At 69.8% G+C, this 56577-nt stretch carries 50 protein-coding genes and 2 tRNA genes (1 of these 52 only partly in view); 18 read left to right on the top strand and 34 right to left on the bottom strand.

Translation table 11 applies throughout. The features are described from left to right. The 7 genes in view from IFT89_RS08230 to IFT89_RS08200 are tightly spaced (at most 13 nt apart) and all read right to left on the bottom strand, a layout consistent with a single transcriptional unit that may run on beyond the window. Window positions 1–35 carry the 5' end (the start) of a hypothetical protein gene (locus tag IFT89_RS08230; RefSeq protein ID WP_202938708.1) on the bottom strand. 421 nt of this gene lie to the left of the window's left edge, so only the first 35 of its 456 coding nucleotides appear in the window; it begins with the start codon at window positions 33–35; its stop codon lies off the left edge, out of view. A gap of 2 nt (window positions 36–37) precedes the next feature. Next, on the bottom strand, window positions 38–526 hold the full coding sequence (locus IFT89_RS08225) for a TadE family protein (protein ID WP_202938707.1): 489 nt from the start codon (window positions 524–526) through the stop codon (window positions 38–40). Next, window positions 501–926 (bottom strand): TadE/TadG family type IV pilus assembly protein, encoded by a 426-nt coding sequence (locus tag IFT89_RS08220; RefSeq protein WP_307783478.1) that lies wholly within the window; start codon window positions 924–926, stop codon window positions 501–503. Before IFT89_RS08220 ends, IFT89_RS08225 begins: the two co-directional genes overlap by 26 nt. Next, on the bottom strand, window positions 910–1104 hold the full coding sequence (locus IFT89_RS08215) for a hypothetical protein (protein WP_191940830.1): 195 nt from the start codon (window positions 1102–1104) through the stop codon (window positions 910–912). The genes IFT89_RS08220 and IFT89_RS08215 overlap by 17 nt, the downstream gene beginning before the upstream one ends. A 13-nt stretch (window positions 1105–1117) precedes the next feature. Further along, a complete protein-coding gene (locus IFT89_RS20535) occupies window positions 1118–2056 on the bottom strand; it encodes a type II secretion system F family protein (protein WP_192018174.1) in 939 nt (312 codons plus the stop codon). Further along, the gene (locus IFT89_RS08205; RefSeq protein WP_159878302.1) at window positions 2053–2922 is read right to left on the bottom strand and encodes a type II secretion system F family protein; all 870 of its coding nucleotides are present in this window, start codon (window positions 2920–2922) and stop codon (window positions 2053–2055) included. Before IFT89_RS08205 ends, IFT89_RS20535 begins: the two co-directional genes overlap by 4 nt. Then, on the bottom strand, window positions 2919–4148 hold the full coding sequence (locus tag IFT89_RS08200) for a CpaF family protein (protein ID WP_159878300.1): 1230 nt from the start codon (window positions 4146–4148) through the stop codon (window positions 2919–2921). The genes IFT89_RS08205 and IFT89_RS08200 overlap by 4 nt, the downstream gene beginning before the upstream one ends. 96 nt (window positions 4149–4244) lie before the next feature. Here IFT89_RS08200 and IFT89_RS08195 point away from each other — a divergent pair, with 96 nt between their 5' ends. Beyond that, the gene (locus IFT89_RS08195; RefSeq protein ID WP_307783477.1) at window positions 4245–4637 is read left to right on the top strand and encodes a barstar family protein; all 393 of its coding nucleotides are present in this window, start codon (window positions 4245–4247) and stop codon (window positions 4635–4637) included. Window positions 4638–4676: 39 nt separating this feature from the next. Here the strand turns inward: IFT89_RS08195 and IFT89_RS08190 are convergent, their stop codons facing one another. Next, window positions 4677–4949, bottom strand: coding sequence for a DUF2277 domain-containing protein (locus IFT89_RS08190; RefSeq protein ID WP_202938706.1), 273 nt, complete (start codon window positions 4947–4949; stop codon window positions 4677–4679). Between the two features lie 107 nt (window positions 4950–5056). On the opposite strand from IFT89_RS08190, the gene IFT89_RS08185 reads away from it, so the two are divergent. After that, complete coding sequence (locus IFT89_RS08185) at window positions 5057–5800, top strand: NAD(P)H-hydrate epimerase (RefSeq protein WP_192018177.1); 744 nt, start codon at window positions 5057–5059, stop codon at window positions 5798–5800. 68 nt (window positions 5801–5868) lie between these two features. On the opposite strand, the gene IFT89_RS08180 is transcribed toward IFT89_RS08185, so the two are convergent. Further along, entirely contained in the window at window positions 5869–7782 is a 1914-nt protein-coding gene (locus tag IFT89_RS08180; RefSeq protein ID WP_202938705.1) for an anthranilate synthase family protein, read from the bottom strand. 242 nt (window positions 7783–8024) lie between these two features. Here IFT89_RS08180 and IFT89_RS08175 point away from each other — a divergent pair. Both IFT89_RS08175 and IFT89_RS08170 read left to right on the top strand, forming a co-directional pair. Then, window positions 8025–8106 (top strand) — tRNA-Leu (locus tag IFT89_RS08175). Between the two features lie 52 nt (window positions 8107–8158). Next, entirely contained in the window at window positions 8159–8905 is a 747-nt protein-coding gene (locus tag IFT89_RS08170) for a DedA family protein (protein WP_064296207.1), read from the top strand. A gap of 55 nt (window positions 8906–8960) precedes the next feature. On the opposite strand, the gene IFT89_RS08165 is transcribed toward IFT89_RS08170, so the two are convergent. The 4 genes from IFT89_RS08165 to murI form a co-directional block, all read right to left on the bottom strand. Continuing rightward, window positions 8961–9872 carry a cation diffusion facilitator family transporter gene (locus IFT89_RS08165; protein WP_202938704.1) on the bottom strand — a complete coding sequence of 304 codons (912 nt, stop codon included), beginning with the start codon at window positions 9870–9872 and terminating at the stop codon, window positions 8961–8963. A gap of 77 nt (window positions 9873–9949) precedes the next feature. Next, a complete protein-coding gene (gene rdgB / locus IFT89_RS08160) occupies window positions 9950–10585 on the bottom strand; it encodes an RdgB/HAM1 family non-canonical purine NTP pyrophosphatase (protein WP_202938703.1) in 636 nt (211 codons plus the stop codon). Then, the gene (gene rph / locus IFT89_RS08155) at window positions 10585–11319 is read right to left on the bottom strand and encodes a ribonuclease PH (RefSeq protein ID WP_064296204.1); all 735 of its coding nucleotides are present in this window, start codon (window positions 11317–11319) and stop codon (window positions 10585–10587) included. Before rph ends, rdgB begins: the two co-directional genes overlap by 1 nt. Continuing rightward, window positions 11312–12157 (bottom strand): glutamate racemase, encoded by an 846-nt coding sequence (gene murI, locus IFT89_RS08150; protein ID WP_071260977.1) that lies wholly within the window; start codon window positions 12155–12157, stop codon window positions 11312–11314. Before murI ends, rph begins: the two co-directional genes overlap by 8 nt. An 87-nt stretch (window positions 12158–12244) precedes the next feature. Here murI and IFT89_RS08145 point away from each other — a divergent pair, with 87 nt between their 5' ends. Beyond that, window positions 12245–13573, top strand: a complete 1329-nt coding sequence (locus IFT89_RS08145; protein ID WP_202938702.1) for a nicotinate phosphoribosyltransferase — start codon at window positions 12245–12247, stop codon at window positions 13571–13573. Between the two features lie 43 nt (window positions 13574–13616). On the opposite strand, the gene IFT89_RS08140 is transcribed toward IFT89_RS08145, so the two are convergent. The 3 genes from IFT89_RS08140 to IFT89_RS20020 form a co-directional block, all read right to left on the bottom strand. Next, window positions 13617–13892 (bottom strand): DUF3039 domain-containing protein, encoded by a 276-nt coding sequence (locus IFT89_RS08140; RefSeq protein WP_064296346.1) that lies wholly within the window; start codon window positions 13890–13892, stop codon window positions 13617–13619. A gap of 95 nt (window positions 13893–13987) precedes the next feature. Next, entirely contained in the window at window positions 13988–15559 is a 1572-nt protein-coding gene (locus IFT89_RS08135; RefSeq protein ID WP_137241934.1) for a hypothetical protein, read from the bottom strand. Beyond that, window positions 15535–17319, bottom strand: a complete 1785-nt coding sequence (locus tag IFT89_RS20020) for an ATP-binding cassette domain-containing protein (protein WP_307783476.1) — start codon at window positions 17317–17319, stop codon at window positions 15535–15537. The genes IFT89_RS08135 and IFT89_RS20020 overlap by 25 nt, the downstream gene beginning before the upstream one ends. 271 nt (window positions 17320–17590) lie before the next feature. On the opposite strand from IFT89_RS20020, the gene IFT89_RS08125 reads away from it, so the two are divergent. The 5 genes from IFT89_RS08125 to IFT89_RS20755 all read left to right on the top strand — a co-directional run bounded on the left by IFT89_RS08125 (window position 17591) and on the right by IFT89_RS20755 (window position 22442). After that, window positions 17591–18283, top strand: a complete 693-nt coding sequence (locus tag IFT89_RS08125; protein ID WP_202938701.1) for a phosphocholine cytidylyltransferase family protein — start codon at window positions 17591–17593, stop codon at window positions 18281–18283. Between the two features lie 117 nt (window positions 18284–18400). Next, entirely contained in the window at window positions 18401–19168 is a 768-nt protein-coding gene (locus IFT89_RS08120; RefSeq protein WP_085510553.1) for an ABC transporter permease, read from the top strand. After that, entirely contained in the window at window positions 19168–19926 is a 759-nt protein-coding gene (locus tag IFT89_RS08115) for an ABC transporter ATP-binding protein (RefSeq protein WP_137241935.1), read from the top strand. The genes IFT89_RS08120 and IFT89_RS08115 overlap by 1 nt, the downstream gene beginning before the upstream one ends. Window positions 19927–20000: 74 nt before the next feature. Next, on the top strand, window positions 20001–20882 hold the full coding sequence (locus tag IFT89_RS08110) for a hypothetical protein (protein WP_202938700.1): 882 nt from the start codon (window positions 20001–20003) through the stop codon (window positions 20880–20882). An 84-nt stretch (window positions 20883–20966) separates the two neighbouring features. After that, complete coding sequence (locus IFT89_RS20755; protein WP_202938699.1) at window positions 20967–22442, top strand: glycosyltransferase; 1476 nt, start codon at window positions 20967–20969, stop codon at window positions 22440–22442. Here IFT89_RS20755 and IFT89_RS08100 read toward each other — a convergent pair. The 6 genes from IFT89_RS08100 to IFT89_RS08075 all read right to left on the bottom strand — a co-directional run bounded on the left by IFT89_RS08100 (window position 22363) and on the right by IFT89_RS08075 (window position 29551). Next, complete coding sequence (locus IFT89_RS08100; protein WP_137241937.1) at window positions 22363–23571, bottom strand: acyltransferase family protein; 1209 nt, start codon at window positions 23569–23571, stop codon at window positions 22363–22365. The genes IFT89_RS20755 and IFT89_RS08100 overlap by 80 nt on opposite strands. 53 nt (window positions 23572–23624) lie before the next feature. Further along, window positions 23625–24920 (bottom strand): CDP-glycerol glycerophosphotransferase family protein, encoded by a 1296-nt coding sequence (locus IFT89_RS08095; protein ID WP_137241938.1) that lies wholly within the window; start codon window positions 24918–24920, stop codon window positions 23625–23627. A gap of 68 nt (window positions 24921–24988) precedes the next feature. Further along, window positions 24989–25873, bottom strand: a complete 885-nt coding sequence (locus IFT89_RS08090; RefSeq protein WP_194644380.1) for a glycosyltransferase family 2 protein — start codon at window positions 25871–25873, stop codon at window positions 24989–24991. Further along, complete coding sequence (locus IFT89_RS08085; protein ID WP_137241940.1) at window positions 25873–26700, bottom strand: CDP-alcohol phosphatidyltransferase family protein; 828 nt, start codon at window positions 26698–26700, stop codon at window positions 25873–25875. Before IFT89_RS08085 ends, IFT89_RS08090 begins: the two co-directional genes overlap by 1 nt. Next, window positions 26701–27768, bottom strand: coding sequence for a glycosyltransferase family 2 protein (locus IFT89_RS08080; protein ID WP_202938698.1), 1068 nt, complete (start codon window positions 27766–27768; stop codon window positions 26701–26703). Window positions 27769–27889: 121 nt separating this feature from the next. Further along, complete coding sequence (locus tag IFT89_RS08075) at window positions 27890–29551, bottom strand: S1C family serine protease (protein WP_202938697.1); 1662 nt, start codon at window positions 29549–29551, stop codon at window positions 27890–27892. 158 nt (window positions 29552–29709) lie between these two features. On the opposite strand from IFT89_RS08075, the gene IFT89_RS08070 reads away from it, so the two are divergent. Then, window positions 29710–30906: an aminotransferase class I/II-fold pyridoxal phosphate-dependent enzyme gene (locus tag IFT89_RS08070; RefSeq protein WP_192018185.1), complete on the top strand. Its 1197-nt coding sequence runs from the start codon at window positions 29710–29712 to the stop codon at window positions 30904–30906. A gap of 62 nt (window positions 30907–30968) precedes the next feature. Here the strand turns inward: IFT89_RS08070 and IFT89_RS08065 are convergent, their stop codons facing one another. The 4 genes from IFT89_RS08065 to IFT89_RS08050 all read right to left on the bottom strand — a co-directional run bounded on the left by IFT89_RS08065 (window position 30969) and on the right by IFT89_RS08050 (window position 35182). Further along, a complete protein-coding gene (locus IFT89_RS08065; RefSeq protein WP_079705563.1) occupies window positions 30969–31865 on the bottom strand; it encodes a glycine betaine ABC transporter substrate-binding protein in 897 nt (298 codons plus the stop codon). Between the two features lie 71 nt (window positions 31866–31936). Further along, window positions 31937–32944, bottom strand: coding sequence for an ABC transporter permease (locus IFT89_RS08060; protein WP_086473640.1), 1008 nt, complete (start codon window positions 32942–32944; stop codon window positions 31937–31939). After that, the gene (locus IFT89_RS08055; RefSeq protein WP_191940801.1) at window positions 32941–34302 is read right to left on the bottom strand and encodes a quaternary amine ABC transporter ATP-binding protein; all 1362 of its coding nucleotides are present in this window, start codon (window positions 34300–34302) and stop codon (window positions 32941–32943) included. Before IFT89_RS08055 ends, IFT89_RS08060 begins: the two co-directional genes overlap by 4 nt. Before the next feature lie 397 nt (window positions 34303–34699). Then, window positions 34700–35182: an Lrp/AsnC family transcriptional regulator gene (locus IFT89_RS08050; RefSeq protein ID WP_202938696.1), complete on the bottom strand. Its 483-nt coding sequence runs from the start codon at window positions 35180–35182 to the stop codon at window positions 34700–34702. 169 nt (window positions 35183–35351) lie between these two features. On the opposite strand from IFT89_RS08050, the gene ald reads away from it, so the two are divergent. Next, window positions 35352–36455: an alanine dehydrogenase gene (gene ald, locus IFT89_RS08045; protein WP_124769027.1), complete on the top strand. Its 1104-nt coding sequence runs from the start codon at window positions 35352–35354 to the stop codon at window positions 36453–36455. 83 nt (window positions 36456–36538) lie between these two features. Here the strand turns inward: ald and IFT89_RS08040 are convergent. The 3 genes from IFT89_RS08040 to IFT89_RS08030 all read right to left on the bottom strand — a co-directional run bounded on the left by IFT89_RS08040 (window position 36539) and on the right by IFT89_RS08030 (window position 40883). After that, a tRNA-Met gene (locus tag IFT89_RS08040) sits at window positions 36539–36612 on the bottom strand. 144 nt (window positions 36613–36756) lie between these two features. Continuing rightward, complete coding sequence (locus IFT89_RS08035) at window positions 36757–39681, bottom strand: UPF0182 family membrane protein (RefSeq protein WP_124769026.1); 2925 nt, start codon at window positions 39679–39681, stop codon at window positions 36757–36759. Between the two features lie 71 nt (window positions 39682–39752). Then, window positions 39753–40883 carry a YlbL family protein gene (locus IFT89_RS08030; RefSeq protein WP_202938695.1) on the bottom strand — a complete coding sequence of 377 codons (1131 nt, stop codon included), beginning with the start codon at window positions 40881–40883 and terminating at the stop codon, window positions 39753–39755. A gap of 165 nt (window positions 40884–41048) precedes the next feature. Here IFT89_RS08030 and IFT89_RS08025 point away from each other — a divergent pair, with 165 nt between their 5' ends. Beyond that, window positions 41049–42401 (top strand): zinc-dependent metalloprotease, encoded by a 1353-nt coding sequence (locus IFT89_RS08025; RefSeq protein ID WP_082916189.1) that lies wholly within the window; start codon window positions 41049–41051, stop codon window positions 42399–42401. A gap of 87 nt (window positions 42402–42488) precedes the next feature. Further along, the gene (locus IFT89_RS08020; protein WP_137241948.1) at window positions 42489–43358 is read left to right on the top strand and encodes a TOMM precursor leader peptide-binding protein; all 870 of its coding nucleotides are present in this window, start codon (window positions 42489–42491) and stop codon (window positions 43356–43358) included. Here IFT89_RS08020 and IFT89_RS08015 read toward each other — a convergent pair. Together IFT89_RS08015 and nudC are read right to left on the bottom strand one after the other, a co-directional pair. Further along, window positions 43246–44979 (bottom strand): ATP-dependent helicase, encoded by a 1734-nt coding sequence (locus tag IFT89_RS08015; RefSeq protein ID WP_192005220.1) that lies wholly within the window; start codon window positions 44977–44979, stop codon window positions 43246–43248. The genes IFT89_RS08020 and IFT89_RS08015 overlap by 113 nt on opposite strands. 25 nt (window positions 44980–45004) lie before the next feature. After that, entirely contained in the window at window positions 45005–45943 is a 939-nt protein-coding gene (nudC, locus tag IFT89_RS08010; protein ID WP_202938694.1) for an NAD(+) diphosphatase, read from the bottom strand. Between the two features lie 63 nt (window positions 45944–46006). On the opposite strand from nudC, the gene IFT89_RS08005 reads away from it, so the two are divergent. Continuing rightward, entirely contained in the window at window positions 46007–47266 is a 1260-nt protein-coding gene (locus IFT89_RS08005; RefSeq protein ID WP_079705554.1) for a phosphotransferase, read from the top strand. Here the strand turns inward: IFT89_RS08005 and IFT89_RS08000 are convergent. After that, a complete protein-coding gene (locus IFT89_RS08000) occupies window positions 47176–50484 on the bottom strand; it encodes an ATP-dependent DNA helicase (protein ID WP_307783475.1) in 3309 nt (1102 codons plus the stop codon). The two genes, IFT89_RS08005 and IFT89_RS08000, sit on opposite strands and share 91 nt — an antisense overlap. Beyond that, window positions 50448–53633 (bottom strand): UrvD/REP family ATP-dependent DNA helicase, encoded by a 3186-nt coding sequence (locus IFT89_RS07995; protein ID WP_202938693.1) that lies wholly within the window; start codon window positions 53631–53633, stop codon window positions 50448–50450. Before IFT89_RS07995 ends, IFT89_RS08000 begins: the two co-directional genes overlap by 37 nt. Window positions 53634–53774: 141 nt before the next feature. Here IFT89_RS07995 and IFT89_RS07990 point away from each other — a divergent pair, with 141 nt between their 5' ends. Together IFT89_RS07990 and IFT89_RS07985 are read left to right on the top strand one after the other, a co-directional pair. Continuing rightward, the gene (locus IFT89_RS07990; RefSeq protein WP_064296179.1) at window positions 53775–53999 is read left to right on the top strand and encodes a DUF3107 domain-containing protein; all 225 of its coding nucleotides are present in this window, start codon (window positions 53775–53777) and stop codon (window positions 53997–53999) included. A gap of 2 nt (window positions 54000–54001) precedes the next feature. Next, on the top strand, window positions 54002–54301 hold the full coding sequence (locus IFT89_RS07985; RefSeq protein WP_079705552.1) for a hypothetical protein: 300 nt from the start codon (window positions 54002–54004) through the stop codon (window positions 54299–54301). A gap of 75 nt (window positions 54302–54376) precedes the next feature. On the opposite strand, the gene IFT89_RS07980 is transcribed toward IFT89_RS07985, so the two are convergent. Beyond that, entirely contained in the window at window positions 54377–55096 is a 720-nt protein-coding gene (locus IFT89_RS07980) for a ferritin-like fold-containing protein (protein WP_079705551.1), read from the bottom strand. A gap of 136 nt (window positions 55097–55232) precedes the next feature. Here IFT89_RS07980 and IFT89_RS07975 point away from each other — a divergent pair. Beyond that, the coding region (locus IFT89_RS07975) for a DEAD/DEAH box helicase (protein WP_213014213.1) at window positions 55233–56577 on the top strand (1345 nt) is incomplete at its 3' end.

Genomic DNA, 56577 nt, shown 5'->3' with positions numbered 1-56577 from the left:
TCGCCGACGTCCAGACGTCGGTTCCCGTCCGGCACCCTCATTCCGCCTCGCTGAACCGGTCGTCGAACCGGGAGATCGGTGCCGTGGCGGCGCCGGTCACGGGGACCGCGGCTTGGATGCCGAGGATCTCGGGCAGCAACGGCAGGACGACGAGGATGTCGACGGTGACGGTTACGGCACCGCCGCGCTGCCCGCACGGGAGACCGGCTGGTGCGCAGTCGAGCGTGACGGACGACTGGGACCGGTCGAGCCCGAAGTCGTCGAGCGCGAGTGCGAGCGCGTCCTCGACGCGGTCGCGACCCCTGGCGTCGTCGTCGGCCCGAGCGTAGAGTTTCGCCGCCTGCGCCGCAGCCCCGCCAGCCGCGAGCACTGCGGCCTGCACCTCGGCGAGCGCGACGATGAGATAGACGATCGGCACGAGGAGGACCAGACCGACGGTGATGAACTCGAGGGAGGCCGATCCGTCGTCGTCCAGTGCGGTCGGTCGGTGACGCAGCTCATCACTCGAGCGTCTCGAGGACCGCATGACCCTCCACCTCCAAGACGCCGGGCAGCCCGATCAAGCCCACGATCGGGAGCGGCGCGCGGACGGTCACGGTGACCATGTCGGCTCCGCGATGATCGGCCAGTGTGGCGCTGACGTCACCCGTGTACCCCTCTCCCACGGCGAAGGCGATGAGCTGGCGTGCCCGGTCGGCGCCGTCGAGCAGCTCGGTGTCGGCCAGTGCGCCGAACCGGGCTCCCTCCGCCGCCGCGTCGATGAGCGTGTTCCGGACGTGCAAGGCGAGCGCGAGCTGGACCACGGACATCATCAGGACGGTGAGGATCGCTCCGACGAACACGAACTCGGCGACGGCTGATCCGTCCTCGCCGCGCAGGAGTCGCGTCCGCCATCCGCCGATCTCGGGCTCAGATGCCGGAGACACGGTCGATGGCCTGTTCGAACACCTGCGTGAGCGCCGGGCCGGCGACACCCCAGATGAGGAGGACGAGCCCGGCCGTCATGAGCGTGATGAGGACCCAGCCGGGGACGTCGCCGCGCTCCTCGGTGAAGAGGGAACGACTCCGGCGAAACGCGCGGTCGAGGAAGGAGGGGGAGGACATGTGGAACCTTTCGTCAGAAGCCGGTCCGGAGCACGAAGACTCCGGGGAAGACGGCGATGATGATGGACAGGGGCAGGATGAGGAAGACGAGGGGCACGAGCATCGCGACCTCCTTCTTCCCGGCGGATTCGAGGAGACGGCGTTTGGCGGTGTCGCGTCCGTCGTGTGCGTGATCGAGGAGCACGGCTGCGACCGGTGTGCCGCGTTCGAGCGCACCGAGGATCTGGTCGACGCATCGCGACAGCATCGGCATCGCGAGTCGTGCCTCGAACTGCCGGAGTGCGGTGGCGAACGGGATACCGGTGGAGACGTCCGCCATCACCCGGCGGAACTCCCTACCGAGCTCCCCGCTGGACCCGATGCGCGCCACGCGGTCCATGGCGTCCGTGATCGCTTCGCCCGCCGCGAGACTCAGACTGAGGAACTCGAGCACCGTCGGCAGCTCCTCTTCGATCCGCGCGAGGCGGCGACTGGCGGCGAGCGCCAGCAGTTGGTCGCGGAGGACGATTCCGGCCACCGCCCCGACCGCGGGAAGCGGTGCTGCGAACGGGAGCGGGAGCCGACCGTTGCTGAAGGAGAACACGGCGAGCGCCGCGGCGACCGCGAAGCCGCCGAGCCCCCAGAGGAGTTGCAGCAGTCGGTACCGCTCGAGCGTCGGTCCCCCGGCTTGACCCAATCGACGGATGACGAGTTCCTGATCGGCGCCGACCAGCCCGAGCGACCATCGAACGGCGCGGAGGACCGGGACCAGCAGGGTCCCGAGGACCGGTAGCGGGTCGGTCGAGCGGCGCGCGGCTTGTGAGCGGGCGTCGCTGGAGAGGTCGGCGACATAGGGGGCGATGCGGTCCGCGAGCCGCGGTCGTCCGAGTGCCGGCAGGAGCATCGCGAGCGCCCAGAGGCCGACCCCGAGCACCGCTCCGAGGCTGACGGCCCACGCTCCGTCAGCACTCACCGGAACCACCGTCGTTCGGGCTGGAGGCGTCCGACGCGGAGCATCGCCTGGTAGGCGAGGGCGGAGACCACGACGCCGGCGATGATCAGGACTGCTCCTTCCCGGGAGTTGTAGGCGGCCGAGGCCTCCGGCCGGGACGACAGGAGCAGGAGGATCGCCCATGGTGCTGCGACGCCCAGCCTGGCGGCGTTCACCACCCAGGACTGTCGCGCCTCGGCCTCGGCTCGGATGGCCGACTCCTCGCGCAGCCCCGCGGACAGCGCTCGGAGCACCGCCGGCAGTTCCGTGCCTCCCACGTCGCGGGCCATGCGCACCGTCTCGAGGATGCGGTCCGCGACCGGGTCGGCGAGCGCGGTCTTCAGGTCGTCGATGCCGTCGGCGAAGCGGCCGGCAGCCCGGTAGTCGGCGCTGAACGCGGCGAACGCCGGGCGGAGCGGTGCGGGTCCGACGGTGTCGAGCGCAGCCACCGCATCCGGGAGCGAGAGCCCTGATCGGATCGCGGACAACAGATGGTCCACGACATCCGGCCACAGTCCCCGCTGCAGGCGACGTCGAGAGGTGGCGCGGGCTCGGAGCACGATCACCGGGGCGACGAGTCCGGCGACGGCGACGACGGCACTCAGCGGCAGGACCCGGCAGAGCGCCTGGACCACCGCGCCGGAGACGAGACCGGCGAGGACGGAGACCACGATGGCGGCCGCCCAGTACCGACCGGGCAGACCGGCCAGGATCAGGAGTTCGCGGAGCGCAGCGACCGGCCTCCACCGCTCCAGGGTGTCGCGCAGCGGCTCAGGGTCCGGCCACCACCAGGGTGCGACGGTGAGGAGGAGGCCTGCGGCGAGGACCGCTCCGACGACGAGGCTCATCGCTCGCCGACGGCGAGGATCGATGCGAGCGAGATCCCGGCCGCACGATACTTCGCGTCGTTCAGCGGGAAGCGACCGGTGGCGCGGAGCTCTCCGTCGCGCTGCTCGAAGAGGGTGGAGGCCTCGATCGTGTGGGACTCCCCGCTCCCTCCGACCGCGATGATCTCCGCCACCCGTCGGCGTCCGGACCGGTCGAGCTCGCAGTGCACGACGAGGTCGACACAGGATGCGACGGCCGGGCGCACGAACCCCGAGTCGATGTTCCGGCCCGCCAGCAGTGGCAGCGTGCAGAGCTTCCCGATCGCATCGCGCGCGGAGTTCGCGTGGATACTGCAGAGCCCGGGCAACCCGCTGTTGAGGGCGATCAGGAGGTCGAGGCTCTCCGCCTCCCGGACCTCACCGACGACGATGCGGTCCGGCCGCATCCGGAGCGCCTCCTTGATGAGCCGCCGGAGGGTGATCTCTCCCGTGCCCTCGAGGCTGGCCTGTCGGCATTGCATCGCGACGACGTCGCGGTTGCCCGGCGCGAGCTCAAAGGTCTCCTCGACGGTGACGATGCGGAGGGCTGGGTCCAATGAGGCGATGAGGGCGCCGAGCATCGTGGTCTTGCCGGCCTGCGTCGCTCCCGACACGAGCAGGTTCGCCCCCGCGGTCATGCTCGCGCGCAGGAACTCGGCGGCCTGATAGCTGATCGACCCCGCGGCCACCAGCTGACCGAGATCACGGATCCGCGCGGAGAACTTCCGGATGTTGATGGACATGTGCCGACGCGTGACGTCGGGGATGACGACGTGCAACCGCGAGCCGTCCGGAAGCGACGCGTCGACGAACGGGTTCGCGAGGTCGACCCGTCGACCGGTGGCGCGCAGCATCCGCTCCACGAGATCGCGGACGTCACCCTCGCCGAGGACCACGTCCGTCAGCTCCGACACCCCGCCGCGGGCGACGAACACCTTGGTCGGCTCGTTGATCCAGATCTCCTCGACACTCGGATCGTCGAGCAACGGCTGGATCGCCCCGAACCCCGTCACCGCGGCGAGCACCTCGCTCGTCATCCCGTGCTCATCGTCGATGAGCGGCGTCGTGTCGTTCAGCGCGCGCTCGTTGTAGCGACGCACCTCCTCGCGGGCGATCCGCCCCGCGCCCCCACGCCGACCAGGCTCTCCGAACTCCTCACGCACCCGGTCGCGCACGCGCGCCGTGATGATCTCCGCCGCTGTCCCCATGCCGCCATCCTGACGAACACCGGCCACACCCCGCAGAAGTTATCCACAGCACCACCCACTCGACGCGTCACCAACCGGTCACTAGGCTCGGGGACCGTGCCGACCACCTTCCGCATCGACGGATCCCGCATCCACGACATCTCCTCGTTCTACGAGGTGATGAACGAGCTCGTGATGCAGGACGAGGACTGGGACCTCGGCCCGAGCCTCGACGCCCTCGACGACGTCCTCTACGGCGGGATCGGCTCGCTCCGCGATCTCGACGACGTGCACTTCGTCTGGACGGACCACGACGCGAGCCGCGCCGCTCTCGGCGTCACGGCCACCCGCGCCTGGTTGCAGGAGAAGCTCGAGCAGGGCGCACCGTTCGACACGGCCCGGATCACCGCGCAGCTCGACGACCTCGACGCTGGCCGCGGCAAGACCTACTTCGACCTGCTCCTCGAGGTCTTCGCCGGCCACCCGGACATCCGACTCGAACTCGCCTGACCCGGTCGGGGCCTGGCGGTCGCGCTCAGACGGTCTCACTCACACCGTCGCGAACCGCTTCGCCGAACGCTCCTTCGCCTTCTGCGCCTCGACCTCGCGGTCCTTCGGCGGGGCGGTCGTCACGAGGTCTTCGAGCAGATGGCGGGTGATGTGGGCGATCTCCGCGACCGCTCGATCGAACGCCTCCGCATTCACCTGGGACGGCTTCGTCGACCCGCTGATCTTCCGCACGTACTGGAGCGCCGCGGCCTCGACCTCGTCATCGGTCGCCGCCGGCTCGAAAATGTGGAGGGTGTGGATGTTCCGGCACATGCAGGCATGGTAGCCCCGGCGCACGCCAGAAGCCAGAGGCGATTCGGGAGCTGGCGCCGCGCCGCAACCGCTTGCGGCGGTCGACCCGAGCCGGAAGAGTGGGCGCCATGATCAACGGCTACACCGCAGACCAGGTCCGAGCGGCAGAGGCACCACTCTTGGACGCAGGGGAACCGCTCATGGCGCGAGCCGCCCACGGCCTCGCCGAAGAACTGCGGGCGGTGCTCGCCGATCGCACGGCGGGCGTCGAGGGCGAGGCACCCGAGGTTTGGAAGATCCTGCTGCTCGTCGGCTCAGGCGACAACGGCGGTGACGCCCTCTTCGCGGCGGCGGAGCTCGCCGGCACGACCGGTCCGGACGACGTCCCGCTCGACCTCGTCGTGGCGAGGACCGGTGACCACGCCCACGAGGCGGGCTACGCCGCGGCGGTCGAGGCCGGTGTCCGCTTCCTCATGAACTCCCCCGCCGAACCGGACGACACCGCCGACGAGGCCAAGGGCGCCGCGATCGTCGTCGATGCCGTCTTCGGGATCGGGGCAAGCCGGAACCCCACCCTGCGCGGTGCGCCGAAAGCGATCGTCGAGGCGGTCCTGCCGGTCGTGCAGAACTCCGGCGGACCGACCGTCGTCGCCGTGGACGTCCCGAGCGGCATCGACCCCGACGAGGGAAGCGTCCCCGAGGGTGCTGTCCTGCCGGCGGAGGTCACGGTCACCTTCGGCGCGGTGAAGGCCGGGCTCCTCATCCCACCCGGCTCGGCCTACGCCGGCGACGTCCGCCTCATCGACATCGGTCTCGGACCGCAGCTCGCCGACGTCACGCCGTTCACGACGCTCGACCAGGCGGACGCCTGACGAGCAGCCACGCACGGTTCGCCGCCTGGGCGGTCGGCATCACCGACCGTCCAGGCGGTGCATGACGTTCAGGAGCCGACGGCAGCAGCCGATCGCCCTGATGCGACACCCGCGAGCGCGTGGCCCGCGAGCGAGCCGAGGGTCCGGAGCCCGTCGCGCGACAGCACCGACTCGAGGTGCCCCTGGACCGACGCGAACCCACGACCACGCATCGCGAACACGTCGCCGGACGCCGCATCGGCGGCGATCTCGACCCCACCGACCGGAGCCTCACCCGCCAGCCGTGCGGTGAAGGTGTTGTAGAACCCGATCAGCGACTGCTCACCGAAGAGGTCGAGGTCGAGCTGCAGCCCCTGTCGTGGCGCGTCGAGGCGTTCGATCGGCAGCCCGAGCTGGATCGCCAGCACCTGATGGCTCAAGCAGACGGCGAGCAGCGGCGCTCCGGCGGCGAGACGCGCGGATACGATCTCGTGCATCCGGCGGACCCGCGGGTCGGCGAGGTCGAGCGGGTCGCCTGGACCCGGGCCGGCGACGAGGAGGTCGACGTCCACGAGCGCGTCGGTCACCGCCGACCAGTGCTCCACGCTGACGGTCATCCCGAAGTGGCGCAGCTGGTGGGCGAGCATCGCGGTGAACTCGTCCTCGGCGTCGACGATGACCGCGGTACGGCCCGACAGTGAACCGACGGGCGCCGGGTGCTGCGGCTGCAACCAGAAGGACGCCAACCGCTCGTTCCGCGCTCGGAGCGCGTCCTGCACTCCGGGTTCCGCCGCGAGGTCGACGGTCGGGCCGAGTTCGGCGGGTGCCATGACGCCGAGCGCAGTCAGCACGCCGGCCGCCTTCGCCGCCGTCTCGGCGACCTCCGACTCGGGATCCGAGTGACGGACGAGCGTCGCACCGGCGGGAACGCGGACGAGACCGGCGTCGTCGACGTAGGCGGTACGGATGAGGATCGGTGCGTCGAGTTCGTAGTCGCCGTCGCCCACCGGGGTGAACAGCGCGAGCACGCCGGAGTAGTAGCCGCGCGCGTTCCGCTCATGGCGGGCGATGACCGAACACGCGTTCTGCATGGGCGAGCCGGTGACCGTCGGTGCGAACATCGTCAACCGCAGGACCTCGCGGACGTCGAGTTCGCTCGTCCCGGCGAGCAGGTACTCGGTGTGGGTGAGGCGCGACATCTGCTTGACGTAGGGGCCGAGGATGCGTCCACCGGAGGCACACACCCGGCTCATCATCTTCATCTCCTCGTCGACGACCATGAAGAGCTCTTCCGTCTCCTTGACGTCGCCGAGGAACGCGCGGAAGTCGTCGCCGGTCGCGCCGGAGCGCGGGTGGCGGAAGGTGCCGCTGATGGGGTTCATGGTGACGGTGCGTTCACCGGTCGACGCGTCGCGGGCGACCGCGACGTGGCGCTCGGGCGTCGCACCGGCCATCGAGACGCCCGGCGTGTGCACGGCGAAGGTCCAGTAGGCACCGGTCTCCCCCGACAGGAGCGCCCGCAACCAGGCGAGGACGGCGCGCTCGGCCGGTACCTCGGTCGTCGCGGTGAACTCGCGGCGGATGACGAAGTTGGCGCCCTCGCCGCGTCCGATCTCATCCTCGATGACGCGGCGCACGATCGACGCGTAGTCCTCGTCGGAGACGTCGAACCCGCCGTCGACCAGCGGGACCGCGTCGGCGGGGAGTCGGTCGAGCAGCTCGGCGAGCGTCACCGTCTCGCGCTCGCTCACCACGAGGCAGCGCAGAGGGGCACCGTCGTCCATCGCCGCGAAACCGCGCTCGCGCACCTGGCGGTAGGGCACGAGGGTGAGAACCTCGGGCTGGTGGTCGTCGCCGGCGGATCCGAGCGGGATGTCGGCGAGCGACTCGACGTCGACGACCTCGCCCGTGTAGAGGTCGACGGTGTCGCTGCCGTGTCGGCGGAGCACCGCGAAGGGGAAGTCGGGGCCGGCGTGCAGCACGCGGTGGAGCAGGGTGGTCATGGTGGTGTCCTCAGGCTGGGACCGATCCGACAGGGCCTCCGAACGAGAACGACCGCCCTGTCAGGCGGTCGAGTCGTCGTGTGTGCACGTGCGCGGTCCGCCTAGGAGGCGGGCCACCAGCTCGTTGCACACGTCGTTCGCATGGAGCCGAGCATACACGGGCCGACCCGGGCTCCGCTGGCCGCGGCTCATCCCCGAAGCTCAGGACGTTCCCGACCTCGCTCCCGTAGACTGAGCGGGCCGCGGGAGTGGTGGAATTGGCAGACACGCAGGATTTAGGTTCCTGTGCTTTCGAGCGTGAGGGTTCAAGTCCCTTCTCCCGCACGCGACATCGTCGTACGCCGTTCCATCCCTCCCCCGACAGCAGGAGCTCCGCATGGTCCACACCGCCCTCATTCCCTGGCTCGACCCGGAGGGCATCATCACGGCCGTCGGTCCCTGGGCCCTCGTCGTGGTCTGCGCGATCGTCTTCGCCGAGACCGGCCTCCTCGTCGGATTCCTGCTCCCCGGCGACACCCTGCTCGTCATCACCGGTCTCCTCGCGTTCGGCTCCGCCCGCGTCATCGAGATCGACATCTGGTGGGTCTGCCTCGCGATCGGGTTCTCGGCGTTCCTCGGCGGCGAGGTCGGATACCTCATCGGGCACAAGCTCGGGCCGAAGGTGTTCGAACGCAAGGAGTCCGGCCTCTTCAGCATCAAGAACGTCGAACGGACGAACGCCTTCTTCGAGCGCTTCGGCGCCCTCGCGGTCATCCTGGCGCGCTTCGTCCCGATCGTCCGGACCTTCGCCCCGGTGGCGGCCGGCATCGGCCACATGAACTACAAGAAGTACTCGCTCTACAACCTCATCGGCGCGCTCATCTGGGGCGCCGGGCTCACCTTCTTCGGCTACCTGCTCGGGTACATCCCCCCGGTCGCCACCTTCGTGCAGAACTACATCGACGTCATCCTGATCGGAGCCGTCGTCCTCACCCTCATCCCGACCACCTGGCACTACATCCAGTCGAGCCGGAAGGCGAAGGCGCTGCAGGGCACCATCACCGAGGAGGAGCGTCGGGCTGCGGCTTCGAAGCTCGCCGACCAGGACGTCTTCAAGCGCGACCGCGGGAACGACACGGTCTGATCACCGGTGGCGCCGCTCGCACGAGCGGTCGCGACAGCCGGGCCCGCCCCGCACGTCAGCGGTGGTGGGACTCCTCGTGAGAGGCGTGCTCCTCGGGTTCCAGCTGGAACGTCGAGTGCTCGACGTCGAAGTGGTCGTGGAGGCACGAACCGAGACGGTCGAGCAGCTCCCCCGTGCCACCATCGGCGAACACCTCCTGCTCGACGACGACGTGTGCTGAGAAGACCGGCTGTCCGGACGTGATCTGCCAGACGTGGACGTCGTGAACGGCGACGACGCCGTCGGTGCCGAGCAGGTGGTCCCTGATCTCCTGCACGTCCGTGTCGGACGGTGCGGACTCGCTGAGGACGTGGACGACGTCGCGGAGCAACGACCACGCCCGCGGCACGATCATCGCGGCGATCGCGAGCGACGCGATGGCATCGGCCTGAGCGAAACCCGTCGCCATGATGACCACCGCGGCGATGATCACGGCGATCGAACCGAGGAGGTCGCCGAGGACCTCGAGGTACGCACCGCGCATGTTGATCGACGTGTCACGGCCGCCGCGCAGCACCTGGAGGGCGGCGAGGTTCGCCACGAGACCGATGACGGCGACGATCAACATCGGAAGGCTCTTGACCTCCGCGTCCGCCGGCTCGAGGAGGCGGGACATGCCCTCGATGAGGACCGACACCGCGACGGCGATCAGGATGAGCGCGTTGATGAGCGCTCCGAACACCTCCGCGCGCTGATACCCGAAGGTCTGGCGGTCGGTGGCCGGGCGGGCGGCGACGATCGTGGCGACGAGCGCGATGATCAGCCCGGTGAGGTCGGACAGCATGTGCCCGGCGTCGGCGAGGAGGGACAGCGAACCACTCACCCAGGCGCCGACGAGTTCGACCACGAGGACGGTCGCGATGATGGCGATCGCCACCGCGAGTCTCCTGCGGTTGGCGGTGCCGGCGTGTGCGTGATCGTGACCCATGATGCATCAACCGTAGGAGCTTCCCAGCGCCCGCGGAAGGGTTTATGCCGAGATAGGAATGGTCCTGAGTATCATGCTCAGCTGGCGGTCGACGCGGGCCCCTCGGGCACGAGCCGCTGCAGCACCGGGACGAGCGCCCGGAAGGCGAGTGCGCGGTGGCTCAGCTCGTTCTTCTCAGCCGGTGACAGCTCCGCCGCCGTCCGACGCTCGCCGTCCGGGATGAACGCCGGGTCGTACCCGAAGCCGTTGGTCCCGCTCGGCTCCGTCGCGAGGGCTCCGCGCCAGGTGCCGACGGCGACGTGCTCGAACGGCTCCGTCCCATCGATCCCCGGCGGCACCACGAGGGCGAGGTGGCAGGCGAACCAGGCGGCACGATGCTCCTCGTGCACGTCCCGCAGCTGATCGAGGAGGAGGGCGAGATTCGCGGTCGAGTCGTGCTGCGAGCCGGCCCAGCGCGCCGAGAAGATACCCGGCGATCCACCCAGGATCTCGACGCCGATGCCGGAGTCGTCGGCGAGCGCGATGGAGCCGGTGTGGGCTGCGGCGACCCGCGCCTTGATCAACGCGTTCTCGCTGAAGGTCGTGCCGTCCTCGACGGGCTCCGGGCCGTCGTAGGCGAGGACAGTGATCCCGGGGACGTCGCGGCTGACGAGCCGCTGGAACTCCTCGACCTTGTGCTGGTTGTGCGTCGCGAGGACGATCTCGACGACCATCAGCGTCCGAGGGCCTCGAACTGGATGGCCTTGAGCGACGCAGCGCCACCGACGGCGAGGTCGAGCAGGGAGTCGAGTTCGCGGCGGTCGAACGGGGCGCCCTCGGCCGTCCCCTGCACTTCGACGAACGATCCGCCGCCGGTGACGACGACGTTCATGTCGGTCTCGGCGCGCACATCCTCGACGTAGGCGAGGTCGAGCATGGGCACACCGTCGATGATCCCGACCGAGACGGCCGAGACGCTGTCGGTGAGGGGAGACGCCTTCTGCGAGATGAACTTCTTGCCGCGCGCCCACTCGATCGCGTCGGCGAGGGCGACGTAGGCGCCGGTGATCGCCGCTGTGCGGGTGCCACCGTCCGCCTGCAGGACGTCGCAGTCGATGACGATCGTGTTCTCGCCGAGGGCCTTGGTGTCGATCACGGCGCGGAGGCTCCGACCGATGAGTCGCGAGATCTCGTGGGTACGACCGCCGATCTTGCCCTTGACCGCTTCACGGTCCATCCGCTCGTTGGTGGAACGGGGAAGCATCGCGTACTCCGCGGTGACCCAGCCGCGACCCTTGCCGTTCAGCCAGCGCGGCACGCCATTGGTGAACGAGGCCGTGCAGAGCACCTTCGTCCGGCCGAAGCTGATGAGTGCCGAACCCTCGGCCTGCTCGCTCCAGCCGCGCTCGATCGTGATGGGACGCAGCTGGTCGTTGGTGCGGCCGTCGGCGCGCGCGATGTCACTCATGGATGTGCTCCTCGAACTGGTGGGATGGAAGGTCGATGACGCCGGTCTGGACGAGCGAGACGGTGGAGATCTCCCGGCCCATCAGACGGTTGGCGAGGGCGATGAAGTCGTCGGCACTGCTCCCGGTCGCCTCGTACCGGTGGGTGGCAGGTTCGCTGCTGTCGCGCAGCAGGTCACGGGTGACGAGCACGCGGTAGACGTCGTTCGCCGTCTCGGTGTCGCTCGAGACGAGCGACACCTGCGGACCCATCACGTAGCTGATCGCGCCCTTGAGGAAGGGGTAGTGGGTGCATCCGAGGACGACGGTGTCGACGCCGGCGTGCCGGAGCGGGGCCAGGTACTCCTCCGCGGCCTCGAGGAGGTCGGGGCCGGTCGTGACGCCGGCCTCCACGAACTCCACGAAGCGAGGGCAGGCCTGGCCGAACACCGTCAGCTCGGGATTGACCTCGAAGAGGTCCTGATACGCCCGCGAGTTGATCGTGCCCTCGGTCCCGATGACGCCGATGCGCCCGTTCCTCGTGCTCCGGACCGCGGTCCGCACAGCGGGCTGGATCACCTCGACCACGGGGACCGAGTAGCGTTCGCGTGCATCGCGGAGCATCGCCGCCGATGCGGTGTTGCAGGCGATCACCAGCATCTTCACGCCCTGGTCGACGAGCGAGTCGAGGACCTCGAGCGAGTAGCGCCGCACGTCGGCGATGGGCTTCGGGCCGTAGGGCGAGTGGGCCGTGTCGCCGATGTAGATCACGGACTCGGCGGGGAGCTGGTCGCTGACCGCTCTCGCCACCGTGAGTCCACCGACGCCGGAGTCGAAGATGCCGATGGGTGCGTCGTTCACGATGACCCAGCCTACCGCCCCTGCCGATGGACGTCGCTGACCGACCGATCACCACGTTCCGAGCACGCTCGCGGCTAGGCTGAACGGGTGCACGAGTCCTCAGCTCTCCTCACCGACCGATACGAACTCACGATGCTGGACGCCGCCCTCCACCGCGGCACCGCGGATCGGGAGTGTCTGTTCGAGCTGTTCGCCAGACGCCTCTCCGGCGGCCGCCGCTACGGCGTCGTGGCCGGCACCGGCCGGTTCCTCGAACTGCTCAAGCACTTCCGCTTCGGTGAATCGGAACTCGAGTGGCTGCGCGAAGAGGGCGTCGTCAGCACGACAGCGCTCGACTGGCTCGCCGACTACCGCTTCTCGGGATCGATCTGGGGCTACCGCGAGGGCGAGGCCTTCTTCCCCGGTTCGCCGATCCTGGTCGTGGAGGGCACGTTCGCCGAAGCCGTCATCCTCGAGACCCTGGCGCTCAGCGTGTTCAACTACGACAGCGCCGTCGCCACGGCTGCCGCGCGCATGACCTCAGCGGCGGGCAGCCGCCCCCTGGCCGAGATGGGCTCCCGTCGGACGGGCGAGCGGTCGGCCATCGCCGCAGCCCGGGCAGCGTACATCGCCGGCTTCAGCGCCACCTCGAACCTCGAGGCCGGACGCAGCTGGGGCATCCCGACGATGGGGACGGCCGCGCACTCCTTCACCCTCCTGCACGACTCCGAGGAGGACGCCTTCCGAGCCCAGATCGACACGATGGGCGCCGGGACCACGCTGCTCGTCGACACCTACGACATCGAGGAGGCCGTGCGACTCGGCGTCCGCCTCGCCGGCCCGGAGCTGGGAGCCGTGCGCATCGACTCCGGCGATCTGCCGATCGTCGTCGACCAGGTCCGCCGCCTCCTCGACGAGCTCGGCGCCACGTCGACCCGCATCACCGTCACCAACGACCTCGACGAGCACGCCGTCGCTGCCTTGGCCGCGTCCCCGGTCGACTCCTACGGCGTCGGCACCTCCGTGGTCACCGGCTCCGGATCCCCCGCCATGGGCATGGTCTACAAGCTCGTGGCGCACCGTGACGACCAGGGCGACTGGATCAGCGTCGCGAAGAAGTCGGCCGAGAAGGCGACCGTCGGCGGCCGCAAGACCGCTGCGCGCGCCTACGACCGGCACGGGGTCGCCCGCGAGGAGCGCATCTACCTCGGCGACGGTCCTGCCGGCGAACACGAGGGTGCGGCCGACGCCGCCTCGGAACGCTCCCTGATGGTCCAGCTCGTCGAAGGCGGACTCGTGGACGAGCAGTACCTCGGCGCCGCTGGGACGCGCCAGGCGAGGGAACACCGGGCACAGGCGGTGGGGGAACTGCCACCCCGGGCCGTCAGCCTCACCCGCGGCGACCCCGTGCTCCCGACCGTCTACCTCGAAGGCTGACCGCGGCGACGCGTCTCAGCGTCGGTCGCGGTGCGCTCCAACGTCAGTCGCGGAGGAGCTTCTCGTAGATCTCCTTGCAGGCCGGGCAGATCGGGAACTTCTCGGGGTCGCGACCCGGCGTCCACTTCTTGCCGCAGAGCGCCTTCACCGGCTTGCCGCTCAACGCCGATTCGAGGATCTTCTCCTTCTTGACGTAGTGCGAGAAGCGCTCGTGATCGCCGGGCTCGATGTTCTCGCTCTCGATCAACTCCTCGAGCTCACGATCCATGATCGCCGTGCTCCCACCGTCGGGCGTGCCACCGGGATCGATCGTGCTCATCTGCTGCTTCGTGCTGTCATGCTGCGCCATGGCTCCATGGTACCGCCGGACGGCACCCGGGTCTCCTGCGGGCGGATCCGGTCGCGGGCGGCTGGTCAGTGCGAGCTGGCGAAGCCGACGATCTCGGGGCTGCGGCGGTCGAAGACGCGACCGCCGGCGAAGATCCCGATCACGAGGACCAGGATGCCCGTGCCCGCACCGACCGCGAGAGCCCCGAAGTTCCAGTTCGGCTCACCGGTGAGCCCGAGCACGGCCAACCAGCCGGCGGGAATCGTGAGCAGGACCGTACCGAGCAGGCTCAGGAACTGCGCGGACATGCCGCTGCTGCCCGGCACCTGCGGCTGCTGGAACGGGCTGTCGCCGGGAAGCGACGTCGGGTACGGGAACCGCGCGGACACGAAGCTCGCGATACCGGCACCGCTGAACAACAGGCACGTGCTCACGCCGATCATCGACGGCAGGGCGTCCCAGTCGCCGTAGAACAGGATGCTCAGCGTCGACCCGACCGCGATGAGCGGGATGCCGATGAGGAGCACCGGGAAGAGCCGGCCGATCCGGTCCGATCGTCCGCGGACCCCCGAGGCGACGTGCAGCCAGACCGCGGTCGAATCGAAGGCGAGGTCGTTGTGCAGGAGCCAGCCGAGGAACCAGCACACGACCGGGAGTGGGACGAGAGCGAGGACGTTCATCGGGATGCCGGCGACGAGCATGGGCACGAAGAAGATGAAGGGCGCGATCGGGATGATCACGAGGGAGACGAGGTACCGCGGGTCGCGCAGCCAGTAGGTCATGCTCCGAGCGGCGATGGCGCCGGACGGGGAACCGGGGAGCAGGTCGAACCAGCCCAGACCGGTGCTGTCGCGGCCCGTCCCGAGGCGCTCCGGCGTCACGAGCAGTCGGGCGACGAACGCCTGCCAGGCGAACCAGAGCAGGGCGATGGTCGCCGCGGTGAGCAGCAGCTTGACGATCGCCGGCGCGATGCCGCCGAGTGCGGCATCACCGGGGAACGACCAGACGGCGCCGAGCGGGGTCCAACTGAGGATGTCAGCGACCCGGCCGAGGACGGCGAATCCGTCGCGCTGCCAGTCCACGGTGGTGAGGGCGATGATCGCCGGGGCCACGGCGATGATGAGTACCAGCCCGAGGACACCCATGACCTCCTTGGCGCGACGCGTCGAAAGGAGGCTCGCGGAGATTGAAGTGGCGATCCGGGCCAGGAGCGCGCAGAGCAGCACGCCGAGTACCGCGGAGACCACGGCGAGGACGGCGGGCAGCGGCGACCGCGACCAGGTGACCACCGACGAGGCCGCGAGGACGGCGAGGACGAGCGACGGCACCGACACGAGCGCTGTCACGAGTAGGCCGGCCGACAGGGTGCGGTTGGGCAGCCCGAAGAGCGAGAACGCCCGAGGATCCAGCTGATCGTCGACACCGAAGACGAGCGGAAGGATGATGAACCCCAGGACGACGGCCGATCCGGCCAGCACGAGCAGGTTGCGGGTGACCTCCGGATCGCCACCGCGCAGCGCGACGAGACCGGTGCTCGCGAGCACGACGATCCACACGCCGACCGCGATCGCGAGGACGAGCCCGACCAGTCGCCAGGGGCTGCGGCGGAACGCGTTGAGCGTCAGCTGCAGTTTCAGTCGGAGAAGCTGTGCAACCATTCCATTCCCTCTGCCGACTTGCGGCCCCCGGCGAGCTCGACGAACCGCTCCTCGAGCGTGCCCGTTCCGCGCACCTCGTCGACGGACCCGGCGGCCAGCACCTTGCCCTGCACGATGATGGCCACGTGATCGCACACGCGCTGAATGAAGTCCATACCGTGGCTCGAGAGCACGACGGTTCCGCCGTTGGCGACGTACCGCTGGAGGATCTCGATGACGTTCGCCGCGGAGACCGGGTCGACCGACTCGAACGGCTCGTCGAGGATGAGGAGCCGCGGCGAGTGGATGAGTGCGGCTGCCAGCGCGATCTTCTTCGTCATGCCCGCCGAGTAGTCGGAGACGAGACGACCGAGCGCGTCGTCGAGACCGAAGGCACGAGCCAGATCGGCGGTCCGCGACTTGACGGTCGCGGGGTCGAGCCCCCGCAGGACACCGGAGTAGTACAGGAGCTGGCTGCCGGTCAGGCGGTCGAAGAGCCGCAGCCGGTCGGGCAGCACACCGATCGCCCGCTTGGCCTCGGCGGGATCCTGCCAGACGTCGACGCCCTGGACGGTGATCGACCCTGCGTCGGGACGGAGGAGACCCGTGACCATGGACAGCGTGGTGGTCTTGCCGGCGCCGTTGGGCCCGACGATGCCGTAGAAGGAGCCACGGCGGACCTCGAGGTCGACGCCGTCGACCGCGACCGTGTCGCCGAACTGCTTGACGAGTCCCGAGATCGACAGGACGACGGGATGGGCACCGTCGTCGGCGGCGGCCTCGGTGCGCTGCGCCGTCGTCGCCTCGGGCGAGGAGGTGGCGGCGGACGGCGGGGTCGCCGCGGGACGACCGACAGGACGCTTGGGGGCTGCCGCCGGAGCGACGACCTCCTCCTGCGGAGGCACCACCGACACGGACGCCGACGGTGCCGGCGTCGTCTGCGGAGCCGTGTCGTCCGCAGCCTGCTCGGCGGTGGACGAAGCGCTCGCCGGGGTCGCGGTCTGCGTGTCGTCGGGCCGAGGCTCGTCGACCACGATCCGGTCGGCGACCTCGGGGGACGGCTGCTCGGACGGGGCCGACGTCGTCGCCCGGTCGACCGATCCCGGTGCGCTGACCTCGTCGAGGACGCCGGCGATCGCGGCTGCCGTCTGTTCGGTCTGCTTCGCGGCGCTGGTGCGCGCCGGTGTGCGCTTGGCCGGCGTCCGGGCCGTCGTGGACTTCGTCGTCGAGGTCCGAGCGGTGGTCGTCTTGGCGCCTGCGGCCTTGGTCGCCGGCTTCGCGGCTGCGGGGCGCGCCGTCGTCGACCTGGGCGTCTTCGGGGCGGTGGTCGTCTCGGCCGACTCAGTGCCCTCCGCACCACCGGCTGTAGCTGCCGACTTCGCGGGCGTGCGCTTCGCGGCGGTGGTGCGCGCCGTCGTCGACTTGGTGGCCGTGGTCTTCGCCGTCGAGGTCCGAGCGGTCGTCGAGCGTGCCGTGGTCGTCTTGGGCGCCGGCGTGGTCGCGTCCCCGGACTCGCCCGAGGTCTCGTTCGCCGACGTGGTGCGGGTGCGGGGCGTGCTCGGCCGCTTCGCCGGGGCCTTCGCCGTTCCGGAAGCCCGAGGCGTCGTCGAGCGGGGTGCGCGCTTCGGTGCCGTCGGCGTCGCAGCGCCCTGATCGTCGGAAGCGGTCGTCGGCGCAGGTGCACCAGCGGCGTCGGCGGGGTTCGGCGTGCCCGGACTCGTCGACGTGCCGTCGGCAGGCGCGGGCTGCTGAGCGGGATCTGGCGGAGTCGTGGAAGTCACCAAGCAAACCTACCAACAGCGGCGGCCGCAGCGGACAGCGGAGTCTCAGGATGAACGGTTGACACATCTCCCCCAAGCTGTGTAAACGCCGGGTGGTCGATCACAAAACGACAACGGACCCTGGGAACCTCTGACAGACGGAGTTCACCGCGGCTAGCCTGTATTTTGGCATAACGGAGTGTCTTTCAATGCACGTCTTGGTTAATCCTCGGTGAATCGTCCACAGCATCGTGGCACCGCGTGATTCCATACCCACACTGAGGAGAACAACGTGACCACCCAGGTAGTGATCCTTGCCGCAGGGATGGGCAGCCGTCTCGGCCGCTCGCTCCCCAAGCCCCTGACCGAGCTCAGCGACGGCCGCACCATCATGCAGCAGCAGTTCGACAACATCCGCCACGCGTTCGGAGCGAGCGCCAAGGTGACGATCGTCGTCGGCTACAAGCTCGAGCACATCATCGAGGCCTTCCCCGACGCCTCCTTCGTCTACAACGAGCAGTACGACCAGACCAACACCTCGAAGAGCCTCATGCGCGCCCTCGCCGCGTCTCAGGCCGGCGGCGTGCTCTGGATGAACGGCGACGTCGTCTTCGACCCGGCCGTCCTCGATCGCGCTGCCGCGATGATCGCCAAGGACCGTTCCTTCGTGACCGTCAACACCTCCAAGGTGTCCGACGAGGAGGTCAAGTACACGACGAGCGCCGAGGGCTACATCAAGGAGCTCTCGAAGACCGTCGTCGGCGGGCTGGGCGAGGCCGTGGGCATCAACTACATCTCCTCGCAGGACAAGACGATGCTGCACCGCTACCTGACCAAGGTCGGCGACCAGGACTACTTCGAGCGCGGCATCGAGCTCGCCATCGAGCGCGAAGGCATGCTCGTCGAGCCGGTCGACATCTCCGACCTCTACGCGGTCGAGGTCGACTTCGCCGAGGACCTCGAGCGCGCGAACCTCTTCGTCTGAGGGCCCCGTCCACATCACACACGAACGCCGTCCCGACGCTGAGCGTCGCGGGCGGCGTTCCTGCGTCGCCTCGATAAGGTTGGTCACGTGAGTTCTTCTGCTGAAACGCGGCCAAGGATGTCGCGTTCGGCGAGGTATCGCCACGCGCTCTGGATCCTGACCGTCCGAGACCTGCGTGTGCGCTACTCGACGAGCGCGCTCGGCTACGTGTGGTCAATCCTCGACCCCCTCGTCATGAGCGGGATCTACTGGTTCGTCTTCACACAGGTGTTCCGGCGCGACGTCGGCGAGGAACCGTACATCGTGTTCCTCCTCGCCGCCCTGCTGCCGTGGATGTGGTTCACCGGATCGGTGTCCGACAGCACGCGCGCCTTCCTGCGCGAGGCGAAGCTCGTGCGTTCGACGACGATCCCCCGGACCATCTGGGTGAACCGGATCGTGCTGTCGAAGGGCATCGAGTTCCTCGCGGCGCTTCCGGTCCTCGCGGCATTCGCGATCTTCAGCGGTGCCCAGGTGAACCTCGACATCGTGCTGTTCCCGCTCGCCATCGTCATCCAAGCCGTCCTGACCATCGGGCTCTGCCTGATCGTCGCTCCGCTCGTCGTGTTCTTCCGCGATCTCGAGCGAGCCGTCAAGCTCGTCCTGCGGTTCATGTTCTACGCGACGCCGATCATCTACAGCACGACGGCACTGCCCGACAAGATCGAGCCCTTCGCGGCGTTCAACCCGCTCAGCGGCATCTTCGCGCTGTACCGTTCCGCGTTCTTCCCACAGGAACTCAACTGGCACCTCGTGGGCGTGTCCGCCGCCATGTCGGCCGTCATCCTCGCGGTCGGTCTCCTCGTCTTCAAGCGCTGCGAGCGCTCCGTGCTGAAGGAGATCTGATGCCCACAAGCAACTCGACCGCCGGTCGGCCGGCGATCTCGGTCGCCGACGCAGGTATCCGGTTCCGGCGCAACCGTGGCGGTCGGCGGAGTTTCAAGGACCTCTTCGCCGGACGTGACCGCCGCTCGAAGCCGGGCGAGTTCTGGCCCCTGCGCCACGTCTCCTTCGATGTCGCCCCCGGCGAGGCGATCGGCGTGGTCGGTCGGAACGGTCAAGGCAAGTCGACGCTGCTCAAGCTCGTCGCCGGTGTCGTCCTCCCCGATGAGGGCACCGTGGGCGTCCGCGAGGGTGTCGCGCCGCTCATCGAAATCACCGGAGGCTTCGTCAACGACCTGACGGTCCGCGACAACGTGTACCTGACGGCCGGCCTCCACGGCATGTCCCGCCGCGAGATCGACGGGCGGTTCGACGACATCATCGCGTTCGCCGAGATCGCGGACTTCATCGACACCCCGTACAAGCACCTCTCGAGCGGGATGAAGGTGCGCATCGCCTTCGCGGTGATCGCGCAGCTCGAAGAGCCGATCATCCTCGTCGACGAGGTCCTCGCCGTCGGCGACCGGGCGTTCCGCGAGAAGTGCTACCGGCGCATCGAGGAACTCCTCGAGGGCGGGCGGACCCTGTTCTTCGTCTCGCACAACGAGAAGGACCTCAGGCGGTTCTGCACGAGGGGCCTCTACCTCGACAAGGGTTCGCTCGTGCTCGACGCCCCGATCGACGACGTGCTCGACCGTTACAACGCCGACTACAACAGCTGAGGTCCGCCAGCAAGCGTCAGTCGACCCGCAGTGGGTCGACGTAGACTGGCCGCCCCGCCCACGAGGAGGTCGTCATGACCGGACCGCAGCAGGGACCCGTTCCGGGTCCCGCCCAGTTCCCCACCACCGCAGCACAGCAGCCCACACTGCCCGAGCCGGGATGGGTGCGGGCGCTCGACCGGTTGCTGTGGGTCCAGCGACCGGTGGTCGTGGCGCACATCCGCTCGATCCGGCGGATGTACCCGAACGCGACGGCCGACCAGCTCATCCGCGTCCTGGAACGCCGGTACCTCACGACGGTGACGACGACGGGAGCCGCCGTCGGTGCGACCGCTGTGGTCCCGGCGATCGGGACGGCGACGACCCTGGCGCTCTCCGGTGTCGAGACGGCGGGTTTCCTCGAGGCGACCGCCCTGTTCGCCCAGTCGGTCACCGAGGTCCACGGCATCGCCCTGGCGGATCCGATGCGATCCCGCGCGCTCGTCATGACCATGATGCTCGGCAAGGCCGGAACCGACCTCCTGCGCAACTTCGGATCCCAGGCGGCCGGCAAGGGAGTCCCGCGGCAGGCGTTCTGGGGCCAGACGATCACCCAGGGCCTGCCGTCGATGATCGTGGGCCCCGTCGCCGACCAGTTGCGGGTGCGCTTCGTGAAGCACTTCGCGGCGAGCGGCAGCGCCGGTGTCATCGGCAAGGCGCTCCCCTTCGGCGTCGGAGCGGCCGTCGGCGGTATCGGCAACCACATGCTCGGCCGACAGGTCGTCCGTGCTGCCCGCCAGGCGTTCGGACCGGCGCCCTTCGTCGTCCCGCTCGACCTCGAACCGCGGATGCGGGCCGTCTCCGGCCGGTCCGGCCTCGGGAAGATCCGCGACCAGGTGTTCCGCCGCCGGAAGCACCTGGCCATCGAGTCAGGCGGCGATGCGGCCGTCGGCGACGGGTCCGAGCAGCGCCCCTGACCGCTCGAGGCCGGCGGCGGACCGCTCCCGACCGGGCCGCCCGGGATGCGGCATCCCTCCAGGTCCATCGCGTACCGTCGGAGGGTGAGACTTCCCTTCCTGCGCCGCCCCCAGAAGCCGTTCCCGGAAGGTCGCCACTTCGCGGTGACCTGGGGCCTGTCGGACGACTTCGGCGGCATGACCGAGGCGATGCTCCAGCGCTCCCGCGCGTTCATCAGACTGGCGGACACCCCGGTCGACGTCCTCACCTTCGACCACCGACCGGACTACCCCGAGTTGGAGTCGCGGCTGCGCACGCGCGGAGACCTGATCGACGGCCTCCGGGTCGTCAACCTCTGGGATTGGCTCCGCGACAACCCCCTGCCGGGTGGTTCCCTCGACCTGGCGCGCCACGGGTTCACCCCGCTCCCCCTCGACGAGGTCGGCAGCGAACGACGCCGCGGTGACGCCGTCCTCAGCCGCGAGCGACACGACGACTCGGGTCAGATCCTGCAGGTGGACGTCTACCGAGCCGACGGCACCCTGCTCCTGTCCGACCGCCGCGACACGCGTGAACGGGGCGTGAAGGGCGGCCGCTCGGTCGTCCTCTGCGACGAGCAGGGTCGTCCAGTCCGCTCCTGGGGGCGCATCTGGTCGCTGTACCGCGCCTGGTTCGACGCAATCACCGCAGGCGGGCCGGCCTGGATGATCGTCGACAGCAAGACCATCGCCCCGTTCGTCCTGAGCTACCGGAAGCGCAACGTCGTCACCGCGCACGTCGTGCACGCCTCGCACCTCCAGGGCACGGAACGGCCACACGGCCGGCTGCGGGAGTCGCGGCGAGCGGTGTTCGAGGCGCTCGACGACTTCGACCTCGTCGCGCTCCTCAGCGATCGACAGCTCGCGGACGTGACGACCATGCTCGGCGAGCACGCCTCGCTCAGTGTCATCCCGAACTCGCGCGAACTCGTCGCCCCGGAGGTCGCACGCGCGCCTCGGCCTCGCAGCCGCGGGATGTTCCTCGGCTCGCTCACGGCTCGCAAGCGGCCGGCGCACGCGATCCGCGCCGTCCTCACCGCCACGTCCACGGACGGGCCTCCCCCGACGCTCGACGTCTACGGCGGCGGCGAGCTGCTCGACGAACTGCAGTCGCTCCTCATCGCCGAAGACCCGGAGCACCGTGTCGTCCTCCACGGCTACGACCGCTCCGCCCGGCAGCAGCTCGGCTCGGGTTCGTTCCTCGTCATGACCTCGACCTCGGAGGGCTTCCCGCTCGTGCTCATCGAGGCGATGGCAGCCGGGTGTCTTCCCATCGTGGTCGACGTGCCGTACGGGCCGGCCGACATCGTCCGCGACGGTTGGAACGGGTTCCTCGTGCCGTCCGCGGAACCGGCCGTCGTGTCGGCCGCCATCGAGCGCCTGCTCGCCCTTCCTGAAGCCGAGGTCGACGCGATGCGTCGCAACGCCAGAACGACCGCGGAGCAGTACGACGACGAAGCCGTCACCCGTCGGTGGGCTCAGGAGTTGCACGCGGCCGCTCGTCGGAAGAAGCGGAACGCGCTCGTCCCTCGCGTCGGCTGAGCATCCGGGAGCGCACCGCCGCGACCCCCGTCTGCACCCCTCGGCCGACGCGGCGCGCCAGGCCATGGGACGGACGCTCGACGAGCTGGAAGAACCCGGCGGCGATCAGCAGGCTGAGTGGCACGCCCACGATGCCGACCAGCCACCAGCGCTCGTCGCCGAACATGAAGGCGAGCGTGGCCAGGATCGGGGCGTGCACGAGGTACAGGCTGAACGACACCTTGCCGAGCCAGAGGACGGGCGGAGTCTCGAGGAGCCGCCGGGCGAACGGGCTTCCGATGGCGACGACGATGAGGCCGGCCGCTCCCACGCCCGACAGACCCCAGAGCGCCTGACCCAGCGTGGAGGAGGACTCGACGAACGGTCGGGAGAGCCAGCTCGCGACGAGCAGGAGTGCGGAGCCGGCCGTCAGCATCGCCCACTGCAGCGGGCGGGACCGATCCGCAGCCCAGGCGCGGAGGTCGTCGAGCCGGACGGCGATCAGCGTACCGATGAAGAACGCCGGCAGGTACACGGCGGCGTCCAGTCCCGCGACCCGTCCGAGCACCATGATCACGGACATCAGCGCAGCGACCGGCCACGCCCAGCGGCGCAGCAACCGAGCGAGCAGGACGGCGATCGGGAGGAGGAGCGTGAAGATCAGCTCCCAGCGCAGCGACCACAGGGTGTTCACCAGGGTGTAACTCGCCGGTGTCAGGGTGGCCTCCGTCAGGAGGTGCAGCGGGTCGACACTCGTCGCGTTCGCGTTCGCGATCCACTCACCGGTGGTCACCGACGCCGGGTCCCTCGGGATGAGCAGGATGAGCGCGGCGGCGAACAGCAGCGATCCCCACACGGGGAGGTAGAGCCGCACGAACCGCGCGGCGAAGAACCCCGGCCAGCTCGCGCCGCCTCGCAACAGCGGGAGCGCGACGACGAGACCACTCAGGACGAAGAACACCTGCACCGCCTCGGTGCCGGCGAAGAGCAGCTTCAGCGGTGTCTCGGTCGCGATGTCCCAGGCGGGCTCCGAGATCCGGCCCGTCGCGAAGGGTCGTGCGAGCAACGACACGTGGTAGAGCACCACGACGACGCTGGCGACGCCACGGACTCCGTCGAGGGAGGCCAGTCGCCCGGAGGACGGATTCACCTGCCCGACCCTACGCGGTTCTCCTGGGCGCGGACTCAACGGCTCAGGGCGCGTCAGGCGCGTCCTCTGTCGTCGTCATCCTCGTCTTCGTCGTCCTCATGCTCGTCGAGCTCCGGCCGGCCGTCGGCGTGCGCGAGGGCGAACCGTTCCCATTCCGACATCAGATGTTCGATGGCGCTGTGGAACCTCGCCGTCGTCACCCCGGGCGTCGTGTCGCCGAAGTAGTACTCGACCCAGTGCTGCAGTCGAGCGACCGTCTCGGGATCACCGAGGAGTCGGTCGACGCCGTCGACGATGTCCGCTGCGTCCGATGCATCGAGCCACTCGCACGCCGAGAGGTACCCTCCGGTGTCGATCTCCGCCTCCGGGTTCACCGGGCGGGTGATCATGAGCGGCTTCCCGCTCGCGAGGCGGTCGTAGACCATCGCGGAGATGTCGACGATCGCCGCGTCCGCAGCCGCCAGCTGCCAGCCGAGGTCGGCACCCGTGTCGACGACGTGCTGGGCCGAGGCGTCCGCACGGTTCGCCTCCTGGAGCGCGGCCATGATCTCGCGGTTCGCAGTCGCGTAGGCCGGATCGACGACACCGCTCCTCGGGTGCGGGCGGTACACGACGCGGTGCCGCCCGGTCGCGATGAGTGCTCGGACGAGGGCGACGCCGTGGCTCGCGATCGAGCCGTACGCCGCAGCCGCGCGGTCGCCCTCCCAGGTGGGCGCGTACAGGACGACGGTCCGCTCATCGGGCGTGTAGGGCAGCTCGCCCGAATAGTGGTCGGCCTGCGGGCGGCCGATCATGATCGCGCGCTTGTCGAAGTCGTAGTCCCAGAGCACCCGCTCCAGCCGGTTCCTCGCCGCCTGGCCGGCGATGAGGCTGTAGTCGTAGGCCTTGAACTGGTTCGTCGTCATGTACATCTTGTCGCTCTCGCCATGGTTGACGAAGACGTGCCAGCGGGAGCCGTAGCGGAACATCTGGAAGTTCTTCGCGTTCTGGTTGACGTACAGCACGACGCGGATGTCCTGTTCGGCCAGCGTGCGCTCGAGGGCGACGACCGTCCGGACGTAGGCCGTCGGGATCGGCGACTCCTCGAACAGCTTCGCCGCAGCCGTCGCACCGCGGCTGAGGATGAGGACGGGCCACTGCTTGGACAGTTCGGCGAGCGGCCGGTACCACTGTCGGATCTGGTACATGTTGACGGCACCGTCTGCGAAGTACACGGCCACCTTGTAGCGCCCCGGCTCGATCACGGGAGCCGCCTGCATCTGCGCCGCGAGGACGGCTCTGGCCCGACGGTTGGCGAGCAGGTCCTTGGCGAGGGTGATGGCACGACGACCGTCTCTGATCAGTCCCATGTCAGCTCCAGCATCCGTCAAGCGTAACGACGCCAGGTCACGGTGGGATCACGACGGGTGCCCGCCGCTCAGATGACGGGAGGTCGTCCTGCGCGCGTCATCCGCCAGACCGTCCGCCAGCGCAGTGGGCGACGTTCGCCGGGGTCCGTCCGCCAGCCCTCGCGCCAGCCACCGAACCAGGGGCGGAGGGCCTCCGGCTTCCGCCACCACCGGATCACCTGGATCGCGGTCCAGGAGCCCACGTACAGCGGGATGAGCGGCACGGGGAGGTTCCGCCGCGCGAGCCAGACCCGGTTCCGCGCGTTGAGCCGGTAGTAGGCGGTATGCCTCGTCGGTTCGGTCACCGGGTGGTTCGCTTCGAGGGACGCCTCGTACCAGGCTCGCCTCCCCTGGTCCCAGACCCGCCAGGCGAGCTCGATGCCCTCATGCGCGTAGAAGAACGGGTCTGCCCATCCACCGACGGCGTCGAACACCGACCGCGGCAGCAGGACGGCCGCTTCGAGGCAGGAGAACACGGCGCTCGAATGCCTGGGGTCCTTGTCGCGAGTGCGCGGCACCCAGCGGGACGGCGTCGCTGCACCGTCCGCGTCGGCGAGCCGGGGCTGGATGAGGCCGATGGAGCGGTCCGCGTCGAGCATCGCGATGGCGTCGCGGAGGAACGTGGTGGACGGGATGGTCGCGTCGTCGTCGAGGAAGAAGACGAACTCCCCCTGCACGGCGTCGGCACCACGGTTGCGTCCGGCGGGGATCCCGAGGTTCTCCGACAGGGCCAGGCCTCGAGCGCCGTCCGGAAGTCCGGTCGGCTGCCAGCCGTTGCCGACCACGACCACGTCGAGCTCCACCGCTTGCTGGGCGAGCACGCTCTCCACGGCTGCGGTGAGTTCGACCGGGCGGGTCCCCTGCGTCAAGACCACGACGCCGACGGAGCGCGTGACCGGGATCGGGCCGGACATCACGCGTGGAGCCGTTTCGACGAGACGATCGCGATGAAATGCCCGACGAGCGTCAGGAGTGCGAGCGGTACGAGGATCGCGAGCACCCAGCGCATCGCCTCGACGTCGCCGACGAACAGGCCGACCACGGAAGCGGCGAAGATCACCATGGTGAGTTCGACCGAGTGGAAGAGCCGGTGGAACGGGAGGAACCGCGCCACCGTCCGCGCCGTCGCGAGCAGTCCCCCGCGCGGCGCCGACTCTTCGGTCGAGTACGTGAGTTTCGGCGCCCCGAACCCGGCGCGGGCGACCCGCACCATGTCGTTCAGCGCCTTGTTGAGCACGACGAACAGCGCGAGTGCGAATCCGAGGGTGATCCAGACGAGGTCTTCGGGCGCGTTCACCGGCCACGCGGCGGCACGGATGCCGAGCGCGATCGCGATGAGCGACTCGGTGGAGTAGTGGCCGACGGAGTCCAGGAACGCACCGGCCGGACTCGACGTCCGCCGCCAGCGCGCGACCTCACCGTCGCAGCAGTCGACGAGCATCTGCGTCTGGCCGAGCACGAGTGCGAGGGACGCACCGCCGAATCCGGGGATGAGGAGCGCGGCGGCGGTCGCCCAGCCGGTCAGGATCATCAGACCCGTCACGCCGTTCGCACTGATGCTCGTCCGGAGCAGCAACCACGTGACGTACGGCGACAGGTCTCGCAGGTAGAGGTCGGCGGTCCAGTGCTCGGCGTTCTTCCGCGCGCGGACCTCCGGCGGTTGTGCCACGGCACGGAGTTCGGCGATCGTCCGCGGGGGCGTGAGCCTCGGACCGGTTCCGGCCGTGCTGGGATCCGACATCTAGACCGCCTTCGGTGGATTACGCAGCGCGGAGATGCCCTTCGCGAGCGAGCCGTAGCCGAGCACGAACCCCGTGCCCCAGCAGAAGTGGATGCACGGCAGGACGACGAGCATCCAGAGGCTTGTGCGTACCCCGTCCCGCCCGGTGACGACGATGCTCGCGAGCAGCACGATGGCCGCGTAGGCGATGGGGGCCGCGAACCCGATGAGCAGCCACGGCGTCGCTCCCGCACCCAGCTGGACCAGGCCTCCGAGCCCGAGCAGTGTGCCGAGCACGATGCCGAGCACCAGGACCGGCGGCGCGAAGTAGCGGAGCGTGCCGCGGGTGGGGAAGCTCCGGCTGAGCTCGCCGCGCCAGAGCCCGGTGGAGAAGAACTGTCGCGCCAGGGCGCGCATGCTCGCACGCGGGCGGTAGACGACGCGCAATGCGGGCGTGAACCAGACGAGGCCGCCGGCCTGCTTGATCCGGCGGTTGAGCTCCCAGTCCTGTCCGCGTTTGATGCGCTCGTCGAACATGCCCACCCGCATGAGCATCTCGCGGTCGAAGACGCCGAGGTAGACGGTGTCGGCAGGCCCCTCTCGACCACCGACGTGGTGGGGCGTGCCACCGAGCCCGACGCGCGAGCCGTACGCCCGCGCCACCGCCGTCTCGAAGCTCGTGCGCCCCTGGGCGTCCATGATGCCGCCCACGTTCTGCGCCCCCGTGCGGAGCATGGTCTCGACCGCGAGTCGCGCGTAGTCGTCGGGCAGCTCCGAGTGGGCGTCGACCCGGATGACGATCGGATGCGTCGACGCGGCGATCGCCAGGTTGAGCCCGGCCGGGGTCGACCCGACACGGTTCTCCAGCACGTGGATGCGCGGGTCGGCCGCCTGGAGCTCTCGGACGAGCTCGGTCGTGCCGTCGATGCTCGGCCCGACGGCGATCGTGATCTCCACGTCGCCGGCGTAGTCCTGCGCCAGGAGGCTGTCGACGGCTGCGCGGACGTGTCGGACGTCGTTCAACACCGGCATCACGTAGGAGACTCCGGGCGACGACGGTGCGTCGGCCTGGCCTGTGTCGTTCGACATGGGGGTTCACTCCGTGTTTCGTTCGATCGAGCCTAGCAGCCGGTCGTCGGGGTGGCCCGGACGCGGAGGACGCCCGCACGGAGGCCGTGCGGGCGTCCTCCGGGGCATGACGCCCCGGGTGTCAGAGCGCGAGCTCGCCGAGCGTGACCTCGGCGGTCTGCGCGTCGTTGCCGCGGGTGAAGGTGAGCTTCGCCGTCGCCCCGGCCGCGAGCGCCCGCACCTGAGCGGTGAGGTCGTTCGCACCCGTGACCGGGACGCCGTTGAACTCGGTGACGATGTCCCCGGACTTCAGACCCGCGGCCTGCGCGGCGCCGTTGTCGGTGACCTTGTCGATGAGCGCGCCGGCGACCGTGCTCTTGGCGTCGCTCGAGGCGTCCTTCACGGTCGCGCCGAGCAGGCCGTGGGTCGCCTTGCCCGTCTTGATGATCTCGTCAGAGACGCGCTTGGCGATGTTCGCCGGGATGGCGAAGCCGACACCGATGCTGCCGCTCTGCGACGACGAGTCGGTGCTTCCGGCGCTCGCGATCGCGACGTTGACACCGATGAGCTTGCCGGTGCCGTCGACGAGCGCGCCACCCGAGTTGCCGGGGTTGATCGCCGCGTCGGTCTGGATGACCGCGATGGAGATCGAGGAGGTCGGCGCGGTCGGGGTGGTCTGCCCCGGCACGTCGAAGTTCCACGGGCTCTGGTTGTCGCCGTTCGAGTCGCCGGACCCGCCGTCGTCGCTCGATCCGGAGTCCGGAACGGCGGAGGAGGCGACGGTGATGCTCCGGTTGAGGGCGCTGACGATGCCGTCGGTGACGGTCCCCGCCAGTCCGAGCGGCGCACCGATCGCGACGGCCGTCTCGCCGACGTTGAGCTTGTCGGAGTTCGCGAACTCCATCGGGCTGAGACCCGAGGCGTCCTCGAGCTTGATGACCGCGAGGTCGTAGATCGGGTCCGTGCCGACGATCTTGGCGTTGTAGAGCTTGCCGTTCGCATCGGTGACCCGGATGGTCGGGTCGGCGACCTGGCCGTCCAGGGTGACCACGTGCGTGTTCGTCAGGACGTAACCGTCCTTGCTGAGGATGATCCCCGACCCGGTGCCGGCGCTCTGCCCGCCCTGGACCGAGAGGGTCACGACGCTCGGCCCGGCCGTGGCGGCGATGGCCGTGGTCAGGCTGACGTCGGCGTCGTCGTTGATGGTGAACGCCTTCGAACCCGCCTCGTTGCTCGAGACACTCGACTTCGTCGCGTTCGTGACCCAGAGCGTCGCCCCGGCGCCGGACGCTCCTCCGATGAGGGCGCCGACGGCGAGCATCGCGACCATGCCCGCGAGCGGGCGGTTGGTCTTCTTCGTCCGCGCTGCCGGTGGCGTCGGGACGCCAGGGTGCTGCCCGGTCGGCTGCTGGGCGTACGGAGACGCACCGTAGGGACCGTGCTGCTGACCGGGCTGCGGCTGGGCCGTGGGCTGCTGACCGGTGGGCTGCTGGTAGGCGGCGTACGGGTTCGGCTGCTGCTGACGGGCGAAGGCTGCGGACGGCTGCTGCGGCGCCTGCTGGTACGGCGAGCCCTGCTGGGCCGCGCCGTAGGGCTGCTGCGTCGGCTGACCGGCGGGCGGTGCGGCCGGTGGCATCGCGGTCGGGGGCGGGAAGTACGCTCCTGAGGTCGACGGCCGTGCCTCGCCCGCGGGAGGCACTGTGCCGCCCGCCTGCTCAGCGGGTGCGGACTGCGGCGCGGTCTCACCGTTCGGGGTGGACTGGGGGTGTTCGGCGGGCTGCTGTCCGTCTGCGGTGTCGGTCATGGCGATTCTGCTCCTTCCAAGCGCAGTCAGCTTCCCGTGCTGAGCTGAGTGTTTCATTCGCGCCCGCTGTGCGCCGGCTAGGGCTTCGCCGCAAGGACCTGCGCACGGTGTCCTAGATTGGGAGCGGCCCGCGCCCGCGGCCACGGAGGGAGATCGACATGGTGGTTGACGGACCCTGGCGGCGCACTGCCGAAGGCGCCGGCCTCGTCGACGAGGACGGACACGTCTCGTCGACGATCTTCGCGGAGATGAGCGCGCTCGCGCTGCAGACCGGAGCCGTCAACCTCGGCCAGGGGTTCCCCGACGAGGATGGGCCCGAGGCGGTCCTCGCCGAGGCGGTCGCGGCCATCGAGCGCGGCGAGAACCAGTACCCGCCCGGCCCGGGCACCCTGGACCTCCGCACCGCGATCAGCGAGCACCAGCGACGGTTCTACGGTCTCCAGCCCGACCCGCAGGGAGAGGTGCTCGTCACCGCCGGAGCGACCGAGGCGCTCGCCGCGACCCTCCTCGCCCTCGTCGAGCACGGCGACGAGGTCGTGACCTTCGAGCCGTTCTATGACGCGTACGGCGGACTCATCGCCCTCGCCGGTGGCCGGCACCGGACGGTCAAGCTGCGCGCACCCGACTTCCAGCCGGACCCGGACGAGCTCCGCGCCGCCGTCACCGACCGGACCAGGGTCATCCTGGTCAACACCCCGCACAACCCGACCGGCACCGTCCTCGACCGCGCGACGCTCGACCTGATCGCCGAGTTGGCGGAGCGCCACGATGCGATCATCGTGACCGACGAGGTCTACGAGCACCTGACCTTCGACGTCCGGCACGTCCCCATCGCGACCCTGCCGGGTGCCGCCGGACGCACACTCACGATCTCGTCCGGTGGCAAGACCTTCAGCACGACCGGCTGGAAGATCGGCTGGTTGAGCGGACCCCGCGAACTCGTCACGGCCGTCACGACGGTCAAGCAATACCTCAGCTACGTCAACGGCGCACCGTTCCAGCCGGCGATGGCGACCGGACTCCGACTGCCCGACGCCGCATTCACGGCCATCGCCGACGGCCTGCGCGGCAAACGGGACCTCCTGAGCGCGGGCCTCTCCGCCGCCGGTTTCGACACCTTCCGACCGGACGGTACCTACTTCATCGTGGCCGATGCGACCCCGTTGGGCTTCGACGATGCTGCAGCGTTCTGCCGGGCACTGCCCGAGCTCGCCGGTGTCGTGGCGGTGCCGATGTCGGCGTTCTGCCTCGACCGGCACGACCCGGACTACGCGTCACTGGTCCGGTTCGCGTTCTGCAAGCGCGTCGAGGTGCTGGAGCGGGCCGTCGACGGCCTCGCCCGACTCCGCGGCTGACGCCCTGATGCACAAGACGACGGGCACCGGATCGCTCCGGTGCCCGTCGTCTCATCGATCCGCTACTTGGTGAGCGAGTCCACGTACTCCTGGTTGTCGCTGATCCACTGCTTGACGACGGGCGCGTAGTCCTTCGAGTCACCCTCGTTGAACATCGCGTTCTCGAGCGAGAACAGTCGCTCCGAGTCGAAGTCGAAGTCCTTCAGCCACCCGGCGAGCGTCGGGTACTCGTCCGCGAAGTCGGCCTTGCCGAAGCTGTGGATGCCTTCGGCATCTCCGAGGGCGCCCTTCGGGTCCTCGAGGTCCTTGATCGGGAACGCGTCGTAGGCCCAGTGCGGACGCCACAGCGTGACGGCGATGTTCTCGCCGGCGTCGGTCGCGGCCTTCAGCTCCGAGAGCATGGCAGGAGTGCCCGAGGTCAGGAACTCCCAGTCGTCGAGGCCGTACTCGGGGATGACCTTGTCCTGGGTGGCCTCGGTCAGTCCGGCACCGGGGTCGATGCCGACGAGGCGACTGTCGAAGAGGTCCGCGTTGGCCGCGAGGTCCTCGAGCGAGTCGACAGGGGCGTCCTCGTTGACGGCGATCGTGAGCTTGGCGTCGGTGTTCCAGGCGCCGAGGTCGACGACGTCGTCACCGAACTTCTCGATGTAGCTCGCGTGCGTGGTCGGCAGCCAGACGTCGAGCGTCAGGTCGTAGTCACCGGTGCTGAGGCCGGAGAACACCGGGGCGGGCTCCGCCTCCTCGAGGGTGACGTCGTAGCCCTGCTCCTCGAGCACGGCCTTCCACAGCTCGGAGGCCGCGATGCCCTCGTCCCAGCCGCTGAACACGGCGATGGTCACCGCCTGCTTGTCGCCGTTCTCGAGCGTCTCGTCCGAGGCGCCCGCGGAGCAGCCGGAGATGGCGAGCGTCGCCGCCGCCCCCGCTGCGATGGTGGTTGCGATCTTGGTGCGGTACTGCATGTTCGATGATTCCTTTCGTCCCGCGTGACGCGGGGATCGGTGTCGTCGGATGGAAGCTGTGTGCCGGTGGGTCACCGCACGGTGGTCGGCGACTCGGCGGGAGTGCGCTGCTCCTCACCGGAGGCGGTGCTGTCAGTCGTCGTGGTGCTCGAGGCAGGCGCCGGTCGGATCCCGCCGGGCGAGGACGGGGCAGCCTTCGTGCGCTTCCCGCGCTGCTTGCGACCGCCGCCGAGGGAAGCCGTGAGACGGTCCAGGAAGATCGCCAGGATGACGACCGACAGGCCCGCTTCGGAGCCGAGCTGGATGTCGATCCGGGAGAGGCTCTTGACGACGTCGCCACCCAGGCCGCCGGCGCCCACCATGCCGGCGATGACGACCATCGAGAGCGAGAGCATGATGACCTGGTTGACACCGGCCATGATGTTCGGCATCGCGAGCGGCAGCTGGATCTGGCGGAGGATCCGCCAGGAGGAAGCGCCGAACGCGTTGCCGGCCTCGACGACCTCGCGGTCGACGTTGCGGATCCCGAGTTCCGTGAGACGGACGGCCGGGGCCAGCGCGAAGACGATCGTCGCGACGATGCCCGGGACGACGCCGATGCGGAACAGGATGAGCGCGGGGATGAGGTAGACGAACGCGGGAGTCGTCTGCATGAAGTCGAGCAACGGCCGGATGATCGACGACGCGACCTTCGAGCGCGCCGCCAGGATGCCGAGTGGGATCCCGATCACGATGGCGATGAGTCCGGCCACAAGCACGAGCGAGAGCGAGTCCATCGCGTTGTCCCACTGCTCGACGCCGACGATGATCAACAGCCCGACCGCGGAGCCGATGGCGAACACCGGGCCCCGTGCGACGAAGGCCAGCAGGGCGGCGACGATGATGATCACCCAGAACGGCGGACCACTGAGCACGAGGTCGACGCCGTCGTACAGCCCCTGGAAGACGCTCCGGATGACGTCGAAGACGGGCTGGAAGACGTCGGTGATGAAGTCGACGAAGGCTTCGACCCACGCTCCGATCTCGGGGCGGGTGATGGCGTCCAGGAACCCGGACGACTGGAGACGGATGCCGTTCATCGGACACTCCCTTCCGGCAGGCTCGCTGCCGGTTCGGCGGCGCTGGTCTCGATCGACGAGGTCACGTCGTCGGGGTGCTGCGGGTCCTCCGCGGTCGACCGCAGGGTCGCCGTGATGAGCTCGACGGGCACCGTCGCCGGCGGCCCGACGAGGCTGATCTCGTCCGTGTTGGTCGGGACGTTGCCGACGGCGGCGAGCAGGGTCACCCGCGGGACGACGCCCAGCAGGCGCGTCCGCTCGTCCACGACGGCGACGGGCAGGGCACTCTCGACGGCGGACTCGAAGAGGTCGACGAGCGCCGCCTCCGGCGAGACCGTGGCGAGGTCGGCGGTGATGACGCTGCCGAGCTCGTGGTCGCCCGCACGGACGAGGCGCAGCACGTCCTTGTCGCGGACGACGCCGAGGAGCTGCCGACCCGGACCGACCACGAAGGCGGTCGAGGTCTGCAGGTCGCGCATGATGCGCAGGGCGGCCCGAGGTCCGGCGGACGCGGAGACGACGGAGCGCGCGGGTTCCATCACACCACCGGCGGTCAGGACGCGGGCGCGGTCGACGTCCTGCACGAACTGGGCGACGTAGTCGTTCGCCGGGTCGGTCAGGATGTCGTTCGGGGTGCCGACCTGGACGATCCGGCCGTCGCGCATGACGGCGATCCGGTCGCCGAGGAACATCGCCTCGTTGAGGTCGTGGGTGATGAACACGATGGTCTTGCCGAGCTCGGCCTGCAGCTCGACGAGCTGCTCCTGCATCTCGCGGCGGATGAGGGGATCGAGCGCGGAGAACGCCTCGTCCATGAGGAGGATGTCGGTGTCCGAGGCGAGTGCGCGGGCGAGGCCGACGCGCTGCTGCATCCCACCCGAGAGCTGGCCCGGGAGCTTGTCCTCCCAGCCTGCGAGCCCGACGCGCTCGACGACGGCCTGGGCCCGCTCGCGTCGTTCAGCGGCCGGCACACCCTTCACCTCGAGTCCGTAGGCGGCGTTCTCGAGCACCGTGCGGTGCGGCAGCAGGGCGAAGTGCTGGAAGACCATCGAGATGTTGTCCTGTCGGACCGCACGCAGCTGCTTCGAGGACACCCCCGAGATCGGCTTCCCGGCGATGGTCACGGTGCCCGCCGTCGGTTCGAGCAGGCCGTTGAGCATCCGGATCAGCGTCGACTTGCCCGAGCCGGAGAGGCCCATCACGACGAAGATCTCGCCCTGTTTCACCTCGAACGAGGCGTCGATGACAGCTGCGGTGGTCCCGCCGGAGGCGAGTTCGTCACGCGAGGCACCGGCCTGCAGGCGTTTCACGGCTTCCTTCGGCTTCCTGCCGAAGACCTTGTACAGTCCCGTCGCGGAGACGGCAATCGTTTCGGTCATGTGTTCTCCTGGAAGCGCACGCGGAACCGCGGTGCGCTCTTCCTGTCGATCGTCAGGCCGGGTCGAACGGCTCTCGATCCGCCCCATCGGCGCACTGATGGACAGCGCGCGGGCTCGGATCACGTGGGGCGACAACGGCTACCGCGTGGCGTTCGACCGTACGTCCAGCACGCCGTCACGGGGCGACAGGGGGCGGGACGCGGTTACGTAGGTCAGCCCTTGCGGGCCGTCGACAACGCTAACGAAACTCACAGCTGCTGGCTAATCGAGGATCCCCCAAAAGGCGGACATCGCGCACGGCCTCCCTGGCAAAACCGAACATGGTCAGGGTTTTCCGCCGAACTCCTTCGTTATGCGTTCGTGACCTTCGTCCGGCCGGTACCGGCGTGGATCGCCCTCACTCCCCCACCGCGACGCCGATGAACGAGTGATCGAAGACCAGGCTCGTGCGGGTCGAGGCGACCGTCGGATCGGCCGACAGATGCTCGACGACGAAGTCGCGGATGTGGGCACTGTCCCGAGCCGCGAGATGGATGACGAAGTCCTCGGAGCCGCCGAGGAAGAACACCTGCACGACCTCCGGGAGCTGTCGGATGCCGGAGCTGAACTCGGCGATACGGGCGCGAGCCCCCGCCCTGATGTTGACGCTGATGAGCGCCTCGAGACCGAGCCCGACCGCGACCGGGTCGATACACGCCGAGAACCCCGTGATCACGCCGCGATCGACGAGCGACCGCACCCGGGCGACGCACGTCGAGGGGGCGATGCCGACGAGCTCCGCCATGCGGGCGTTCGTCATGCGCGCGTTCTCCTGCAGGAGCCGCAGCAGTGCGTGGTCGACGTCGTCGAGGTCCGCCCGCCCGTGCAGATTGTTCGTCATCCTGCGCCCACTCTCCTCTTCAGCCGAAGCATCATCGAATTCAGACATGAATTCCGCGAAAGCTGCGGTGTTCATCCGGCTGAAACGCAGCAACCTCAGAATAGTCGCACACCGTCCACCGATGAGCGGGAGAGCCGAGCCTTGGCCCAGCCTGCGAGAGGAACCAGCCATGCGAATCGGCATCCCCACGGAGATCAAGAACAACGAGAACCGGGTCGCGGCGACGCCAGGCGGCGTCCACGAACTCGTCCGACACGGCCATGAGGTCGTCGTCCAGGCGGGCGCCGGCCTCGGGTCCGGCAATCTCGACGAGGCGTATCGTGCCGCCGGCGCGACCATCGCCACCGACGCGGCCTCCGTCTGGGCGGCGGGCGACCTCCTGCTCAAGGTGAAGGAGCCCGTCGCCGCCGAGTACGACTTCCTGCGGGCCGACCAGACGCTCTTCACCTACCTCCACCTCGCGGCGGACCGTCCGCTCACCGACGCCCTGATCGCCTCTGGGACCACCGCGATCGCCTATGAGACCGTGCAGCTCCCCAACCGCTCCCTGCCGCTCCTGCAGCCGATGAGCGAGGTCGCAGGACGACTGTCCACGCAAGTCGGCGCCTACCACCTCATGCGCGCCACCGGTGGACGAGGGATCCTGCTGGGCGGCGTGCCCGGAACCCCCAAGGCGAAGGTCGTCGTCATCGGCGGCGGGGTCGCCGGCGAGCACGCAGCAGCCAACGCGCTCGGCATGCAGGCGGACGTCACGATCATCGACATTTCCATCCCTCGCCTGCGCGAGCTGGAGAACCGCTTCAGCGGGCAGATCCAGACCAGGCCGTCATCGGCGTACGAGATCGCGGAGCAGCTCCGCGACGCCGACCTCGTCATCGGCTCGGTGCTCATCCCCGGGGCCCAGGCCCCGAAGCTCGTCACCGACGCCATGGTGGCGGACATGAAGCCCGGCTCGGTGCTCGTCGACATCGCGATCGACCAGGGCGGCTGTTTCGAGGGCTCACGGCCGACGACGCACGACGACCCCACGTTCCGTGTCCACGACAGCCTCTACTACTGCGTGGCCAACATGCCCGGTGCCGTCCCGGAGACCTCGACGCGCGCGCTGACCAACGCCACCCTCCGGTACGCACTCGCCATCGCCGACCAGGGCACGAACGACGCAGTGGCGGCCGACGCAGCACTTCGCGCGGGCGTCAACATCCACGCGGGTGCGGTCACCAACGCCGGCGTGGCCGCGGCGTTCGGCCTCCACGTCGCGACGATGGGCTGACCCACAGCCCGCCGACGGCGGGCGATCATCCCCGGAAACGACGAAATCCCGGTCTCGAGGAGACCGGGATTTCATCTTTTCTGTTGCAGGGGCAGGATTTGAACCTACGACCTCTGGGTTATGAGCCCAGCGAGCTACCGAACTGCTCCACCCTGCGGCACAAGAGATAAACCTAGCATGCATTCTGGGGGCGTGCAAATCGCGTGCCGCCAAGCACTCCGATTCCGGCCGAATCCCTCCTCCTGGAACGCCGAACGGCGCCGCCCGTCAGGGCGACGCCGTTCGGATTGCAGGCTCGGAGTCAGCCGTTCAGCAGTGCGAGCGCCTGCGCCAGTGCGTCGGAGATCTTCTTGTCCGCCACCCCGTAGGCAGCCCAGTCACCGCTCGCCATGGCCGCGTCCTTCTCGACCATCGCTGCCTTCGCCTGGTCGAGCAGGGTCTTGATCTGCGCATCCACCGTCGGGTCGCCCGTGCTCGGGGTCGAACCCGTGTCGGTTCCGCCGCCGGTGTCCGTGCCGTCCGTCGGGGGCGTCGTGCTGTCGCCCGGGACGTTGGTGTCTCCCGCATCCGCACCCGAGTCGCCGCCGAACAGGACGTCGAGCGCCTCGTCCAGCGTGTCTTCGAAGGCGATCTGGTCGCCGAAGGCGACGAGCACCTTCTGCAGGAGCGGGAAGCTCGTGTCGCCGGTGGACTTCACGTAGACCGGCTGCACGTAGAGCAGACCGCCACCGACCGGCACGGTCAGCAGGTTGCCGTTCAGCACCTCGGTCTGGCCCTGCTTCAGGATGTTGATCTGGCTCGACACGCTCGGATCGGAGTCGAAGGTGTTCTGCACCTGGCCGGGGCCCGGCACGGTGTCGTCCTTCGGCAGGGTCAAGAGTCTGATCTTGCCGTAGTCGGAGCTCCGCTTGCCGTCCTCGGCGCCGGCGTTCGCATCGACCGCGAGGTAGCCGGTCAGCACGTTCCGCGACTGCTCACCGCCCTGACGCGGGATGAACGTGGAGTACAGGGAGAAGGACGGCGCGTCCTGCTCGGGCAGCTGCATCGTCAGGTAGTACGGCGGCTGGTACTTCTTCTCCGTGTCGGTCGACTGCGGGTCGTTGGGGGTGACCCACGCGTCCTCGCTCGAGTAGAACGAACCGGCGTTGGTGACGTGGTACTGGCCGAGCACCGAACGCTGGACCTTGAAGAGGTCGGCCGGGTACCGGACGTGGCTCATCAGATCGCCGGACATGTCCGACATCGGCTTGACCGTCGACGGGAACACCTTCTGCCAGGTCTTGAGGATCGGATCCTGGTCGTCCCAGCTGTAGAGCGTCACCTTGCCGTCGTACGCGTTGACGGTCGCCTTCACCGAGTTCCGGATGTAGTTGACGTCGTCGAGCGCGTAGTTCTGCGCCGGCGTGACCGAGTCGGAGATCGTGTCGGACAGGCTCACGGTCTTCGAGTAGGGGTAGCTGGCGCTCGTCGTGTAGCCGTCGACGATCCAGACGATCTGACCGTCCACCACGGACGGGTAGGGGTCGGAGTCGAGCGTCAGGTAGGGAGCGACCTTCTGGACCCGGGTGAGCGGGTCGCGGTCGTAGAGGATCTGCGACTGGCTGTTCACGGAGTCGGAGAGGAAGATCTGCTCCGACTGGAACTTGAGCGCGTAGACGAGCTTCTTGAAGACGTTGTCGAGCTTGGGCCCGCCGTCGCCGTCGAAGGTCGTGTAGGTCTGCGACTCACCCTGGGTGCCCGACGGGTAGTCGAGCTCCACCGGGTCCGCGCCCTTGGGAGCGCCGACGATGGAGTAGTCGGGCGACTGCTCACCGAAGTACACGCGCGGCTCGAAGTCGCCGAGCGCGCCGGTGGTGGGGATGCCCGACTCGAGGAAGACCGGCTCACCGGAGGCCGAGCGCTGGTTGCCGTACGCGGCGACCAGACCGTACCCGTGGGTGTAAACGACGGTGTTGTTGATCCACGACTGCGAGTTGTCGAGGCCGGCGACGTTCAGCTCGCGGACCGCGACGACGGCGTCCTGGGTCTTGCCGTCGATGTTGTAGCGGTCGACGTCGAGCTGCTTGTCGAAGGAGTAGAACTGCTTGAACTGCTCGAGCTGCGCAACCGAGGCGCTCACGAGCGACGGGTCGATGATCCGGATGTTCGCCGTGGTCTCGGCGTCCTGACGGAGCGCTCCGGGCGTCGCGTCGGTGGTGGCCGCGTACTCCTCCTCCTCGACGTCGGCGATCCCGTAGGCGTCGCGGGTCATGTCGATGTTCCGCTTGATGTACGGCGTCTCGAGGCTCTTCGCGTTCGGCTCCACCTGGAAACGCTGGACGATCCACGGGTAGAGGCTGCCGACGATGAGGGACGCGACGATGAGCAGCGCGGTACCGACGAGCGGCAGACGCCAGCGGCCGGTGAACGCGGTCACGACGAACAGGACGGCGACCATGAGCGCGATCCCGGCGAGGATGACCCGACCGGGGATGGTCGCGGCGACGTCGGTGTACGAGGCGCCGGTGATCAGCGTGCCGGTGTCGTTCAGTGTCGTGTACTGGTCGAGCCAGAGGCTGACGGCCTGCAGGATCAGGTACAGCGCGGCGAGCACCGAGATCTGCACGCGGGCCGCCATGGAGATCCAGACCTCGCGGCTGACCACCCGGATGCCTCCGTAGAGGTAGGTGACGACGGCGGTTGCGATGAGGGCGATCAGGACGACCGCCGAGGAGAAGGCGACCACGGCCTGGAAGAACGGCAGGTCGAAGAGGTAGAACGACACGTCGAGGTTGAACTGCGGGTCCTTGGTGCCGGACGGGGTGCCATTCATCCACAGCAGCACCAGCTGCCAGCGCGAGGCCGCGGCGACACCGCCGAAGAGCCCGAAGAGCGCCGGGATCCCGTAGGTCGCGAGTCGGCGGAGCGGCTCGACCACCTGCTGGTAGCGGTCGACCTGCGAGCTGAGCTTCGCGTAGACCGGACGGGTCCGGTAGGCGATCTCGATGGCCAGCCAGACAGGGAGGGCCATCCCCACGAACCCGACGAGGAACATGGCGATCGCCGCGATCCACTGCGTGGTCAGGACCTCGGTGAAGCCGAGCTGTTGGAACCACAGCAGGTCGGCGTAGAACCCCGAGAACACGAAGAACCCGATGAGGAGCGCGGCGATGATCGCCACCGTGATCGCGATCGGGGCGCGTCGGCGCTGAGTGGACAGGGGCTTCTCTGCTGCTGCGGATGTCACGTGTGGCCTCTTCAGATAGGGGTCGTCCCACCCATCCTAAAGCGGCCGGGCTGGGAGAGCGCCCGAAGTGGTCAACCGGCCGAGCAGGTGGGCAGCTTGCTCGTGTCGGCTCCGTCCGCGATGGCCTTGAGCGCTGTGAGCGAATCGTCGAGGGTCTTCACGGCGAAGACCGTCAAGCCGTCGGGGACGTGTCCGGCGACCTCGTCGCAGTTGCTCTCCGGTGCCAGGAACCACTCGGCCCCGGCGTCCTTCGCGCCGAACAGCTTCTGCCGGATGCCGCCGATCGCGCCGACGTTCCCGTCGGCGTCGATCGTCCCGGTACCGGCGACGTCCTTCCCGCCGTTGAGCTCACCCGGGGTGAGCAGGTCGATCATGCCGAGCGCGAACATCATGCCGGCGCTCGGGCCGCCGACGTTGTCGAGCTGGATGGTGATGTCGACGGGGAGGTCGTAGGTGGTCTTGGTACCGATGCCGATCACGGTCGAGGTCGTCCCGTCGGACGCGGTCGCGGTCGTCGGCGTGATCTCGACGGTGCTCGCCACTCCCCCACGCACGATGTCGAGCGTGACCGGCTTGTCCGTACCGTTGGCGTTGATCGCGTCCCGCAGGCCGGCCAGGTCGGTCACGGGCGTGCCGTCGACCGCGACGATCTCGTCGTCGAGCCGCAGCACCCCCTGCGCGGGCGCACCCTCAGCGATCTGTGCCACCACGATGTGCTCGGGAACCTCGTACCCGAGCTCGCGCAACGCCGCCGCGACCGAGTCCTGCTGCGAGTCGACCATGAGGGTCGCGTTCTGCTCGTCGCGCTGCTCGGTCGTGACGCCGGGCGGGAAGTAGAGGTCCATCGGCACGACGGCGCGGCTCGGGTCGAACCAGGCCGAGACGATGTCGAGCCAGCCCGGGCTCCGTTGCGGATTCCCGACCAGCTGGACCGTCAACATGTCGAGCGTGCCGCCGGTGTCGTAGGTCTGCTCGTCGTGGACCTCGATGAGCGGGACGTCGCCGTCGTCACCCTCGGTCGTACCCAGCACGTTGAACACGGGACCCGGCTGTTCGATGACGTACGGCGCGGGAACCGCCGACAGCACGCCGAGGAGGACGAGCGAGAGGCTGAGCACGATCCAACCGAACCGAGCGCGACGATTGCGACCCTGACCGGTCGGCGCCGAAGCGGTGGGAGCCTCATCGGCGAAGAGCGACATGCAAGCCTTCCGGAGTGTTCGCGGTGGGCGGAAACCCGACCAACCATACCCCGGCGATTCTTCAGCGAGGTGCGACTAGCGTAGAAGGCCCAGCACCGAGCTATCTGAGAGGCGGCTGACGTGCCAGAGGATTCCGACAAGAGTCCGGAGGACGAGTTCCGCGACATGCTCCGCGAGCTCCTCTCCGGCAACGGTTCGTTCGACCCGAGCCAGCTCGCCGGCGCCGCCGGCCTTCCCAGCGATCCGGCCAGTCTCGCTGCGCTCATGTCGCAGCTCCAGGGCGCACTCCGCTCCGGTGGCGACGGCATCAACTGGGACACCTCGCTCCAGCAGGCGAAGACCATCGCCGGGGACGGCTCCCAGGACACGACGCCCGAGCAGCGTGCGGCGTTCGAGCAGGCGTTCCACATCGCCTCCCTGTGGCTCGCCGACGTCACCGACGTGGCCGAGCTGTCGAGCGAACCGGCCCTGTACACGAGGACGCGCTGGGCCACGAAGACGATGCCGTTCTGGACGCAGCTCGCCGAGCCGGTGGCCACGAACATCGCGAACGCCCTGACCGGCGTGCTCACGGAACGCGCGCCCGAGGAGCTGTCGAGCATGATCGCGAACGCCGGACAGCTCGTCCGCGGCATCGGCGGCACGCTCTTCGCGATGCAGCTCGGACAGGTCGTCGGTCAGCTCTCCAAGGAGGTCGTCTCCGGCGGCGACATCGGCATCCCACTGCTCGACGACAACGAGGCCGCCCTGGTGCCCCAGAACGTCGCCGACTTCGGCGAGGGTCTCGACATCCCGGCGGATCAGGTCCAGATCTACCTCGCGGTCCGTGAACTCGCGCACGCACGACTCTTCCGCCACGCCCGCTGGCTCCGCCTGCACCTCATCTCCTCGATCACCGACTTCGCACGCGGCATCCGGATCGACACCGAGCGACTCGAGGAGCTCGCCGAGAGCTTCGACCCGTCGAACCCCGAGGAACTCCGAGAGGCCATGACGAGCGGTGCGCTCATCCCCGCCCGAACCGAGGCGCAGGACGCGAGCCTCGCCCGACTCGAGACGACGCTCGCCCTCATCGAGGGCTGGGTCGACGTGGTCACCGCGGCAGCCACCGAGCGTCTCCCCCGCTCCGCGGCCATCGCGGAGACCGTCCGCCGACGCCGCGCCGCCGGTGGGCCGGCCGAACAGGCCTTGGGCGCGCTCGTGGGACTCGAGCTGCGACCCCGCCGGCTGCGCGAGGCTGCGCAGATGTGGCAGCAGGTCACCGACGCCGTCGGTACCGCGCAGCGCGACGCCCTGTGGTCGCACCCCGACCTCGTGCCGACCGCAGCCGACATCGACGCCCCGGAGGCGCTCATCGCGCGCCTCGAAGCTGAGGCCAGGGGTGAGCGCCCCGAGCAGGACGAGATGGATCTCGCGCTCGAAGACCTCCTCCGTGGCGAGGAACGCGGCGACCAGCACGACGACGAGCCCGGTTCGGAGCCCTCCGGCCCGAACGGTGCCGGCGGCCCCCCGGTCTGATCCACGGCGACGCTCCACAGCTCGTCCTTCCGGGCGGGCTGTGGAGAGTGCCGACGCGACCGGTCGTCGACCCGCCATCATCGATGGATGACGACGCGCCTCGATCCCAGGAGACCGCTGCTCTGGCGAACCCCTCACAGCCTGCAGGTGGGAGTCGATGAAGCGGTCGTGCTCGACAGCGTCCGGACCGAGACCGAGCAGGTCGTCGCGGCACTGCGTGCCGGCTTCCCGGCTCTGGTCGAACGACGACTCGCGGACGCCTTCGACATCCCAGCCCACGAGATCGATCGCGTCCTCTCGACGCTCGACCCGGTGATCGAGCACGGCGGCCCCACCTCCGGCCCCGCCGTGACGCACCGGGTCGTCGTGGACGGCGCGAGCCTGGCGGCCGAGCTCCTCCGACGCCTCCTCTCCGAGCAGGAGGCGGTCGCACTCCTGCCACCGGAGTCCGGGTCGACCGGAGCCGGGTCGCACCCTGGCCGGGTCGACGTCGCCGTCCTCGTCGCCGACTTCGTCATCCCGCCGAGTCGGTACACGCGGTGGCTGCGCGACGACGTCCCGCACCTGCCGGTCGTGTTCAGCGATCGTGTCGTCCGGATCGGGCCGTTCGTGACACCCGGCTCAGGGCCGTGCCTGCACTGCGTCGAGCTGCACCGCACCGACGACGACCCGGCCTGGCCGGCCGTCGCCTCCCAGCTTCTCGGGCACCGCTCGCCACTCGACACCCAGCTCCTCGGTGCGGAGGTCGCGACCCGCGTGACCCGTCTGGTGCTCCGACACCTCGACGCGTCCCAGCCCATCCTCGCGAGCACCCAGCTGGTGGTCGACGCCGCGACCGGTGGGGTCAGGCGCCGCGTCGTCCGGGAGCACTCGAGGTGCGCATGCCGAGCTCTGCCAGGAATCGCGACGGCTCGCGACGACCACCGCGTTGCTGCGTCTCGGACCAGGACAGGTTGAGCAGCCGCTTGGCGCGCGTGATGCCGACGTAGAGGAGCCTCCGTTCCTCGTCCGCCTGCTCGAACTGTTTCGCGTAGGAGATCGGCAGATAGCCCTCGGAGAGCCCGATGAGGTGCACGGCCTCCCACTCGAGGCCCTTCGCCGAGTGCAGGGTCGCCAGCGTGACCGCCTCGACCGTCGGCTCGTGCTGCGCGGCCTGCCGCAGTTGCAGCTCATCCGTGAAGGCGCGGAACGAGGTCCCCTCCGGCGCCTGGTCGACGAGCCCCATGATCGCGTTGAGCGACTCCCAGCGGTCGCGCACCGCGCCGCCGCCGTCGGGCGGGTCCTGGCTCCAGCCGAGCGACCGGAGCACGTCGCTCACGGACTTGAACAGGGGCTCACCACTGATCGAGACGGAGGCAGCGCGGAGCTGGAGCAGGGCCTGCCGTACCTCGGGCAGCTCGAAGAAGCGCTTGGAGCCGTGCATGACGTAGGGGATGCCGGCTTCGCCGAGGGCCGTCTCCAACGCCGCCGCCTGGACGTTGATCCGGTAGAGCACGGCGATCTCCGAGGCCGGGACGCCCGCCTGCAGCTGCACGAGGATCTCCGAGGCGACGCCTCTCGCCTCGGACAGCTCGTTCGGGTACTGCCGCAGGCCGACCGCCGGCGTCTCAGGGCGTGCGGTCTGGGTGCCCTCGTCGTCGCGTGCGGTGGCCGCTGAGAGGTGCAACGCCCCCGGGCGCCCCCGCATGAGCGTGTTCGCCGCGGCCACGACCGGCGGGGCGGAGCGGTAGTTGCGCTCGAGCCGGACGACCGTGGCGTCGTGGTACCTGGTCGGGAAGTCGAGCAGGTAGTCGGAACGGGCACCGGCGAAGGAGTAGATGGTCTGGCTCGCGTCGCCGACGACGCACACGTCCCGTCGACCGCCCAGCCAGAGTTCGAGGAGTCGGTGCTGCAGCGGCGAGACGTCCTGGTACTCGTCCACGACGAAGAAGCGGTACTGCTCGTGCACCTGCATGGCGACGGCGGGCTCGGTCTCGATCATGCCGGCGCAGGCGAGCAGGACGTCCTCGAAGTCGATGCGCCGGCGCTCGTCCTTCAACTGCTCGTAGGTCTCCTGGAGCGAGACGACCTGCTCGAGGGACAGCTTGGCCGGCAGCGGCCGGTTCGACGCCGCATACTGCTCGAGGGTCAGGCCGGACACCTTGCGCCATTCGATCTCGCCCGCCACGTCGCGCAGGGTCGCGGTGTCGACCCGCAACCGGAGCCGTTCGGCTGCGTGCCCGAGCACCCGGCCCTTGCTCTCGACGAGCGCGGGCACCTGACCGCCGACGACCTGGGGCCAGAAGAAGTTCAGCTGCGAGAGCGCGGAGGCGTGGAAGGTCCTGGCCGAGACGCCCTCGGCTCCGAGCGCCCGGAGCCGACCACGCAGTTCAGCAGCGGCGCGGCTGGTGAAGGTGAGCGCCATGACGCGCGACGCCGTGTAGGTCCCGGTCGCGACCCCGTAGGCGATGCGATGGGTGATCGCGCGGGTCTTGCCGGTGCCTGCGCCGGCGAGCATGCACACGGGTCCGCGGAGCGCCTCCGCTGCGACGGCCTGGTCGGGGTCGAGTCCGGCCAGCAGTTCGGCCGGACTGCTCATCGGGGCCCCTCGGTGGTGCCGCGCCTCATCGAGACCAGGATCCGCGAAGCCACTCGTCGATCACGGCTCGTGCGATCGACGACGGTCCGGGGAGGATGACGTCGGTGGCCGGGTCCTCGAGTTCCTCCCGCGTGAACCACCGGAGGTCGAGGATCTCCTGGCCGTCCGGGACGAGCGCCTCCGGATCCTGATCCTCCGCGAGCGGGGCGACGAAGCCGAGCATGAGCGAGCGCGGGAACGGCCACGGCTGCGAACCGAGGTAGACGGGAGTGCCGAGACGCATCCCCGACTCCTCGAAGATCTCGCGGGCGACGGCTTGCTCGAGAGACTCGCCGGCATCGACGTAGCCAGCCAGCAGTGAATACCGGTTGTGCTCCCACATCGCGTTCGACCCGAGCAGTATCCGTCCCTGAGGATCGACGACCGCGACGATGACCGCGGGATCCATGCGCGGGAAGAGTTCGTTGCCGTCGACCGGGCAATGCCGTGCCCACCCGGCGTTGTGGACGGTGGTCGGCGAGCCGCAGTGCGCACAGAACGGCTCGGCTCGGTGCCAGCCGGCGATCGCCAGCGACGTCGCCAGGATCCCGACGTCGCGGTCGGACAGCCGGTGTCCGCTCCGACGGAGGTCGAACCAGCGGTCCTCATGCTCGGTGATCGCGTCGGCATCGGCGTCGGCGAGGACCCACAGCAGGATGTCGGTGCCCGTTGGTGTTTCCGGGGTGTCCTCGACGGTGCTTCCGAGGTAGACCATGAGCTCCGGCTCGGGCAGGTCCGAGGGATCCAGGAGGTCGAGCGCGTCGCCGGTCACGAGTGCGCGCCGGCCGCGGAGGACGACGGCTCGGGCGTTCGGATCGACCCGCAGTCCGTCGAGCACGTCCGGTCGTGAACGGAGCTCGCCGTGACGGTCGAGTCCGCCTCTCGCAAGCGGTAGACCGGCGAGTGCGCGAACCTGAATCGTCATGGACAACCTCTCTGAGGGCGTGGCGAGCGCGGCTCACCGGGACGGCCCCGTACCCTGGATGTCATGGCCAGATCCCATCTCACTCTAGCCGCGTTGGCCACCTCGGCCGTCGCCGACCTCCAGGTCCGCGGGTCCGGCGCGCACACCGCCGGCGGCGAGGGGAACTACGACGCGGCCCGTCTCGTGACGGCTGACGGGCGCGAGCTCATCGTGCGCATCCCGACCTCACAGCAGGCCGAGACGGAGCAGTCCGCGGACCTCATCGCCCTTCGCGCACTCACGCCGGGTATCCGCAGCAGGTTGCCCTTCGACGCCCCGACCGTCGTGGGCCAACTGCCCGTCGACGGCACTCGCGCCGTGGTGCTCGACTTCGTGGCCGGCAGTCACCTCGACCCGACCGCGCTCGGCCGCGACGAGGTCCTCTCCGACTCGCTCGGTGCCGCGGTCGCCGCGATCCACTCCCTCCCGACGGCCTTCATCGCGGAAGCGGGCCTCCCGCTGCTGTCCACCGAGCTCATCCGGGCGGACGCACACCGCATCGTGTCCCGCGCCGCCGAGACGAGGCTTCTCCCGACCGCCGTCCGGGAGCGCTGGCAGGCGGCCGTCGAGGACCACTCACTCTGGCAGTTCCAGCCCACCGTCATCCACGGATCCCTCGCCGCCGACCGGGTTCTCGTCATCCGTCAGGACGGCCACGGCCTGGTCAACGGCGTCATCGAGTGGGGCTCGCTGCGGGTCGGCGACCCGGCCCTCGACCTCCACTGGATCGCGACGCTCGGCGCGACCGGCGAGCAGGCGCTGTCCGCCTACGCGGCCTCGTGCTCCCGCGGACCCGACCGCTTCGTCACGCTCCGCGCGCGCCTGTACGCGGAACTCGAGATCGCCCGCTGGCTCCTGCACGGTCGCGACAGCCACGACGAGACCATCGTCGAGGACGCCGTCGCGATGCTCGACGGGCTCGTCGACCGCGTGCTCGGCGACGTGACGGACCCCCTCGGCACCACGACCGGACCGGTCCTCGACGTCGACGAGGTCGAGGACATGCTCGACCGCACGCCGATCGGCTCGTCCTCCCCCGGCATCGCCATGCAGACCGACACCTATGACCGGTCAGAGCTCGAGCGCGCCCTCGGCCGCGATCCCGGCGGCTCGGGCGATGACGACACCGACGACGGTGAGGCCGACGACGATCGCGACCACGCTGGAACCGACGCGGACGCGAACGCCACGGATCAGATCGACACCTCGTCGTTCGAGCTCTGGGACTCGGCGGCCTCCCCGAAGGACCGCTCCCACTCCGACAGGAGCTCCTCCTCCGAGTAGAGGCGTTCCGGCCGGAGCTGCACGTCGTGGCTCACGTAGTAGAGCACGGCGTCGATGCGCTCGGGGTCGACCTCCCGGTGGTGCGCGTACGCCAGACGGTAGAGCGCGAGCTGGAACGAGGCGTTCCGCACGTCCTCCGGCGTCGTGGGTACCGCGCCGGTCTTCCAGTCGACGATCTCGAACCGGTCCCCGCGCTCGAACACCGCGTCGAGCTTGCAGACCACCACCCGTCCGGTGTCGCCGAGCGGCACGTGGATCTCGGTCTCGACCTCGATCGGTCGTACGTCCGCCCATTCCGAGGCGAGGAACCGCTCGGTGAGCTCGTCGAACCCGATCCCCTCCGACGCGTCCGGCCCCGGGCGTTCGACGTCGAGCTCCTCGGGGAGCGCGTCGACCAGCTCCTGCAATCCGAAGCGTCCGTAGTGCGCCTCGACCCACGAATGGAACCGGGTGCCGAGACGGGTCTGCCGGTAGGGCCGCTGCGGGACGGGGCGACGCAGACGTTCGAGTGCGGCCTCCGGTTCCGTGACGAACTCCTTGAACTTGGACGCGGGGATGCGCACGGGGAGTTCACCGCGCGCGGTCGTCGTCGCGGCACGGCGTCGTTCCTCGAGGAGCAGCGTCAGCTCGTTCTCGAGGGGACCGAGGGTCGCCAGCAGCTCGGCCTCGGGCCGTCCGCGCCGCTGGTCGACCTCGGCCGCCGCCCGCTCGACGACGCTCCGACGCGCGCCGAGCGGATCGAGTGGCCAGTCGAGGACCGCAGCACCGGAGTCGACCGGGTTCTCCTCGAAGGCGGAGGCTGCGGGGAGCGGTGCGATGACGCCCGCCGCGGCCAGCTCCAGGAGGTAGGTGCTCGCAGCACGGGGCCGCTTGCGATCGCCCGACCAGAACGAGCCGGTGAGCAGGAGGTCGTGCTTGGCGCGGGTCACCGCCACATACGCGAGCCGGCGTTCCTCGTCGAGCGCGCGTTCGCCGAGCGCCTCCGAGAAGGCGAGCTGAGCGTCGACGACCTCCTTCCGCGTCTCGGCCGTCCGCCAGGCGAACTCCGGCAGCTCCGCCGCGTCGCCTCGAAAGTCGTACGGCAGTGTCCCGAGACGCACCCAGCCTTTGCCGTCCTTCGGCTTGGCTGGCAGTTCGTCGACCACGAGCCGCGGGATCGCGACATGATCCCACTCGAGGCCCTTCGAACCGTGGATGGTGAGCAATTGGACAGCACCCTGGTCGGGTGCGTCGCTCGCCGGTCCGAGGTCGTCTCGGGCGAGCGATCGGTCGATCCACGCCAGCAGGCTGCCGAGCGTCACCTGCTCCTCCGCCTGGATGAACGAGATGACCTCGTCGTGGAAGGCCTGCAGTCTGGCCGGAGCGCGCGCCGCGGAGCCGGTCGACTCGTTCGCGACGACCTCGATGTCGAGCCGCAACTCGCGCTCGACCGCTCTGACGAGATCGGGGAGGCCGCTGCCCGCACGACGCCGCAGGGAGGCGAACACCAGTCCGGCCTCCCGGAGACGCGAACGCGCCTCGTCGGTGAACCCTGCGGCGAGGCCCGCCGGCACGCGGTCCGCGGCGATGAAGTCGAGCGCGTCGATGATCGACCGCCCGTCGTCGTCGGCGACCGACTCACGGAGCCGGGCGGCCAGTTCGGCGTCGTACCGCTTCGTCTTCCAGTCGATGGCCTGCAGGTACCGGGCCACCTCCACGAGGTGTCCGAGGTCGTGGACGCCGATCCGCCAGCGAGGCCCGCTCAAGAGTCTGATGAGCGAGGACCCGGCACCGGGATCGTGGATGACCCGCAGTGCCGCCGTCACGTCGACGATCTCCGGCGAGGAGAGCAGACCGCCGAGGCCGAGGATGTGGTGGGGGACGCCGAGCGCCGCGAGGCCGTCGGCGAACTCCTGCATCGGTCGACGCGCCCGGAACAGGATCGCGGCCGAACCGGCCGGATCTCCCCCGCGTTCGGCGAGCAAGCGGTCCGCGCACCACTCGGCGACCACCCGGATCTCCTCGGCACCGGTCTCGGGGAACTCGACGGCGAGGGAGCCGGCCCCGGCGCCGGGCTTCGGCTCGAGGTCGAGGACTCGCAGCTTCCCCGCCGTCTGCGCCTGCTGCTGCAACGGGCGGACGAGGACGTTCGCGGCTTCGAGGACCGTGCGGTCGTTCCGCCAACTCGTGGACAGGTTGAACTGGGTGGCGGCGACCTCCCGACCGAAGTCGCGTGAGAACCGTGCGAGGTTCGCCGCGCTCGCGCCGCGCCAGCCGTAGATGGACTGGTGCGGGTCGCCGACCGCCATGACGGGGTGGTCGGCGAACAGGGTCGACAGCAGTCTGGTCTGCACGACCGAGGTGTCCTGGTACTCGTCGAGCAGGACGACGCCCGCGCGATCGCGTGCGACGGCGGCGACCTTCGGCGAACGTTCGCAGGCGGCGAGCGCGAGGGCGACCTGGTCGGAGAACTCGACGAGTCCCTGCCGGCGCTTCTCGTCGGCGTACCGGTGCGCGAGGTCGAGCAGGACCGGCAGGGCACCCACGACCTCGACGGCCTGGTCGATCTGCGCGTACGCCCCGCGACCACCGTCGGGGAGCTCGCCGATGCCGACGAACCGTTCCACGAAGCCGAGCAGCTCCTCGGGGGTGCCGTCGATCTCGGCGAGCTCGTGACTCAGCGAGAGGACGAGCTCGGCCACCTGGTCGACGGACTTGCCGAGGGTGGCGAGCCGTTCGTCTCCGTGTCGGACCACGACGCGCCTCGCGAGTCGCCAGGCGGACGCCTCGGACAGCAGGACCGACTCGGGCTCACGGCCCACCAGGAGGGCGTTGTCGCGGAACAGGGCGTTCGCATAGGCGTTGTAGGTGGACACCTCGGGACGGTCGAAGAGCGCGTCGGCCGCGGGATCCAGGATCCCGATGTCCTGCAGGGCGGCGATCCGCTTGCCGATCCGTGCCGCCAGCTCACCCGCGGCCTTCCTGGTGAAGGTGAGCCCCAGGATCCCGTCGACGTTCACGTGCCGGTTGGCGAGCAGCCACACGACGCGTGAAGCCATGGTCTCGGTCTTCCCGCTCCCGGCACCGGCGACGACGAGTACGGGCGCCATGGGGGCCTCGATGACCTCGACCTGCTGCGCCGTCGGTTGCGGGAGGCCGAGCAGGCCGGCGAGCATCTCGGCCGAGTAGGTCTCCTCCGTGCTCACGAGCTCACCGCCGGGACGACGTGGATGGCGCACTCGCCGAACGCGAACGGGTCGTGGCAGTGGGTCCCGACGCGGGCCTCGAACACCGCGCCGGCCATGCCGACCGCGTCCGCCAGAACACGCTCGCGGAAGCGCTCGAGGGCTTCGTCGTCGAAGGCGGGCTGGGCCGGGTCGTAGTACTCCTTGCGCTTCGTGCCGGCCGACACAACGATGAGCTTCGCGCCACCGCTCAGCAGCCCCTCCGTACCGGTGATCGCACCGGACGCCAGCGCGAGCTGGTAGGCACCGAGCTGCGCCATGTCGGCGACCTCCCGGTCCTGTCTGGGCGCCGAGCCGCCGGTCTTGAGGTCGGCGATCACCACGCGCCGCGTCCCGTCGGCGTCGGGCACGAGTTCGACGCGGTCGATCGAGCCGCCGAGCACGGCCGCGCCGCCCAACTCTCCGATGGGGATGCGGAGGCTGAACCGGCTCTCGTTGCCGATCGAGGTCACTCCTGCGCGCTCCGCGTCGTGGAGGTACGCGGACAGCCGGTGGACGAGTTCCGCCGCACGCCGTTTCGTCGCTGCGCCCTCCCAGTCCGCTTCGAAGTGGAGTTCGTCCCAGCGGTCCTCCACCGCCGCCCAGAGCGCGGCCTCGTCGGAGGACTCGGCGTGTTCGAGCGCGGCGTGCACGATCGTGCCGAGCCCGGAGGCGAACCCGGAGGCTCCGCCGCCCAGTCGGGCGATCGCCCAGTGCAGCGGGCACTCCTCGAAGGCCTCCATGCGGGACGGGGAGACCGGCAGCTCCTCGACGGCGGGGTCGTGGAGCGGTGCCGTCGAGCTCGGTGCGGCCACGCCGTACCACTCCTCGGTCGGAGCGCCGGGGACTCCCGCTGTCGCGAGGATGGCCAGGGCCGAGGCGGACGCGGCACGCTCGGCCGGGTCCGCGGGGCGGATCCGGCGGGTGAGCGAGCGACGCAGGGTGCCGACGAGCCCCCGGAGCGACAGGGGCGACAGGGACGCCCGGTGCGGATCGGGTTCGGGGAGCAGCGTGAGGAACGGGCTCGCCTGGTGGTCGTCGTCGACGACCGCGACCATCATGAGCGACCGGTGCGCACGGGAGGTCGCCTGGGCGAAGAGTCGGAGCTCGTCGTGGAGGACCGCGCGCCGTGCGTCCGCCGTCGCCGTGGCCGTGCCCTCCAGCAGTTCCACGAGCTCCGACGCGCCGAGCAGAGAGTCGCGGACCCGCAGGTTGGGCCACACGCCGTCCTGCATGCCGGCGACGACGACCGTGTCGAACGCGGTCCCGACCAGGGCGGCGGGCGTCGCGATCGTGACCGCCTCCCGGAGGCCCGTCGGCGCGAGGGAGTCGTCGCCGACCGTCTGTTCGAGCAGGCGGTCGAGGAAGACGGAGGCCGGGGTGTCGGGCTCCGCCTCGACGAAGGTACGTGCCGCATCGGCCAGCTGGGTGATCGCGTCGAGGTCGCGGTTCGCCTCCTCGGCGGCCTGACCGCTGCCCTTCGACAGCGAGACCCAGGAACGCTCGAGTCTGCTCCGCGACCAGAGGCCGTAGACGAGCTCCTCGGCCGAAGCGCCCGCCGCCGCCTGCGCGCTCGCCTCGGCGAGGCTGTCGGCAAGTGAGCGGGCGCGGGCGGCGGAGGGCGTCTCGAGTCCGATGAGTGCACCGGGGACGGCGAACGCCTCTTCCAGCAGGCGGTCCGCGCTGCGGTCGAGGCCCTCAGCGAGATCGGCGTGCCGGAGCGCGGCCCGCAGTCGCCTGACCCCGATCGAGTCCAGTCCACCGAGCGCGCTGTGGAGGAGTTCGGTCACGACCTCGGCGTCGAGCGGCGTCCGCCCGAGTGCCACCGACATGGCGAGGAGGACCGACCTGACGAACGGGTGGTCGCGCAGCGGTGCTCCGCCGGTGCTCGCCCGGGTGGGCACCTCGAGGGAGGACAAGCCCCGTTCGATCGCCGGGATCAGCCCGCCGCTGCGGACGACCACCGCCATGTCGGCCCACGCGACGCCGTCGAGGACGTGGCGCTCGCGGAGGAAGCGTGCGACGACCGCGATCTGCTCGGCCGGGGAACCGGCCGCCACGGTGACGACGGAGTGCTCGGGGGCCTCCGCGTCGTCGACCGGTGGCGCGGCCGTGCGATGGAGTCCGGCACCGGCCGTGCCGATGCGCTCGGCGACGCCGCGGACCGTCGCCCGGATGTCCGGTGTCCCGCGGTGGACCTGCCCGAGGACGAGCGTGTCCACCGGGCGACCGAGCACCTCGGCGAACCGCCCGAGGGCGTCGGCTCGGGCTCCGTGGAAGGCACCCGTCGTGAGGTCGGGGTCGCCGAACGCGACGATCGTGACCCCGTGTCGGGCGAGCGCGGCGAACAGCTGCAGGACGCCGTGGGTTGCCTCCTGGGCGTCGTCCACGAAGACCACCCGCAGGCTGCCGAGCACGCCCGTTCCCGGTTCCTGTTCGTCGAGGAGCCGGACGGCGCGGGCGAGGGCCGCCGCGGGCGTGAGGTGTCCGCGCCAGTCGTCGGCGAGGAACCCCTCGATGAAGCCCGCGGACGCGACCCACTCCGGACGCCCGTGCTCCGTACCGAGCCGACGCAGCTCGGCAGGCGCGACGTCGTGTTCGACGCTGCGTTCCATGAGGTTCCGGAGCTCGGTGCGGAACCCCTGCAGGCGCCTGACCTCGGGACCGAGCTCCGCGGGCCACAGCGGACCGGTCGCGTCCTGTTCGTCGCCGAGGAGTCGCTCGGCGATGGTCTGGTCCTGCTCGCCGCCCGTCAGCAACCGCGGTCGTCCTGAACCGGCGAACGCCCCGGAGCCCGCGATGACCTCGAGCGCGAGGGAGATGGCGGTGCGCGCCAGGGATCCGGGTGTGGCGCGCGCGACCCGTGCCTCGAGGCGGTCGCGGAGGACCTGCGCCGATGACCGGGAGGAGGCGATGACGAGCACCTCGTCGGTGCGCAGACCGCGCGAGTGCACGCGTTCCGCGACCGCTTCGATGAGCGTCGTGGTCTTGCCCGTGCCGGGAGCCCCGAGCACGACGGCGGACCGGTCGTCCGCGAGCCGCAGCACGGCCTCCTGCGAGTCGTCGAGCCGGACGCCCGTGCCGACAGCCGGGTTGCCGACGGGCGCTCGGTCCGCGTCACGGACCGCACCCGTCGGATCGTCGGAGGCGTCGGGAACCGTCATGGTCCGCACGTTACCGGAGCCTCCCGACATCGCCGCGACGGCCGACCGGCGTTCCGCTGTTCGCTGACAGCAGCCGACCCGCGCCGGTCGGAGGACCACGACTCCCGTAGTCTTGCCCTACGCAACCGAAAGGCACTCAAGGTGGAAATTCGCATCGGAATCCTCAACAGCCCTCGCGAGATCGGCTTCGAGACCTCGCAGCCGGCGTCGGAGATCGAGCAGGCGGTCAAGACCGCGCTCGAGACGGACGCCAAGCTGCTCGCGCTCAAGGACGACAAGGGCACCAGCTACCTCATCCCGACCGCGGGCATCGGCTACGTCGAGCTCGGAACCGAGGAATCCCGCCGCATCGGATTCGTCGGCTGACCATGGAACTCCTCTTCGTCGTGCTCGGCGGTGCCATCCTCGGTCTCGCCGTCCGCTACCTCCTGCCCGGCCGCGACCAGCACGGGGCCGCGCTCATCCCCGCGGTCGCGACGCTCGTCGCCGCCGTCGTCTGGGTCGCGGCGACGTGGGCCGGCATGGCGTGGGACGGCGGCTGGATCTGGGTGCTCGCCTTCGGCGCGTCCGTCGTCGTGAGTGTGGTGGTCGACCTCGTGCTCGTCCGCGTCCGCACCTCGTCGGACGAGGCGATGCTGACCCGCTTGCAGCAGGGCGTCGCCGCCTGACCCGAGGCGCTCGATCGATCGACGCCGTCGCTCCACCCGGAGTGGCGGCGTCGTCGTGTCGGAGGGGACGACCGGTCAGGCCGTGAGCCCGAGCGCGTCCATCCGTCTGGTGTGGTTCGCGATGAGCTCCGTGTAGACCGGTTCGACCCGGGCGTCGTCCGGCAGCGCCTTACTCTCGGTCACGAGGGCGGACCTGGCGACGAGCATGGTGTCGCCGAGCAACCGACGGCCCCACATCGCGAGCGTCGAAGCTCGCTCGGGGTGCGTTGCGATCACCCGGTGCAGGATCCCGACGAGCGGGTCCTCCTCCGGACCGGGGGCGACGATCGCAGCCAGGTCGCGGGCGTCCGCCCCGTCCAGGCCGCGCGCGAGCTGCGCGAAGAACTCGTCGAGGAAGCCCCGCGCCACGAGGACGCCCAGCAGGAGTTCGTCCCAGGTGCCGGTGCGCAGGATCGCCTGGAACTCGTCCCGCGTGCGTGCGTAGGGTTCGAGCACGGCGCCCGGGTCGTCGCTCGTCCGGCGGAGCCAGGCGAGGAGCGCCTGGTGCTTGCGCAGCGCCGTGGCAGCGGCCTCGGCGACGGTCTCCCGATCGGCGTCGTTCGGAGCGTGCTCGACCGCGAACGACAGCGTCATGAAGAACCCGAGCTGCAGTTGCGCCACCTGACCGAGGTAGTCGGCGGTGCTGGGCGCGAGCTCGTGCAGGTCGACGCGGGTCGCCTGGACGGCGTCCTCCCGCGAGCGCAGACGAGGCGTCTGGGTGCCGGGACGCCGACGTCGTGCAAACCAACGAGCCATGCGACCACCCTATCCGCAGCGCGCCGATCGCCGTGTTCCGCGCGCCCAGCGGCCTCTCGGGGCGTCCCGGGTAGAATAGCCGTGCCCCGGCGTCGGATCGGGGCCCTACACCTGTGTGCAATCGAAGGTGTAGACCATGACTGCACTGACAGGTATCTCCGTGACTTTCTCTGATCTCGGTGTCGACCAGGACATCGTCGACGCCCTCACGACCAAGGGCATCATCGAACCATTCCCCATCCAGGAGCAGACGATCCCCCTCGGGCTCGCCGGCCAGGACATCATCGGCCAGGCCAAGACGGGTACGGGCAAGACCTTCGGGTTCGGCATCCCGATCGTCCAGCGCCTCGGCCTCGACCCGGCTCCCGGCGTCAAGACCCTCGTCGTCGTCCCGACCCGTGAGCTCGCCGTCCAGGTGTCCGAGGACATCGAGATCCTCATCTCGAACCGGTCGACGACGCTCGTCTCCATCTACGGCGGCAAGGCCTACGAGGGTCAGATCGAGCAGCTGAAGGCCGGCGCCCAGATCGTCGTCGGCACGCCCGGCCGTCTCATCGACCTCAACAACCAGCGCCTCCTCGACCTCTCGGGCATCACCGAGATGGTGCTCGACGAGGCCGACAAGATGCTCGACCTCGGCTTCCTCGCCGACATCGAGAAGCTCTTCTCCAAGACTCCCGCCGCGCGTCACACGATGCTGTTCTCGGCGACCATGCCCGGTCCGATCGTGGCCCTGGCCCGCCGCTTCATGAGCAAGCCGATCCACATCCGTGCGAGCGACCCCGACGAGGGGCTCACGCAGGCCAACATCAAGCACCTCATCTACCGCGCGCACTCGCTCGACAAGGACGAGGTGATCTCGCGCATCCTGCAGGCCGAGGGTCGCGGCAAGACCGTGATCTTCACGCGGACCAAGCGTGCCGCCGCGAAGCTCGTCGAGGAACTGACCGACCGCGGGTTCAACGCCGCAGCGGTGCACGGCGACCTGAACCAGGAGCAGCGCGAGCGGGCGATGGCGTCGTTCAAGGCCGGCAAGCGCGACGTCCTGATCGCCACCGACGTCGCCGCCCGTGGCATCGACGTCGACGACGTCACCCACGTCATCAACCACACGATCCCCGAGGACGAGAAGACGTACCTCCACCGCGTCGGCCGTACCGGTCGCGCCGGGAAGACGGGTATCGCCGTCACGTTCGTCGACTGGGACGACCTCCACAAGTGGGCGCTCATCAACCGCGCCCTCGAGTTCGGTCAGCCGGAACCGACGGAGACCTACTCCTCGAGCCCGCACCTGTTCACCGACCTCGGGATCGCCGAAGGCACGAAGGGCCGGCTGAAGCCCGCCAAGGCCGTCGAGCCCGCTCCGCGACGCGAGGGTTCGCGGAGCGCAGGCGGACGCGACGGTTCGCGGACCGGCGGCGGACGCGACGGTTCACGGACCAGCGGCGGTCGCGGAGGTGAGCGCGGCGGACGCGGAGGCG

Source organism: Plantibacter sp. CFBP 13570, assembly GCF_014841395.1.
GTDB lineage: Bacteria > Actinomycetota > Actinomycetes > Actinomycetales > Microbacteriaceae > Plantibacter > Plantibacter auratus.
Note: the sequence above shows the minus strand (reverse complement) of the source record. Positions and strands in the feature narration are given on the sequence as shown.

Excerpts from the sequence above, each read along its gene's own strand:
- IFT89_RS08225 (WP_202938707.1), bottom strand. The coding sequence starts at position 526 with ATGCGGTCCTCGAGACGCTCGAGTGATGAGCTGCGTCACCGACCGACC.
- IFT89_RS08215 (WP_191940830.1), bottom strand. The coding sequence starts at position 1,104 with ATGTCCTCCCCCTCCTTCCTCGACCGCGCGTTTCGCCGGAGTCGTTCC.
- IFT89_RS08205 (WP_159878302.1), bottom strand. The coding sequence starts at position 2,922 with ATGAGCCTCGTCGTCGGAGCGGTCCTCGCCGCAGGCCTCCTCCTCACC.
- IFT89_RS08200 (WP_159878300.1), bottom strand. The coding sequence starts at position 4,148 with ATGGGGACAGCGGCGGAGATCATCACGGCGCGCGTGCGCGACCGGGTG.
- IFT89_RS08190 (WP_202938706.1), bottom strand. The coding sequence starts at position 4,949 with ATGTGCCGGAACATCCACACCCTCCACATTTTCGAGCCGGCGGCGACC.
- IFT89_RS08185 (WP_192018177.1), top strand. The coding sequence starts at position 5,057 with ATGATCAACGGCTACACCGCAGACCAGGTCCGAGCGGCAGAGGCACCA.
- IFT89_RS08180 (WP_202938705.1), bottom strand. The coding sequence starts at position 7,782 with ATGACCACCCTGCTCCACCGCGTGCTGCACGCCGGCCCCGACTTCCCC.
- IFT89_RS08170 (WP_064296207.1), top strand. The coding sequence starts at position 8,159 with ATGGTCCACACCGCCCTCATTCCCTGGCTCGACCCGGAGGGCATCATC.
- IFT89_RS08165 (WP_202938704.1), bottom strand. The coding sequence starts at position 9,872 with ATGGGTCACGATCACGCACACGCCGGCACCGCCAACCGCAGGAGACTC.
- rdgB (WP_202938703.1), bottom strand. The coding sequence starts at position 10,585 with ATGGTCGTCGAGATCGTCCTCGCGACGCACAACCAGCACAAGGTCGAG.
- rph (WP_064296204.1), bottom strand. The coding sequence starts at position 11,319 with ATGAGTGACATCGCGCGCGCCGACGGCCGCACCAACGACCAGCTGCGT.
- IFT89_RS08140 (WP_064296346.1), bottom strand. The coding sequence starts at position 13,892 with ATGAGCACGATCGATCCCGGTGGCACGCCCGACGGTGGGAGCACGGCG.
- IFT89_RS08135 (WP_137241934.1), bottom strand. The coding sequence starts at position 15,559 with ATGGTTGCACAGCTTCTCCGACTGAAACTGCAGCTGACGCTCAACGCG.
- IFT89_RS08120 (WP_085510553.1), top strand. The coding sequence starts at position 18,401 with ATGTCGCGTTCGGCGAGGTATCGCCACGCGCTCTGGATCCTGACCGTC.
- IFT89_RS08115 (WP_137241935.1), top strand. The coding sequence starts at position 19,168 with ATGCCCACAAGCAACTCGACCGCCGGTCGGCCGGCGATCTCGGTCGCC.
- IFT89_RS08110 (WP_202938700.1), top strand. The coding sequence starts at position 20,001 with ATGACCGGACCGCAGCAGGGACCCGTTCCGGGTCCCGCCCAGTTCCCC.
- IFT89_RS08095 (WP_137241938.1), bottom strand. The coding sequence starts at position 24,920 with ATGGGACTGATCAGAGACGGTCGTCGTGCCATCACCCTCGCCAAGGAC.
- IFT89_RS08090 (WP_194644380.1), bottom strand. The coding sequence starts at position 25,873 with ATGTCCGGCCCGATCCCGGTCACGCGCTCCGTCGGCGTCGTGGTCTTG.
- IFT89_RS08085 (WP_137241940.1), bottom strand. The coding sequence starts at position 26,700 with ATGTCGGATCCCAGCACGGCCGGAACCGGTCCGAGGCTCACGCCCCCG.
- IFT89_RS08080 (WP_202938698.1), bottom strand. The coding sequence starts at position 27,768 with ATGTCGAACGACACAGGCCAGGCCGACGCACCGTCGTCGCCCGGAGTC.
- IFT89_RS08075 (WP_202938697.1), bottom strand. The coding sequence starts at position 29,551 with ATGACCGACACCGCAGACGGACAGCAGCCCGCCGAACACCCCCAGTCC.
- IFT89_RS08070 (WP_192018185.1), top strand. The coding sequence starts at position 29,710 with ATGGTGGTTGACGGACCCTGGCGGCGCACTGCCGAAGGCGCCGGCCTC.
- IFT89_RS08065 (WP_079705563.1), bottom strand. The coding sequence starts at position 31,865 with ATGCAGTACCGCACCAAGATCGCAACCACCATCGCAGCGGGGGCGGCG.
- IFT89_RS08060 (WP_086473640.1), bottom strand. The coding sequence starts at position 32,944 with ATGAACGGCATCCGTCTCCAGTCGTCCGGGTTCCTGGACGCCATCACC.
- IFT89_RS08055 (WP_191940801.1), bottom strand. The coding sequence starts at position 34,302 with ATGACCGAAACGATTGCCGTCTCCGCGACGGGACTGTACAAGGTCTTC.
- IFT89_RS08050 (WP_202938696.1), bottom strand. The coding sequence starts at position 35,182 with ATGACGAACAATCTGCACGGGCGGGCGGACCTCGACGACGTCGACCAC.
- ald (WP_124769027.1), top strand. The coding sequence starts at position 35,352 with ATGCGAATCGGCATCCCCACGGAGATCAAGAACAACGAGAACCGGGTC.
- IFT89_RS08030 (WP_202938695.1), bottom strand. The coding sequence starts at position 40,883 with ATGTCGCTCTTCGCCGATGAGGCTCCCACCGCTTCGGCGCCGACCGGT.
- IFT89_RS08025 (WP_082916189.1), top strand. The coding sequence starts at position 41,049 with ATGCTCCGCGAGCTCCTCTCCGGCAACGGTTCGTTCGACCCGAGCCAG.
- IFT89_RS08020 (WP_137241948.1), top strand. The coding sequence starts at position 42,489 with ATGACGACGCGCCTCGATCCCAGGAGACCGCTGCTCTGGCGAACCCCT.
- IFT89_RS08015 (WP_192005220.1), bottom strand. The coding sequence starts at position 44,979 with ATGAGCAGTCCGGCCGAACTGCTGGCCGGACTCGACCCCGACCAGGCC.
- nudC (WP_202938694.1), bottom strand. The coding sequence starts at position 45,943 with ATGACGATTCAGGTTCGCGCACTCGCCGGTCTACCGCTTGCGAGAGGC.
- IFT89_RS08005 (WP_079705554.1), top strand. The coding sequence starts at position 46,007 with ATGGCCAGATCCCATCTCACTCTAGCCGCGTTGGCCACCTCGGCCGTC.
- IFT89_RS07995 (WP_202938693.1), bottom strand. The coding sequence starts at position 53,633 with ATGACGGTTCCCGACGCCTCCGACGATCCGACGGGTGCGGTCCGTGAC.
- IFT89_RS07985 (WP_079705552.1), top strand. The coding sequence starts at position 54,002 with ATGGAACTCCTCTTCGTCGTGCTCGGCGGTGCCATCCTCGGTCTCGCC.
- IFT89_RS07980 (WP_079705551.1), bottom strand. The coding sequence starts at position 55,096 with ATGGCTCGTTGGTTTGCACGACGTCGGCGTCCCGGCACCCAGACGCCT.